Annotated in this window: 46 protein-coding genes and 1 other RNA gene (2 of these 47 only partly in view); 30 read left to right on the forward strand and 17 right to left on the reverse strand. The window is 44.1% G+C overall.

The genetic code is table 11. The annotated features are described in order from the left end of the window. From urtB to ureG, 12 genes are all read left to right on the forward strand, one after another. Window positions 1-1,347, forward strand: the 3' portion of a protein-coding gene (gene urtB, locus ITG09_03570) for an urea ABC transporter permease subunit UrtB (GenBank protein UPR52735.1). The gene continues 282 nt to the left of window position 1, outside the view; the window shows 1,347 of its 1,629 coding nt (coding positions 283-1,629); the start codon falls outside the window, past its left edge; its stop codon occupies window positions 1,345-1,347. Between the two features lie 10 nt (window positions 1,348-1,357). After that, complete coding sequence (gene urtC / locus ITG09_03575) at window positions 1,358-2,530, forward strand: urea ABC transporter permease subunit UrtC (GenBank protein ID UPR52736.1); 1,173 nt, start codon at window positions 1,358-1,360, stop codon at window positions 2,528-2,530. After that, window positions 2,527-3,369 (forward strand): urea ABC transporter ATP-binding protein UrtD, encoded by an 843-nt coding sequence (gene urtD, locus ITG09_03580; GenBank protein UPR52737.1) that lies wholly within the window; start codon window positions 2,527-2,529, stop codon window positions 3,367-3,369. Before urtC ends, urtD begins: the two co-directional genes overlap by 4 nt. Window position 3,370: 1 nt before the next feature. Then, window positions 3,371-4,066, forward strand: coding sequence for an urea ABC transporter ATP-binding subunit UrtE (urtE, locus tag ITG09_03585; GenBank protein UPR52738.1), 696 nt, complete (start codon window positions 3,371-3,373; stop codon window positions 4,064-4,066). After that, window positions 4,063-5,010 carry an urease accessory protein UreD gene (locus tag ITG09_03590; protein UPR52739.1) on the forward strand — a complete coding sequence of 316 codons (948 nt, stop codon included), beginning with the start codon at window positions 4,063-4,065 and terminating at the stop codon, window positions 5,008-5,010. The genes urtE and ITG09_03590 overlap by 4 nt, the downstream gene beginning before the upstream one ends. Window positions 5,011-5,144: 134 nt before the next feature. Further along, on the forward strand, window positions 5,145-5,447 hold the full coding sequence (gene ureA / locus ITG09_03595; GenBank protein ID UPR52740.1) for an urease subunit gamma: 303 nt from the start codon (window positions 5,145-5,147) through the stop codon (window positions 5,445-5,447). 11 nt (window positions 5,448-5,458) lie between these two features. Next, window positions 5,459-5,794 (forward strand): urease subunit beta, encoded by a 336-nt coding sequence (locus tag ITG09_03600; protein ID UPR52741.1) that lies wholly within the window; start codon window positions 5,459-5,461, stop codon window positions 5,792-5,794. A gap of 41 nt (window positions 5,795-5,835) precedes the next feature. Next, window positions 5,836-7,539, forward strand: a complete 1,704-nt coding sequence (gene ureC / locus ITG09_03605; protein ID UPR52742.1) for an urease subunit alpha — start codon at window positions 5,836-5,838, stop codon at window positions 7,537-7,539. Between the two features lie 115 nt (window positions 7,540-7,654). Further along, window positions 7,655-8,107, forward strand: coding sequence for an urease accessory protein UreE (gene ureE / locus ITG09_03610; GenBank protein ID UPR52743.1), 453 nt, complete (start codon window positions 7,655-7,657; stop codon window positions 8,105-8,107). Between the two features lie 72 nt (window positions 8,108-8,179). Next, a complete protein-coding gene (locus ITG09_03615; protein UPR52744.1) occupies window positions 8,180-8,776 on the forward strand; it encodes a HupE/UreJ family protein in 597 nt (198 codons plus the stop codon). A gap of 40 nt (window positions 8,777-8,816) precedes the next feature. Then, window positions 8,817-9,497, forward strand: a complete 681-nt coding sequence (locus tag ITG09_03620) for an urease accessory protein UreF (GenBank protein UPR52745.1) — start codon at window positions 8,817-8,819, stop codon at window positions 9,495-9,497. 46 nt (window positions 9,498-9,543) lie between these two features. Further along, window positions 9,544-10,185: an urease accessory protein UreG gene (gene ureG / locus ITG09_03625; GenBank protein ID UPR52746.1), complete on the forward strand. Its 642-nt coding sequence runs from the start codon at window positions 9,544-9,546 to the stop codon at window positions 10,183-10,185. Between the two features lie 125 nt (window positions 10,186-10,310). On the opposite strand, the gene xseA is transcribed toward ureG, so the two are convergent. Then, on the reverse strand, window positions 10,311-11,657 hold the full coding sequence (gene xseA / locus ITG09_03630) for an exodeoxyribonuclease VII large subunit (protein ID UPR52747.1): 1,347 nt from the start codon (window positions 11,655-11,657) through the stop codon (window positions 10,311-10,313). A gap of 269 nt (window positions 11,658-11,926) precedes the next feature. Between xseA and guaB the strand changes: the two genes are divergently transcribed. From guaB to ITG09_03655, 5 genes are all read left to right on the forward strand, one after another. After that, entirely contained in the window at window positions 11,927-13,390 is a 1,464-nt protein-coding gene (gene guaB, locus ITG09_03635) for an IMP dehydrogenase (GenBank protein UPR52748.1), read from the forward strand. A gap of 202 nt (window positions 13,391-13,592) precedes the next feature. After that, window positions 13,593-15,146 carry a glutamine-hydrolyzing GMP synthase gene (guaA, locus tag ITG09_03640; protein UPR52749.1) on the forward strand — a complete coding sequence of 518 codons (1,554 nt, stop codon included), beginning with the start codon at window positions 13,593-13,595 and terminating at the stop codon, window positions 15,144-15,146. A 289-nt stretch (window positions 15,147-15,435) separates the two neighbouring features. Beyond that, entirely contained in the window at window positions 15,436-17,148 is a 1,713-nt protein-coding gene (locus tag ITG09_03645; protein ID UPR52750.1) for a carbohydrate-binding protein, read from the forward strand. 262 nt (window positions 17,149-17,410) lie between these two features. Continuing rightward, entirely contained in the window at window positions 17,411-18,961 is a 1,551-nt protein-coding gene (locus ITG09_03650; protein ID UPR52751.1) for a sodium:proton exchanger, read from the forward strand. 512 nt (window positions 18,962-19,473) lie between these two features. Further along, window positions 19,474-20,067 (forward strand): acetate uptake transporter, encoded by a 594-nt coding sequence (locus ITG09_03655; protein UPR52752.1) that lies wholly within the window; start codon window positions 19,474-19,476, stop codon window positions 20,065-20,067. A 147-nt stretch (window positions 20,068-20,214) separates the two neighbouring features. Here ITG09_03655 and ITG09_03660 read toward each other — a convergent pair whose 3' ends face one another. From ITG09_03660 to ITG09_03680, 5 genes are all read right to left on the reverse strand, one after another. Then, window positions 20,215-21,762, reverse strand: a complete 1,548-nt coding sequence (locus tag ITG09_03660) for an alanine:cation symporter family protein (protein ID UPR52753.1) — start codon at window positions 21,760-21,762, stop codon at window positions 20,215-20,217. A gap of 457 nt (window positions 21,763-22,219) precedes the next feature. After that, entirely contained in the window at window positions 22,220-23,560 is a 1,341-nt protein-coding gene (locus tag ITG09_03665; protein UPR52754.1) for an MBL fold metallo-hydrolase, read from the reverse strand. A 147-nt stretch (window positions 23,561-23,707) separates the two neighbouring features. Further along, a complete protein-coding gene (locus ITG09_03670) occupies window positions 23,708-24,475 on the reverse strand; it encodes a 1-acylglycerol-3-phosphate O-acyltransferase (protein ID UPR52755.1) in 768 nt (255 codons plus the stop codon). 197 nt (window positions 24,476-24,672) lie between these two features. Then, window positions 24,673-25,617: a hypothetical protein gene (locus ITG09_03675; protein ID UPR52756.1), complete on the reverse strand. Its 945-nt coding sequence runs from the start codon at window positions 25,615-25,617 to the stop codon at window positions 24,673-24,675. Between the two features lie 72 nt (window positions 25,618-25,689). Further along, on the reverse strand, window positions 25,690-26,547 hold the full coding sequence (locus ITG09_03680; GenBank protein UPR52757.1) for a WYL domain-containing protein: 858 nt from the start codon (window positions 26,545-26,547) through the stop codon (window positions 25,690-25,692). Window positions 26,548-26,865: 318 nt separating this feature from the next. Here ITG09_03680 and dptF point away from each other — a divergent pair, with 318 nt between their 5' ends. The 5 genes from dptF (at window position 26,866) to ITG09_03705 (ending at window position 37,071) form a co-directional block, all read left to right on the forward strand. Continuing rightward, window positions 26,866-28,461: a DNA phosphorothioation-dependent restriction protein DptF gene (gene dptF / locus ITG09_03685; protein UPR52758.1), complete on the forward strand. Its 1,596-nt coding sequence runs from the start codon at window positions 26,866-26,868 to the stop codon at window positions 28,459-28,461. 1 nt (window position 28,462) lies between these two features. Continuing rightward, window positions 28,463-29,803 (forward strand): DNA phosphorothioation-dependent restriction protein DptG, encoded by a 1,341-nt coding sequence (gene dptG / locus ITG09_03690; GenBank protein UPR52759.1) that lies wholly within the window; start codon window positions 28,463-28,465, stop codon window positions 29,801-29,803. Further along, window positions 29,784-34,868 (forward strand): DNA phosphorothioation-dependent restriction protein DptH, encoded by a 5,085-nt coding sequence (gene dptH, locus ITG09_03695; protein ID UPR52760.1) that lies wholly within the window; start codon window positions 29,784-29,786, stop codon window positions 34,866-34,868. The genes dptG and dptH overlap by 20 nt, the downstream gene beginning before the upstream one ends. A 211-nt stretch (window positions 34,869-35,079) precedes the next feature. Beyond that, window positions 35,080-36,141, forward strand: coding sequence for a hypothetical protein (locus ITG09_03700; protein UPR52761.1), 1,062 nt, complete (start codon window positions 35,080-35,082; stop codon window positions 36,139-36,141). A gap of 15 nt (window positions 36,142-36,156) precedes the next feature. Beyond that, window positions 36,157-37,071 (forward strand): hypothetical protein, encoded by a 915-nt coding sequence (locus ITG09_03705; GenBank protein ID UPR52762.1) that lies wholly within the window; start codon window positions 36,157-36,159, stop codon window positions 37,069-37,071. Between the two features lie 163 nt (window positions 37,072-37,234). On the opposite strand, the gene dndE is transcribed toward ITG09_03705, so the two are convergent. The 6 genes from dndE to ITG09_03735 form a co-directional block, all read right to left on the reverse strand. Continuing rightward, window positions 37,235-37,582 (reverse strand): DNA sulfur modification protein DndE, encoded by a 348-nt coding sequence (gene dndE / locus ITG09_03710; protein ID UPR52763.1) that lies wholly within the window; start codon window positions 37,580-37,582, stop codon window positions 37,235-37,237. Beyond that, entirely contained in the window at window positions 37,582-39,591 is a 2,010-nt protein-coding gene (gene dndD, locus ITG09_03715) for a DNA sulfur modification protein DndD (GenBank protein UPR52764.1), read from the reverse strand. Before dndD ends, dndE begins: the two co-directional genes overlap by 1 nt. A gap of 8 nt (window positions 39,592-39,599) precedes the next feature. Beyond that, window positions 39,600-41,234, reverse strand: a complete 1,635-nt coding sequence (locus ITG09_03720) for a DNA phosphorothioation system sulfurtransferase DndC (GenBank protein UPR52765.1) — start codon at window positions 41,232-41,234, stop codon at window positions 39,600-39,602. After that, window positions 41,231-42,310, reverse strand: a complete 1,080-nt coding sequence (gene dndB / locus ITG09_03725) for a DNA sulfur modification protein DndB (protein ID UPR52766.1) — start codon at window positions 42,308-42,310, stop codon at window positions 41,231-41,233. Before dndB ends, ITG09_03720 begins: the two co-directional genes overlap by 4 nt. Window positions 42,311-42,515: 205 nt before the next feature. After that, window positions 42,516-44,534 carry a DNA phosphorothioation-associated putative methyltransferase gene (locus tag ITG09_03730; GenBank protein UPR52767.1) on the reverse strand — a complete coding sequence of 673 codons (2,019 nt, stop codon included), beginning with the start codon at window positions 44,532-44,534 and terminating at the stop codon, window positions 42,516-42,518. 26 nt (window positions 44,535-44,560) lie between these two features. Beyond that, window positions 44,561-45,088, reverse strand: coding sequence for a hypothetical protein (locus ITG09_03735; GenBank protein UPR52768.1), 528 nt, complete (start codon window positions 45,086-45,088; stop codon window positions 44,561-44,563). A 187-nt stretch (window positions 45,089-45,275) separates the two neighbouring features. Here ITG09_03735 and ITG09_03740 point away from each other — a divergent pair, with 187 nt between their 5' ends. The 4 genes from ITG09_03740 (at window position 45,276) to ITG09_03755 (ending at window position 49,920) form a co-directional block, all read left to right on the forward strand. Further along, window positions 45,276-46,070: a YeeE/YedE family protein gene (locus tag ITG09_03740; protein ID UPR52769.1), complete on the forward strand. Its 795-nt coding sequence runs from the start codon at window positions 45,276-45,278 to the stop codon at window positions 46,068-46,070. A 45-nt stretch (window positions 46,071-46,115) separates the two neighbouring features. Next, window positions 46,116-46,844, forward strand: coding sequence for a DUF429 domain-containing protein (locus tag ITG09_03745; GenBank protein ID UPR52770.1), 729 nt, complete (start codon window positions 46,116-46,118; stop codon window positions 46,842-46,844). Between the two features lie 81 nt (window positions 46,845-46,925). Then, a complete protein-coding gene (locus ITG09_03750; GenBank protein ID UPR52771.1) occupies window positions 46,926-47,735 on the forward strand; it encodes a M15 family metallopeptidase in 810 nt (269 codons plus the stop codon). A 304-nt stretch (window positions 47,736-48,039) separates the two neighbouring features. Further along, a complete protein-coding gene (locus ITG09_03755; protein ID UPR52772.1) occupies window positions 48,040-49,920 on the forward strand; it encodes an ATP-dependent zinc protease in 1,881 nt (626 codons plus the stop codon). Between the two features lie 209 nt (window positions 49,921-50,129). Here the strand turns inward: ITG09_03755 and ssrA are convergent. Both ssrA and smpB read right to left on the reverse strand, forming a co-directional pair. Further along, window positions 50,130-50,496, reverse strand: a transfer-messenger RNA (tmRNA) gene (gene ssrA, locus ITG09_03760). Between the two features lie 66 nt (window positions 50,497-50,562). Next, on the reverse strand, window positions 50,563-51,048 hold the full coding sequence (gene smpB / locus ITG09_03765; GenBank protein ID UPR52773.1) for an SsrA-binding protein SmpB: 486 nt from the start codon (window positions 51,046-51,048) through the stop codon (window positions 50,563-50,565). Window positions 51,049-51,167: 119 nt separating this feature from the next. Between smpB and ITG09_03770 the strand changes: the two genes are divergently transcribed. Together ITG09_03770 and ITG09_03775 are read left to right on the forward strand one after the other, a co-directional pair. After that, window positions 51,168-51,596, forward strand: a complete 429-nt coding sequence (locus ITG09_03770) for a ubiquinone-binding protein (protein ID UPR52774.1) — start codon at window positions 51,168-51,170, stop codon at window positions 51,594-51,596. 3 nt (window positions 51,597-51,599) lie between these two features. Continuing rightward, entirely contained in the window at window positions 51,600-51,911 is a 312-nt protein-coding gene (locus ITG09_03775) for an RnfH family protein (GenBank protein ID UPR52775.1), read from the forward strand. A 172-nt stretch (window positions 51,912-52,083) separates the two neighbouring features. Here ITG09_03775 and bamE read toward each other — a convergent pair whose 3' ends face one another. The 3 genes from bamE to nadK all read right to left on the reverse strand — a co-directional run bounded on the left by bamE (window position 52,084) and on the right by nadK (window position 55,440). Next, window positions 52,084-52,443 carry an outer membrane protein assembly factor BamE gene (gene bamE / locus ITG09_03780; protein ID UPR52776.1) on the reverse strand — a complete coding sequence of 120 codons (360 nt, stop codon included), beginning with the start codon at window positions 52,441-52,443 and terminating at the stop codon, window positions 52,084-52,086. A gap of 167 nt (window positions 52,444-52,610) precedes the next feature. Further along, window positions 52,611-54,275, reverse strand: coding sequence for a DNA repair protein RecN (gene recN, locus ITG09_03785; protein UPR52777.1), 1,665 nt, complete (start codon window positions 54,273-54,275; stop codon window positions 52,611-52,613). A gap of 280 nt (window positions 54,276-54,555) precedes the next feature. Beyond that, window positions 54,556-55,440 (reverse strand): NAD(+) kinase, encoded by an 885-nt coding sequence (nadK, locus tag ITG09_03790; GenBank protein ID UPR52778.1) that lies wholly within the window; start codon window positions 55,438-55,440, stop codon window positions 54,556-54,558. 143 nt (window positions 55,441-55,583) lie between these two features. On the opposite strand from nadK, the gene grpE reads away from it, so the two are divergent. Next, window positions 55,584-56,165 (forward strand): nucleotide exchange factor GrpE, encoded by a 582-nt coding sequence (grpE, locus tag ITG09_03795; GenBank protein UPR52779.1) that lies wholly within the window; start codon window positions 55,584-55,586, stop codon window positions 56,163-56,165. A 389-nt stretch (window positions 56,166-56,554) separates the two neighbouring features. Continuing rightward, on the forward strand, window positions 56,555-57,671 hold the 5' portion of the coding sequence (locus ITG09_03800; GenBank protein UPR52780.1) for a dicarboxylate/amino acid:cation symporter. It continues 158 nt past the right edge of the window; 1,117 of the gene's 1,275 nt are visible here — the first part of the coding sequence; the start codon lies at window positions 56,555-56,557; the stop codon falls past the right edge of the window.

The following is a 57,671-nucleotide window of genomic DNA, read 5'->3' on the forward strand; positions in this document are numbered from 1 at the left end:
ACCTCGGCTCAGTCGGTGTGGGATGAATCAAGTCTCAGTATCGAGAATGCTAGACAGTTTAAAAAGGTTCGCGTGAACAACAAGCTCCGCGGGATCTTGCGTGGGGAAATTGCCTCGATTGGACTGAATAGCAGTAACCCAGATATACGTTATAAAGCGGTTCTGGATCTGCTCGGTACCAAAGATTCTGACATTATCGATCGTTTAGCTGTGCTCAAAACCAGTGAATCGGACGGCAAAGTCGCTGAGTTGATGGACTTGTCGTTAGCCATTTTTACTTCTCTTGATAAGAGTGCCACGGTTGATGATCGTGTGGCTTCGATTGACCGAGTCGGTGACTTCAAACATTCTGTGGTACTCAAAACCTTAAATCAACTACTCAGCAGCGAACAAGACCCAAAAGTATTGGCAGCAGCAGAGCGTGCGATGGACGATTATCAACAGAGCCAAGCACTTTACTCGGGTGTTGAGACCGTGTTCTTCGGTTTGAGTTTGGGTTCGGTATTGGTGCTGGCGGGCATTGGCTTAGCGATCACCTTTGGTGTAATGGGCGTTATCAACATGGCTCATGGTGAGCTGATCATGATTGGCGCTTACACCACCTATGTATTGCAACTTCTGATGCCTAATCATATTGGTTTAGCGCTGATACTTTCCATTCCAGCGGCATTCATCGTTTCTGGCTTAGTCGGTATTGCGATTGAGCGAAGTGTAATTCGTCATCTTTACGGACGCCCATTGGAAACCTTACTTGCGACCTTTGGTATTAGCTTGATCTTGCAGCAAGCCGTTCGTTCTATTTTCTCTCCTTTGAACCGCTCAGTGAGCACACCTGAATGGATGTCTGGTGCACTTCAATTGAACCCAATGTTGTCCCTAACCTATAACCGCCTTTACATCATTCTATTCTGTGGTTTGGTGTTTATGGGCTTATTGATGGTTCTGAAAAAGACACCACTAGGCTTGCAGGTTCGTGCGGTTTCTCAAAACCGTGGCATGGCTCGTGCGATGGGTATTCGTTCTGAGCGAGTTGATGCTATGACGTTCGGTTTAGGTTCTGGTGTTGCGGGTGTCGCGGGTGTGGCACTTTCTCAACTGACCAACGTTGGCCCTAATATGGGACAGGCATACATCATCGACTCATTCATGGTGGTGGTGTTCGGCGGGGTTGGCAACCTATGGGGCACGCTAGTCGCAGGCTTAAGCCTTGGCCTGTTCAATAAGATTTTAGAACCATGGGCTGGTGCGGTTCTCGCCAAGATTCTGGTACTGGTTTTCATCATTCTATTTATTCAAAAACGCCCACGCGGACTCTTCCCGCAACGTGGTCGTGCGGCTGAAGGTTAAGGACAACATCATGCAGTCAAAATCATTTGTACTTTCGGCAATGCGTGGTGACAAAGGTGGCCAACTGACCATCCTTGCCATTCTTGCGGCCGTCATTCTTATTCCGCTGGCTAACACCATGTTGCCAAGTGGACACCCGCTTCATGTTGAGACTTTTACAATCTCATTAATGGGCAAATACCTGAGCTACGCAATGTTGGCGTTGGCGCTCGATCTAGTGTGGGGCTATTTAGGAATATTGAGCCTCGGCCACGGTGCTTTCTTTGCGCTTGGTGGTTATGCGATGGGCATGTACTTGATGCGCCAGATTGGTGACCGTGGGGTTTATGGTGATCCAGTCTTACCAGATTTCATGGTGTTTCTCGATTGGTCGGCGTTGCCGTGGTTCTGGCAGGGCTTTGATCAGTTCTGGTTTGCTTGTCTGATGGTGGTGTTGGTGCCGGGCGCGTTGGCTTACCTGTTTGGTTATCTTGCTTTCCGCTCTCGCGTGTCTGGTGTTTACCTTTCGATCATGACTCAAGCGTTAACTTATGCCTTGATGTTGGCGTTCTTCCGCAACGAGATGGGCTTTGGTGGCAACAACGGGTTGACGGATTTCAAAGATATCATCGGCCTGAGCTTGCAGAGTGATGCGGTCAAAATTGGTCTGTTTGTCGCGACGGGTATCTCGCTCATCCTAAGCTACATTGCGTGTCGCATGGTAGTGACCAGTCGTTTAGGTCGTGTGGCATTAGCGATTCGTGATACCGAGTCTCGCACTCGCTTTATGGGCTATGACGTCGATGGCATCAAGCTGTGGGTCTTCGTTCTTTCTGCGGTTATCGCGGGTATTGCCGGGGCTTTATATGTTCCTCAAGTTGGCATCATTAACCCGGGTGAATTTGCTCCGCTTAATTCGATTGAGATTGTGGTTTGGGTTGCTTTGGGCGGTCGTGCCACTCTGTTTGGCGCCATTGTCGGTGCATTGATCATCAACTACGCCAAGAGCTGGTTTACGGTTGAGTTCCCAGAGGTGTGGTTATTTGCGCTGGGTGGGCTATTTGTTCTTTCGACCATGTACTTCCCACAAGGTGTGATTGGTTTTGTCAGTGAAAAGTGGCAGCAGCTACGTAAGGCATCAAGTGGGAAAAACCAAGATAAAGATAAGGATGATCAGCACAAAGCCAAGGAGGTGATCGCATGACCACATTTAATAGCGTAAAGGAATCGGTTCAGGCGTTCACTCGTCGAGACGAAGTCTTTGATTACCTCAAACCCGATATTCATCCTGCCATCGATACTCGTCATAACGTGCTGTTGTATGTAGAAGGCGTCAATAAAAGCTTCGATGGTTTCCAAGCGATAAACGATCTGAACCTCTACATCAAAGAGGGAGAGCTTCGCTGCATCATCGGTCCTAATGGCGCAGGTAAAACCACCATGATGGACATCATCACAGGTAAAACTAAGCCGGACACTGGCGAGGTGTGGTTAGGCTCGAACATCAATCTACTCAAGATGAACGAAGCTGAAATTGCCAATGCAGGTGTTGGGCGTAAGTTCCAAAAGCCGACCGTGATTGAATGTTTAACCGTGTGGCAGAACCTTGAGTTAGCCATGGCCGGTGACCGTTCAGTTTGGTCTACTTTCACTGCGGTGATGTCTGGTGAGCAGAAGGACAAGCTCACCTCGGTACTTGAACTTATTCACCTAAAAGACGAAGCCGCCAACTTGGCTGGCAATCTCTCTCACGGACAAAAGCAGTGGTTAGAGATCGGCATGTTATTGATGCAAAACCCCAAGCTGTTGCTGGTGGATGAGCCCGTTGCAGGTATGACTCACCAAGAGATGGATCGTACATCGGAGTTACTTAACTCACTGGCAGGCAAACACTCTGTAGTCGTGGTTGAACACGATATGGATTTCGTTCGTTCAATCGCTAGCCATGTCACCGTACTTCATCAAGGTCACGTGTTGGCCGAAGGCACCATGGATCAAGTGCAAGCTCACCCTGAAGTTAAACAAGTTTATCTCGGAGAATAGGATGCTAGAGGTTAAATCAGTTAATCAATATTACGGTGAGAGCCACACATTGTGGGATTTAGACATGCAGATCCCAGAAGGTAAATGCACGGTATTGATGGGACGTAATGGCGTTGGTAAAACGACTCTTCTGCAATGCATCATGGGGCTAGTTAAAGTCAAAAGTGGTGACATTTCGTTATCGGGTGAATCGCTTTTGAAAACCGATGCAGAAGATCGTGCTCGCCAAGGGATCGGCTATGTACCGCAAGGTCGCCAGATCTTCCCAATGCTCACTGTTCAAGAAAACCTAGAAGTCGGTTTACCGATTCGCGACAAGGGTGACCGTAAGATCCCAGAGTTCATCTTCGATATCTTCCCAGTATTAAAAGAGATGCTGCATCGACGTGGTGGCGACTTATCTGGTGGCCAGCAACAACAGCTTGCGATTGGTCGTGCATTGGTGGTTAACCCTAAGTTATTGATCTTGGATGAACCGACAGAAGGTATTCAGCCCAATATCGTGCAAGAGATTGGTGACATCATTCGTATGCTCAACGAGAAGATGGGACTCACGGTTCTGCTTGTCGAGCAAAAGCTACCATTTGCGAGAAAGGTTGGTGATCGCTTCTGTATTCTTGACCGTGGACGTCAGGTCGCGGAAGGAGAAATGAAAGGGCTCAATGAATCCTTGATCAAGGAGTACCTGACAGTATGAGTGCTTTATTTTCTTTGAGCGAAGAAAGGGACGCTTCTCTAACCGAGGCTTTGTCTCTGAATGAAACCATTGAACAAGATATTCGAGACGGTTGGCAGGCGAGCTTAAACCTCACTTTTGTTGACCGTGGTGATAAAACCGTTTTAAAGAATCGTCAGCAGTCTGGTCCGCTTGCGGTGCAACGCCCCTTGTATCCTGATGGGGAAACGTGTCACACCTACTTACTCCATCCCCCCGGTGGAGTAGTAGGTGGTGACACTCTCAACATTGAAGCGACCATAGAAAGTGGCGCTCATGCGCTAATTACCACACCCGGTGCGACCAAGTTCTATCGTTCTAACAACAAGTACGCCAAACAAAAGCAAACCCTTCTCGTGAAGAAAGGTGCTCGCTTGGAATGGATGCCGCAAGAGAACATCTTTTTCCCCAATGCACACGTTCGTTTAGACACTGAAATTCGCCTTGAAAAGGGTGCACAGTTTTGGGGTTGGGAGATGCACTGTTTTGGGCGGCCTGCACAGAATGAGGGATTTGAGCGTGGTCACCTCGTTGGGAAAACGGAAATCTATCTTGATAATCAAAGGCTTCTCACTGAAGGTTTTAATTTTCATGGTGGCGATAAGTTGATGATAAATATGGGGTTACTTGATTTCTCAATGATGGGAACCTTTTATCTTACGTCAAATGAGAAGCAAGATTTAGAGTTGGTACAGAGCTTGCTCTTATCTATTACACAGCAAGCTTCACAGCAATCAGTTACATCGAAAATGCCGAATGAGCCCACATTAATAATGGGTGCGACGCAAATCGAGGGATTGATTGTGGTGCGAGCCTTGGGTAATTGGAGTGAAGACATCCTCCAAGCCTTTGGTCAGATATGGCAAGCAACTCGCTCTCATTTGTGTGGTACGACTCCTGATTTACCAAGGATTTGGGCGACTTAGCGATTAGCCCTTTTTGTACCGAGGGCGACTTCCGGCCCTCGGTACATTTTTTAAAGCTTGCTGTGTTTGAATCCCACTTACTGCTCATGCGTTTTTTGAGCACTAAGAAAACAACACTAACAGCGGGCGGCTAAATGGAATTAACACCAAGAGAAAAAGATAAGCTACTTATCTTCTGCGCAGGAATGCTGGCACAGCAGCGCAAACAAAAAGGCTTAAAACTCAACTATCCAGAATCTATTGCACTGATCAGCAGTGCTATTCTAGAAGGTGCCCGTGAGGGGAAAACCGTTTCGGAATTGATGGATTTTGGACGCACACTGCTTACCGTTGATGACGTTATGGAGGGGATCCCTTCCATGATCCCTGATGTACAAGTCGAAGCCACTTTTCCTGATGGCACCAAGTTGGTGACCGTTCATGAACCTATCGTGTAGGGAGAAGTAAGATGGCTGGTTCCACAAAAAAATACTCAGGTTTCGTTCCCGGCAAAGTAGAAACCGCTCCCGGTGACATCACCTTAAATGAAGGTCGTGAGACAAAGTCAGTTAAAGTTCAAAACATTGGCGATCGTCCTATTCAAATTGGCTCTCATTACCACTTCTATGAAGCAAATCCTTCGCTGATCTTTGATAGAGAAACCACTAAAGGCTTTCGACTTAATATCCCTGCGGGCACTGCAACTCGATTCGAGCCGGGTCAGTCGCGTAGCGTCGAGCTAGTACGTTATGCCGGTAAGTTAGAAATTTACGGCTTCCAAGGAAAGGTGATGGGCAAGCTTTAAGCGCTCCTCACGGAAATAATCAAAACAACAAAGGATTGATCATGGCGACGATATCCAGACAGGCTTACGCCGAAATGTTCGGGCCAACAGTTGGAGACCGAGTGCGTCTTGCTGACACCGATTTATGGTTAGAAGTTGAAAAAGATTACACCGTATACGGCGACGAAGTGAAGTTCGGCGGTGGTAAAGTTATCCGTGATGGACAAGGGCAAAGCCAACGTCCAAGTGCTGAGACACCGGATTTGGTGATCACCAACGCCATCGTATTAGACTACTGGGGCATCGTGAAAGCCGATGTCGCAATTAAAGATGGCCGAGTTCAGGCATTAGGTAAAGCGGGCAACCCAGATGTTCAACCGGGTGTAGATATTGTGATTGGCCCGGGCACCGAAATTTTAGCCGGTGAAGGCTCTATTCTGACGGCTGGTGGCATTGATTCACACATCCACTTTATCTGCCCGCAACAAATAGAAGAAGCGCTAGCTTCAGGTGTTACCACCATGATTGGCGGTGGCACTGGGCCAAATACAGGTACTAACGCAACCACATGTACGCCAGGGCCTTGGAACATGCACCGCATGTTGGAATCACTCGATCAATTCCCAATGAACTTTGGTTTGCTCGGTAAGGGTAACGCCAGCCAACCGGAAGCTCTACGTGAGCAAGTCGCAGCAGGTGCAGTCGGCTTGAAGTTGCACGAAGACTGGGGAACAACCCCTGCTTCAATCGATACTTGTTTGAATGTGGCTGACGAAATGGACGTACAAGTTGCGATTCATACCGATACTCTGAACGAATCTGGCTTTGTTGAATCGACACTTGGCGCAATCGGTGATCGCGTGATTCATACCTATCACACCGAAGGTGCCGGAGGTGGTCATGCTCCCGATATTATTCGTGCGGCAGGCGAGCCGAACGTTCTGCCTTCTTCGACTAACCCAACACGACCTTACACCATTGACACAGTCGATGAGCATTTGGACATGTTGATGGTATGTCACCACCTTTCCCCGTCCATTGCTGAAGATGTCGCGTTCGCCGAGTCGCGTATCCGTCGTGAAACCATTGCTGCAGAAGACATTCTGCATGATTTAGGTGCCTTTTCGATGATCGCTTCGGATTCACAGGCAATGGGGCGCGTAGGCGAGGTAGTAACACGTACTTGGCAAACCGCACACAAGATGAAAGTTCAGCGTGGCAGCCTAAAAGAAGATTCAGATTACAGCGATAACTTCCGCTTAAGACGCTATGTCGCTAAGTACACCATCAATCCCGCAATCACTCATGGCATGTCTCATGAAATTGGTTCTATCGAAGCAGGAAAGCTCGCGGATCTAGTGCTGTGGAAACCTGCCTTCTTTGGTGTGAAACCAAGCGTGATTTTGAAAGGCGGCATGATCGCCATGGCACCAATGGGTGACCCAAACGCTTCTATCCCAACCCCTCAGCCAGTTCACTATCGCTCTATGTTTGGTAGCTATGGCAAGGCGTGTCAGAACACATCGATGTTGTTTGTTTCCAAGGAAGCCAAGGCGCAGAACATCGATAAGCAGTTGGGTCTGCAGAGTTTGATTGGCGTAGTGAGCAACTGCCGAAACATCAGTAAAGCTGACATGAAGCTTAACGATTGGATGCCAAAAATTGAGGTGGATTCTCAGACGTATCAAGTGCGCGCTGATGGCGAGCTGCTTACGTGTGAACCTGCTGAAGAACTGCCAATGGCTCAAAGATATTTTCTATTTTAATAGCTCGGCTGAAGGCTCTTATCTTAGACCTTTAGCTGAAGCTCGTGTTTTAGCTCTTGGCTGAGGGCTCTTATTTTGAACGTTATAAATCTCACAAGGAGATTGAGGTAATAGCATGATTGAACTAACTCATATTCAAGCGGAGTTAAACACGACTCCTGATGGCTTTCTAAGTCTACCGATCGATAGTCGTATTAAGAGTCGTCTTAAAGTCACACTCGATGACGGGCGCAATGCAGGGCTGTTTCTACCACGAGGTCATATCTTGCGTGGTGGTGAACAACTCTCAAGTGAATGCGGTTTAGTCGTCGAAGTGAAAGCGGCGCCGGAAACCGTTTCGACTGTTTACTGTGAAGACATGCTCCTGTTAACACGAGTGGCTTATCACCTTGGCAATCGTCATGTTCCGCTGCAGGTGGAAGCGGGCTGGGTACGCTATCAACACGACCATGTTTTGGATGAAATGGTGGAAGGTTTGGGCGCGACAGTGACGACCGAAAAACAACCGTTTGAACCTGAAGGTGGCGCTTATGGCGGTCGCTCAGGTGGACATCACCACCATCATTAATCGAGTCATTTGAGACTCATCCATTTATAGATACAACCACAATATTAATAACTATAAAGCAAGGAACTCGCGATGAACTTTAAAACAGCTGCAGGCTTATGCACTTTCACACTGGCTTCTCTAACAACATCAACGATGGCTTTGGCTCACCCGGGACATGGTTCGCATTCGGTTCATGAGTCTCACTCATTTATGTCTGGCTTAACTCACCCGGTAACAGGTATGGATCACCTGATCATGCTGATTGCCTTCGGCTTGTTAATTGGCGCACTGTCGTTTTCAACCAAGATAAAAGCCGCGTTGATTGGCGGTGGATTGGCTTCATTAGTCGTTGGGCTTATCGCAGGCCAAGCCCTAGGTTTTTCTGTGATTGTTGAACCAGCAATCATCGCTTCTCTGTTCGTCGTTAGCCTATGTCTATGGCACGTATTCTCACCATCAACAAAGCGTGTAAACAGCGTATTAGTCGCTTCTATTGCGATGTTGTTTTTCCATGGTTACGCGCACGGCGTTGAAGCTGCGAGCAACCTAACTCAATTTGCAACAGGCATGAGCATCACAGCTTTGGCATTAATGGTTATCGGTACGTTTGTTGGGCGCGCGGTTTACTCTAAGTGGCTTTCAGTTGGCGTGGCTTCAGCGAGCGCAGTATTACTGTTAGGCGCGTAAGCTCTCGAACTTTTCGATTCTAGAAGACAGAGAGCAGAGTATGAGCACAACAGGAAATGTCGCGATTTATCGTCTGTTCCAATTGATCAGTCCGTCGTTGCCGATTGGTGGTTTCACTTATTCGCAAGGGCTAGAACTGGCGGTTGAGGCGGGGTGGGTGACCAATCGCGATAGCATGGAACAGTGGCTTAATACCATCGTCAGTTCCAGTGTCGCGACCTTGGAATTACCTATCTTAGAGCGCCTTTATCATGCCTTAGAAAAGGGTGAACTCGATGAAATTGAGCATTGGTGTAACTACTTGTACTCAAGCCGTGAAACCAGTGAATTGCGAGCAGAAGAAAAGCAGCGCGGACATGCATTGAATACCTTGTTAAAGCGCTTAGAGATCGATATTTCGCTGGTGGATTCTGTTGATAGTCACCCAAACCAGCTGTTGGGTATGTGTATCGCGGCTCAACATTGGGACATTGATTTAGAAAGCCTCAAGCAAGGTTACTTATGGAGCTGGCTTGAGAACATCGTTACCGCAGGGGTCAAGTTAGTGCCTTTAGGTCAAACCGATGGGCAGTTGGCATTGATTAATATCACCAACACGTTTCCCGAGATCATTGAGAAAGCACGCACGATAGAAGATTGGATGGTAGGCAGCTTTTCGCCATCAATGGCATTAGCAAGCTCACTGCACGAAACACAATATACGCGACTATTTCGTTCGTAGCGGTTAGCACGAACGATGTAGTAAAAAGAATATAAGGAAGTAGACAATGGAAAGTTATAAGCAACCCCTTCGAATTGGTATTGGTGGCCCGGTAGGGTCTGGTAAAACAGCCTTGTTAGAGGTGCTATGTAAGGCGATTCGCGACAAGCTAAACATTGCCGTAGTAACCAACGACATCTACACCCAAGAAGATGCCAAGATACTTACGCGTGCTGAAGCTCTCGAACCTGACCGCATCATTGGCGTAGAAACGGGTGGTTGCCCGCACACGGCGATTCGTGAAGATGCCTCGATGAACCTCGCGGCAGTGGAAGAGCTGGCTAAGTTACACAAGAACCTCGATGTGGTATTCGTCGAAAGTGGTGGTGATAACTTGAGTGCGACGTTCAGCCCTGAGTTAGCCGACCTTACTATCTACGTGATTGATGTAGCGGAAGGGGAAAAGATCCCACGTAAAGGTGGTCCGGGTATCACACGCTCTGATCTGTTGGTTATCAACAAGATCGATTTGGCACCGTATGTTGGTGCGTCACTTGAAGTGATGGAGCAAGACACTCAACGCATGCGCCCAACCAAGCCATATGTGTTCACCAACCTCAAAGAGAGCCAAGGTTTAGATTTCATCATCAACTTTATTGTGACAGAAGGGATGTTGACTATGAAGGAGCCTTCTACGACTGAGTCGTGAATCATGAATAAGGAGTAGAGTTTAAATACGTTCGCTTTCTTTTGAAGCCAATAGATACAAAAAAGCCCTGTCGATTATCGATAGGGCTTTCTGGTTTTAAATGATTTTTAACGTTCCAGTCGAAGCTAAAGCTCGCTCTTCGCGACTCTTGTTGTTACTTGCGATTCAATTACACCGTCTTCAACTTGAGTGGTGATCACTTCGCCCACCTCAACATCGTTAATCGATGACACAGTCTTGCTCGATGCAGAATGTGTAATGCTGTAACCACGCTTTAGCGTTGCCAGCGGGCTCACTGTTTCTAGCTTTTCTGCGGCCATAGCGAGTTGGTGGCGAGTGGTTAGTAATGTCTTATCCATCGCATCAAGTAGTTTTTGCTCTGAACGTTGCAGATGCAGTTTCTGTTCGCCAAGGCGTTTCACTGGCGAGTTCAATTGAAGTTGGTGCTGCTTACGTTCAACACGTTGTGCATGTTGCTTTAGGTATTGAGTCATACCACGACGCAAACGCATATCTAGGTCATCAAGCTGTTGACTCTGCTTTTGCAGTTGGTAGCTAGGGTGTTGCTTCTCTAAGCGGTATTTCAACGTTTGAGTTGATTGCGCTTGTTTGATTAACACATGACGAATTGCACTCACTAAACGAGCACGTTTAGACGCGAAAGCTTGCTCTTTATGGCTGTTATCACGGCTAACCAATTCAGCGGCGGCTGATGGCGTTGGAGCACGCATATCTGCGACGAAATCGGCGATAGTGACATCAACTTCGTGGCCAACTGCGCTGATAATCGGGATCTGGCTTGCTGCAATAGTGCGAGCCACGATCTCGTTATTGAAGCACCATAAATCTTCTAATGAACCGCCGCCACGACCCACGATCAACACGTCACACTCATTACGCTCATTGGCACGTCCAATCGCTTGAGCAATCTGAATCGAAGCTCCTTCACCTTGAACCATGGTCGGATACACGATGACTGGCAATGAAGGATCGCGCCTTTTCAGTACGTCTAGAATATCAAACAACGCAGCGCCGGTTTTTGAAGTGATGACACCAACGCACTTAGGGTGTTCTGGCAGAATTTGTTTACTGGACTGAGCAAATAAGCCTTCCGCCGCCAAGTTCATCTTAAGTTTTTCAAACTCTTGCTGAAGCTTACCGTCACCTTCTGGCTGCATGCTTTCGATGATCAGTTGGTAGTCACCGCGTGGCTCATAAAGGGACAGACGAGCTTTGACTAGAACTTGATTGCCGTTCTGAGGCTTAAAGGTCACACGGCGGTTATTACCACGAAACATGGCACACTTAACTTGAGCGCGGGAGTCTTTAAGCGTGAGGTACCAGTGACCAGAGACAGGTGCAGAGAAGTTTGATATTTCACCAACGAGCCAGACTATTCCCATTTCGTTTTCTAATAGGAGACGAACCTCTGAGTTGAGGCGAGAAACAGTAAAGATGTTTGGATTAGTCATAGAAGCACTATCTTTCCTTGAAGGAAGGTCTTTCTTGGAATCTCACAGGGCGTGAGTATGGAAGATAGCGGCAATATAATACATAGCAAGGGGGTAAATGCAAATTAAAAATACAAAAATGTGTAGCCAAGCGATTTCGTTGGCCGTATAATCCGTCCGCAATATCTAATCCAAATGCAGTTTGATTTTCCTTAATTGGCTGCCCTCATTAGGCGAAACGATGAGATTGGATTGTTTCTTTTTACTCCTATTATTGTGAGATATTGCAAATGCTAAGAATTGCCAAAGAAGCGCTGACATTCGACGACGTACTGCTAGTGCCAGCACACTCCACCGTTCTCCCTAATACAGCTGATCTTCGCACTCAGCTGACGAAGAATATTTCCCTAAACATCCCAATGATCTCTGCATCGATGGATACTGTGACAGAAGCTCGCCTAGCGATTGCACTGGCACAAGAAGGCGGAATAGGCTTCATTCATAAGAACATGCCTATTGAACAGCAAGCTGAAATGGTTCGCCAGGTTAAAATTTACGAAGCAGGTGTGGTTTCTCACCCTGTTACTGTAAACCCTGACGCGACAATCGCTGATGTTGTAGCTCTTACTCAAAAACACGGCTTCGCCGGTTTCCCTGTTGTTACTGAAACAAACGAACTTGTTGGTATTATTACTGGCCGTGACGTTCGCTTTGTGACTGACCTTTCTAAGAAAGTTGACGTAGTAATGACGCCTAAAGCTCGCCTTGCTTCTGTTAAAGAAGGTGCAACTCGTGAAGAAGTTCAAGAGAAAATGCATGAAGCGCGTGTTGAAAAAGTTCTTGTTGTAAATGATGACTTCCAACTAACAGGAATGATCACTGCAAAAGATTTCCACAAAGCAGAACGTAAACCAAACGCTTGTAAAGATGAGCGCGGCAGCCTACGTGTAGGTGCAGCTGTTGGTGCTGGTGCTGGTAACGAAGAGCGCGTAGCTGCTCTAGTTGAAGCTGGCGTAGACGTTCTACTTATCGACTCTTCACACGGTCACTCTGAAGGCGTACTTAACCGTATCCGTGATACGCGTGCTGCATACCCTGATCTACAAATCATCGGTGGTAACGTAGCAACTGGCGCTGGCGCTCGTGCTCTTATCGAAGCGGGTGTGAGTGCGGTTAAAGTGGGTATCGGCCCTGGTTCAATCTGTACGACTCGTATCGTTACTGGTGTTGGTGTTCCTCAAGTAACAGCAATCGCAGACGCAGCTGAAGTGGCTAACGAATACGGTATTCCAGTAATCGCAGATGGCGGCATCCGCTTCTCTGGCGATATCTGTAAAGCTATCGTTGCTGGCGCATCTTGTGTGATGGTTGGTTCAATGTTCGCGGGTACTGAAGAAGCACCGGGTGAAGTTATCCTTTACAACGGTCGTTCTTACAAGTCTTACCGTGGTATGGGTTCTCTTGGCGCTATGTCTCAAGGTTCTTCTGACCGTTACTTCCAATCTGACAACGCTGCAGACAAGCTTGTTCCAGAAGGTATTGAAGGTCGTATCGCATACAAAGGTCGTCTAAAAGAGATCGTTCACCAACAGATGGGCGGTCTACGCTCAAGCATGGGCCTAACGGGTTCTGCAACTGTTGAAGATATGCGTACTAAAGCTGAGTTTGTTCGTATCTCTGGTGCGGGCATGAAAGAATCTCACGTACACGATGTTCAAATCACGAAAGAAGCACCTAACTACCGTTTAGGTTAATAATACGTCCAAACGTTTGAATAATGTGCTGATTTAGTCGGCACATTATTTTATCTACCGTCTGTTTTGTTAAAAGTCCGATTTTCTCAAAGCACGTGGTTAAAGATAACCAACGAAAACGTTTGCTTTATTTCTTGAAGAGTTAATCAGAGGTGAGTAAACTCGCCTCCGTTTTATCACATAGCCAATAAGACTGCTTACAATGACTAAAAATATTCATGACCAACGTATTCTAATTCTGGACTTCGGTTCTCAATACACACAGCTAGTAGCTCGTCGTATTCGTGAGATCGGTGTTTACTGTGAACTTTGGAGCTGGGACGTAGAAGAAGCGGATATTCGTGAATTCAATCCAGACGGTATCATCCTATCTGGTGGCCCTGAAAGTGTAACGGAAGAGAACTCTCCACGTGCACCTCAGTACGTATTTGATTCAGGTGTCCCTGTCTTCGGTATCTGTTACGGCATGCAAACGATGGCTGAGCAACTTGGCGGTAAAGTAGCAACGTCTACTGAGCGCGAGTTCGGCTACGCAGCTGTACAAGTGACGGGTGAATCTGCACTTTTCGCTGACCTTGAGTCTACTCAAGATGTTTGGATGAGCCACGGTGACAAAGTAGTTGAAATCCCTGCTGATTTCACAAAAATCGCAGAGACAGACACTTGCCCATACGCAGCAATGGCAAACGAAGATAAGAAATACTACGGTGTTCAATTCCACCCAGAAGTAACGCACACTAAAAACGGCCTAAAAATGCTTGAGAACTTCGTTCTTAACGCCTGTGGTTGTGAAGGTCTGTGGACTTCAGCGTCTATCATTGAAGATGCAGTTGCACGTATTAAAGAACAAGTAGGTGACGATGAAGTTATCCTTGGTCTTTCTGGTGGTGTTGATTCATCAGTAGTAGCGATGCTTGCTCACCGCGCTATCGGTGACAAACTAACATGTGTATTTGTTGATAACGGCCTTCTTCGTTTAAACGAAGGTCAGCAGGTTATGGACATGTTTGGTGACCAATTCGGCCTTAACATCATTAAAGTTGATGCTGAAGATCGTTTCCTTAACGCTCTGGAAGGCGAGGCTGAACCAGAAGCGAAACGTAAGATTATCGGTCACGTATTCGTAGATATCTTCGATGAAGAGTCTAAGAAACTGAAGAATGCTAAATGGCTTGCTCAGGGTACTATCTACCCAGACGTTATCGAGTCTGCAGCATCTAAGACGGGCAAAGCACACGTAATCAAATCTCACCACAACGTTGGTGGACTTCCTGATGATATGGAAATGGGCCTTGTTGAGCCTCTACGTGAGCTGTTTAAAGATGAAGTACGCAAGATCGGCCTAGAGCTTGGTCTTCCATACAACATGCTTTACCGCCACCCTTTCCCGGGTCCAGGTCTAGGTGTTCGTGTACTTGGTGAAGTGAAGAAAGAGTACTGTGATTTACTGCGTCGTGCTGATGCTATCTTCATTGAAGAGCTTCACGCTGCTGACCTTTACCACAAAGTATCTCAAGCATTCACGGTATTCCTACCAGTACGTTCAGTTGGCGTAATGGGCGATGGCCGTAAGTACGATTGGGTTGTATCTCTACGTGCTGTAGAAACTATCGACTTCATGACTGCTCACTGGGCACACCTACCATACGACTTCCTAGGTAAGGTATCTAACCGCATTATCAACGAAGTTAACGGCATTTCACGTGTTGTTTACGATATTTCTGGTAAGCCACCAGCAACTATCGAGTGGGAATAATCTTCTAGAGACTTAACCAGCTTTGATTAAGATCTTAAGCCTCGAACTCAGTTCGGGGCTTTTTTCTTTCTGATTCAGGGTATTAAAGAGCCATATCTAACCTCTAGAAACCAAATGAGTTGGAAACTAGATATCAGCTCAAGAAACCATGAGACGCTTTGTTGTGTTGAGCCATATATCAAAAAGATCACTCGCACTTTTTATAAATTCAAACAGCTACAGCTAGGCCATTTCACATGTGAAGCATACTCTTTGATGGACTTATTAAGGACAGATAAGAGAATCCATCATGTTAAAAATCAAATATTTGGCGACAGTAGTTGGCTGTACTTTAGCAGCACACAGTTACGCGTCTTTGAACATTCAACCTGATCCGCAAAACCCGAATGGCTACCTTGTTGAAAAGTCGGCATTACAAGCTGCTGAACAAGCGAAAACATCCGATCCTATGTATGCGATCTGGTCACAAGCATTACAAACTCGTCCCAATAGTATTGTTGAAGCTATTGAACCGGGTTTAGCCTCGAATCCTGAAAACGTGAAACGAGTCGAGCGTGTATTCCCTCAATCTGAATGGGACTTCCTCACTCAAATGGCTGCGCCAGAATACACCTACACTCGTTTCTTACGTGCGATTGGTAAATTCCCAGCCTTCTGTGGAGAGTACACCGATGGTCGCGACTCTGATGCTATCTGTAAGAAATCCATCATCACCGCTTTTGCTCATTTCTCACAAGAGACAGGTGGGCACATCGCGATAGACAACACCTCTGATAACCCATTAGCTCTCGAAGAATGGCAGCAAGCGCTGGTACATGTTCGTGAAATGGGGTGGTCTGAAGGCCAAGAAGGCTACACGACAGGCTGTGGCCAGAATGATTGGCAAAATGCGCGCTGGCCATGTGCCGCAGGTCAGGGTTACTTCGGGCGTGGTGCTAAACAGCTTTCTTACCACTTTAATTACGGTGCTTTCTCGGAAGTGATGTTCGATGGCGATGCAACGGTACTGCTGAATAATCCGGGCTTAGTCGCGGATTCTTGGTTGAACTTGGCTTCTGCTATTTGGTTCTTCCTAACCCCACAAGCACCTAAACCAGCCATGCTGCATGTTATTGACCGCACTTGGACGCCATCTCAACGCGAATTGGATGCGGGGATTGGTTATGGCTTCGGTACCACCATCAACGTAATCAACGGTGGTATTGAATGTGGCGAGCAGAACAAAGATAAAGGCCAACCGGTTAACCGTATTCGTTATTGGGAAGGGTTAGCAGCACACTATGAAATCCCTGTAGAAGCGGATGAAGCGAATACTTGTTGGCAACAAACGCCTTACGGAAGCTTGAATCTCAATGGAGCAACCGATGTGTTGTACACCAACTGGGATGGTAACTGGAAATACTACGCAGACCGCCCTGAAGGCTACTCGTTTGAGTGTGAGCTTGTTGGCTTCCAAACGGCTTATTCCGCGCTGGTGGCAGGCGATTACGAGAAGTGTGTGACCAATTTCTATGGCTCTCATGCAAGCTGGCCGGAAGTGAAAGTGGTCGACAAGCTTGATCCGGTAGACCCAGGGACTGATCCGGGTGGTAACGGTTGGAGTGCGACTAAGGTTTACAACGCTGGTGACCAAGTGACTCACAACGGCGCAACTTATGAAGCGAAATGGTGGACACAAGGGGATGACCCTGCCAATGGCGGCCCTTGGAAGTTGATTACTGGAGAGCCAACACCACCCGTAGTCACCGATCCTGCGCCAGTCGATCCTACGCCAGTCGATCCTACACCTGTTGATCCTGCTCCGGTTGACCCAACACCAGTTGAGCCGCCTGTCGTAGTTGACCCATCGGTGTTTATCACATGGGAAGCGGGCGTTAGCCAAGTGAGTAACGGTGACAAAGTGACACATAACGGTAAGTGCTTCGTGGCTAAAAATGGTCCGGGTGTTTGGGAGAGCCCTGTTCAGTCGAATTGGTTCTGGGATGAAATCAGTTGTAATTGATAGTCTGAATACCGAGAAGGCGGTTTAAACGATACGTCTATAGCGATATAAATAATCAAAAGCCGAAAGTTTCTACTTTCGGTTTTTTTTCGTTTCGAACTTGGTGGCCTAGGAAGGGCTATTGGTCTATTTGGCTATGTTGAAGCGCATTTAAAGACTAATTGTCCAGTTAGAGAATAAAGTCCTGTACAAATTGCGGGTGTGAATTTATATTCAAATTTAATTTATATTTATTCTTTATTTTTAGGCTTAAGGTGTACCTATGGAACAGACAGATATCACGTCACTCATCCCCATTGTGATTACTTTGGTGCTGTCGTTGGCGACAAGGAATGTTGTGATAGGCCTTTTTGCTGGCGTGCTAAGTGGTGTTGCGATGCTGACTGGCATGTTTAGTGAACTTAACCCGCTTGATACGTTTGGTACCATGGTTAAAGGTTACTTAGTCCCTCAATTAACTGACAGCTACAACGCTGGCGTTATTATGCTGTTGGTGTTCATCGGGGGCTTTGTTGCCTTGATGGAGAAATCGGGCGGTGGCGTTGCATTTGCAAAGCGAGTGACTCAATGGGTAAGCAACAAATGCCAAGCTCAAATCTCAGCATGGTTTGGGGGAATCGTTATATTTTTCTCAGACTTAGGCACTCCGTTAATTGTTGGCCCTGTTTTTCGCCCTCTTTTCGATAAACTAAAACTCTCAAGACAGAAGCTAGCATTCATCATTGATTCAACCTCATCGCCCGTTGCTATTCTTATCCCTTTCATTGGATGGGGCGTTTACATCATGAGCCTGATCCAAAAAGAGTTTACGGCGTTAAATGTCAACATGTCTGACTGGGATGCGTTCATAGGTGCGATTCCTTTTCAGTTCTACGCATTCCTCGCGATTTTCATCGTTCCGTTAGTGTCCGTTAAAGGTTTAGATTTTGGGCCAATGGCAAAAGCCGAGCGTGATTGCCAAGCGGGAATCGATACTGGCGTGAATAGCGACTCACTGAATCCGTTCTCGCATAAAAATGCAAAGGCATCTTTTGTTTGGGCTCCATTGTTAGTGATGCTGGTGGTGTTGTGTGCCATGTTAGTTCCACAAGGATTCCCATTTCAAAAAGTTGCGGGTTCGTCATTCAGAGCGGCTTTATCATCGGCTTATTTCTTTGCCGCGATTACCTTAATCTCGCTAATGGCTTACTACGGCGTAAGAAAGCTTTCAGACGGTGTTTCTGTGTACTTAAAAGGCATGGGAAACATGATGCCAGTCGCGATCATCTTGGTGTTGGCTTGGGCGTTAAGCACTGTCGGTAAAGAGTTGGGCGCAGCGGCTTATATTGCCGAGCAGGCACAGAGTGGTTTTCCATACTGGTTAGTACCTGCGGTCGCATTCTTGCTGTCTGCCATTATTTCATTCGCAACGGGATCGTCGTGGGGAACCTTCGCGATAATGATGCCATTGGTTATTCCAACTGCGATTGCGATTGATGCTCCGTTACTCGTCGCAATTGGTGCTGTGTTATCGGGTGGCTTGTTTGGTGATCACTGCTCACCGATCTCTGAAACCACGATTCTTTCTTCAACAGGGGCAGGGTGTGACCAGTTTGAACATTTTAAGACACAGCTTCCTTATGCGTTGATGAACGGCTCTATCGCTTTGGTTAGTTTTGTAGTGGCAGGCTTTACAGGAAGTGCATGGGTGGTTCTAGGTGCGCTTGTTGCTCAGCTTATCCTTGTGACTCTGTTAGCTAAGCGCGATGCAAGTAAAAACGCTTCTTCAGAAGTTCAATCTCAAGTGTCTGAATCTAAAGCGCAGCAAGCGTAATTTAAGATATCCAAGTAGGGACGAGATTCCAGATATCTCGTCCCTCGATTCTGGAATGACGATTCAATGAATAGATACGGGATGCGAGTAAACGAGTAACGAAAAGCTCGCCCTCTATTGTCTACGTTTGCTATTAAGGGAGCGCTTACTCAAATCTAAAGACTCTTTTCGCATCCCCATTCGTTTATCGTACCTAAACAAACCTCGTCATTCCCTGCAGTGAGGGACGAACGCGATAGGGAATCTCCTGCGTGTGCAGTAAATAGTTATATCTAAAGTAGATTCCAGATATCTCGTTACTCGCATCTTTTCACTACGTGATAGGGAGCTCGCTAACCTATAATTTCTGTGAATTGATTGGCGTGGTTATGAAACTGATTTTCCATAAGATCATTTACACAATCTTAGTTTTCGATAACTGGATTACCTAGTTGTACGATTTATAGATTAAAATTTTCTGATAACTTTTATCGTTTTTTTTTAATTAACCACTTTAATAAGGTAAATTCGCAATGTCGACCAAACTAGCTAACCCAGCGCCACTAGGCTTAATGGGTTTCGGTATGACCACTATTCTTCTTAATATCCACAACGCAGGTTTCTTTCCAATCGATTCAATGATTCTTGCTATGGGTATTTTTTACGGTGGTTTGAGCCAAGTTATCGTGGGCACAATGTGTTTCAAACGTGGTGACACGTTCGGTACGACAGCATTTACTTCTTACGGCCTATTCTGGTTGTCTTTGGTTGGTTTGATTGTAATGCCTTACATGGGCCTACCTGCAAGCCCTGCTGCATTCATGGGTTGGTACCTGTTACTATGGGGCATCTTCACAGGCTTCATGTTCATCGGTTCTCTATGCTACCCAGTTGCTAAGCAAGTAGTATTCGGTTCACTAACTATCTTGTTCTTCCTACTTGCAGCTCGTGATTTTACTGGCAGCGAACTGATCGGCACTATCGCTGGTTTTGAAGGTATCTTCTGTGGCGCTTCAGCTATTTACTTTGCAATGGCGCAAGTAATCAACAACGAATACGGCCGCACAGTACTGCCTATCGGTGAGAAGAAAGCACCTCAAATGGCAACACAAGAAATCGCTGCTTAATACTCTAACTCGGGAACAGTTAGTTTGTTATAAGCCGTTTATTGGTTATGAATAAAACAAAAGGGGTTAGCCGAAATGGCTAACCCCTTTTTTATGCGTTACTAATAGCGCTATTTGTTAAAGCAATCCATTTTTTAAGGCACAAGCTTAAGCTGAAGGTTGCTCTACAGGTTTAGTGTCTGCAGCTTCTGCTTCAGGAGGCTTGCCTGTTTTTCGCTTGTACTTCTCTTCCCAGTAAGTCGCACCTTTAATGCCTAGTTTTACAGGGTTGAACGTGTACTCAGTCACACCTTGCTTCTGCTGTTCTTCGTAGTCAGCTAGAGCTTTAAGCGCAGGCTTAGACATGAAGAATATGATCAGAATACCAACGATGTTTAACCATGCCATCAAGCCAACACCAATATCACCCATTGCCCATGCAAGGTTAGCGGTTTTAACTGTGCCATAGAAAACTGCAGTGATAAGAACAAGCTTAAGTACGAACATCATGCCAGGGATCTTGATGGTACGACGTAGGTAAGCAATATTCGTTTCTGCGATGTAGTAATAAGCAAGAATCGTTGTAAATGCGAAGAAGAACAGAGCAAATGCGATGAATGGCTTACCAATGCCTGGTAGTGCACTTTCAATAGCAAGTTGTGTAAATACAGGACCATTTGCACCGATGTTTGCTGCTAGGTTCTGAACAAGGAATACACCCTCAGCGCCACCGTGAACGTTGTAAGCTCCAGTGATGATGATCATGAACGCTGTAGCAGAACATACTAAAAGAGTATCGATGTAGATAGAGAACGCTTGTACCAAACCTTGCTGAGCTGGGTGATCAACACTTGCAGCCGCTGCCGCGTGAGGACCTGTACCTTGACCCGCTTCGTTTGAGTAAACACCACGCTTAACACCCCAACCAATTGCAGCACCGAAGCCTGCCATAGGTGTGAATGCATCACCAACAATCATTGCGAAAACAGTTGGCACTTGGCTGATGTTTAGCAGAATGATAACGAACGCGATGATGATGTAAGCCAATGCCATGAAAGGAACAACGATCTGTGTGAAGTTCGCAATACGTTTAACACCACCAAAGATGATGAAAGCAAGGATGATAGCGACAACAGTACCAGTGAAAATTTTAGCAAAACTGAATGTACCAACAGCTGTTTCGATCATATCACCTGAACCAAATGCAGCTTCTACAGCGTTACCGATACTGTTTGACTGAACACCTGGAAGTAAAATACCACAAGCAAAAATAGTCGCGATTGCGAAGATCCATGCGTACCACTTCTGACCCATCGCTTTTTCAATGTAGTAAGCCGGACCACCACGGAACTGGCCTTCGTCTTCTTCTTTATAGATTTGTGCTAGCGTAGATTCTGCGTAAGCGGTCGCGGCACCAAAGAAGGCTACAACCCACATCCAGAATACTGCACCTGGGCCACCGAAACCGATAGCGGCAGCAACACCAGCAATGTTACCTGTACCTACACGGCCAGATAGCGAAACGGCTAGAGCTTGGAAAGACGAGATGCCTTTTGATGAGCTTTTACCCGATAGTAGCAAGCGCCACATTTCAAAGAAGTGACGGATTTGAACAAATCGAGTCATGATGGAGTAGAACAAACCTGCACCTAAACATAGGTAGATAAGTACTGGGCTCCAGATTATTCCATTCAAAAAATCAACGAATGACTGCATGAGTATTTTCCCTGTTAGTTTTGCTTATGATTGTTTTTCGAACAACACAATACTTCACTTGTAACCTGAGTGTTAAATTATTTAACTGCGTATTAGGGTTACTGTGACATAAAGCAAGTTATAGAGGGTGTTTGTTAATGCTTAGTGCTAATTAGATAATCGTCCTATTTGATCGCATATGCAACTGGTTGTGTTTTTTTTGGTGTTTTGCAAAGTGAATAAATAGTGATTAATACAGAAAGGGGATCTTGAGGTGATCATAAGAAACGAAATTGTGCAAAACAGCGGTTAAAGCCGTTTAGCATGAACGGCTGATTTAGGAGTGGTGGGATAAGTGGATTGGAGTATATCACCTGCATCGTGTCAGCTAGCAGGTCTAAGAAACTGTGCTTTTTGAAGGTTCGATAATTAAGGCTTTAATATTTACTTCGTGAAAGTTGCTAATTTGATGCCTGTTTCAAACAACCAAGAACCCTCGCGCCTGTAATTCTTTAGCGAACTCAGACTGAGTCTTTGGCTCGCCGTGAATCAAATGCACCTCTTTCGGTGGAGTTGTGATGCCCTCTATAAATCGGTAGAGATCCTCTTTATCAGCATGGGCAGAATAGCCGGACATGCCATGAATTTGAGCGTTTACCTCAACGTCTTTTTTATCAATAGAAACCTGCATTTCGCCTTGTTGCAGCTCTCGTCCGAGCGTCCCGTACGCTTGATAGCCCGCTAAAATGACATCGGTCCGTTTATCGGGAAGCAAGGCGGATAAGTAGTTCATTATTCTGCCGCCCTGACACATACCAGATGCTGCGACCACAATTGCGGGTTCACCTGTGGACTTAAGGCGATTAACGATTTTCTTGTGCATTCTATGTCCATCAACGGTAATGCATTGCTCAAAAGCGAGTGGGTGGCGTTTCAGTTCAAGGCGTTGCTTTGCTTCTTGTCCCCACAACTCTTTAAAACGTCGATAGGAACGTGTCACTTTCTCTGCCATAGGCGAATCGAGGATAATAGGAATATCGGCGCTGAGTTGATGCTCAAAGATCAGGTGTTCGATATCAAATAGTAGCTCTTGTGTTCGACCGATACTGAAGGCGGGAATTAGGATGACACCGCCATTGAGTAGTGAACGATCAATAATGGCTTTGAGACGCTCAGATCGCGTAACAATATCATCATGTGTACTGGTGCCATAAGTGGATTCGATAAACAGATAATCGGCTTGCTGTGGTGACTGAGGATCGGGCAGTAGTGGTGTGTTACTTGGGCCCAAGTCTCCAGAGAAGACTACGACCTCTTGGTTGGGTAACTTAATCTCGATATAGGCAGAGCCTAATATGTGCCCAGCGGGTTGAAAACGGGCATGCAGAGCATTTGGCCTATGGTGACCCTTTCCGTTGTTTTGCTGTTTAGACGTGATTGGAAACCAATCCCCGTAAGGCTTGGGAGCAATTAACGAATGAATCTTTTTTAGTATTAACTTCGATTGTTTATTGCTGAGCCCTTGTAGCTTTAAGCCATCTTCAATCATTAAAGGGGCGAGTTCAGCGGTGGCTTGCGTGCAATAAATCGGTTGGTTAAAGCCACTGGCGAGTAACCAAGGTAATCGGCCAATATGATCAATGTGAGTATGAGTCAGCAGCAGAGCGTTAAGGTGGGACGTTGCAAATTCAATATCAAGAGGACGTGCGTCCGAACCTTGAAAGAGGCCACAATCTATGAGCACCGATTGGCCTGAATCTCTTAACTCGTGACAAGATCCTGTGACCGTATGTTTACCGCCATGGTGAATTACTTCCATCGTTTACTCCCACTGCTCTATCAAGCCGTTAATGCCTGTTTTTATTTTGCGGATAAGCGCCAACAAATAAAACAAGAACAATGAGAGTTGCGATCGTTGAGTCTCTTTTTAAGTAACTGAGCGATGACTCAGTGTGTTCGTTGCGAGTTAGTTAGTAGAAGAACGGTCTGAATCAAGCTCTGGGTTTTGTTGTGATTCCAATCTAGCGACTTCGGCATCAAGCTCTGCAATCTTCTCAGCCATTAGCGCATGGCAGTGATTGGCCAGTTCTCTAGCGTCACTCAGTTTGTATCCAGACACATCAATAGGTTCAAGCATCTCGGTGATCACAATACCGTTGTTTAAGCGGTTAAAGTCGATTTTGTTGTGAGTGGTGCTCGTGCACATAGGGGTGATAGGCACACCCGCCTCAATTGCCATTCGGAAAGCCCCTGTTTTGAATGGCAGTAGTCCACGCCCTTTACTACGGGTTCCTTCAGGGTAAACCCAAACAGACAGATTTCTCTGATGAATCGCTTCCGCCACTTGCTTGATCGTATCGCGAGCTTTGGACTTATCTTCGCGGTTAATCATGATGTTACCGGTGATCCAATACAGCAGGCCAAAGAAAGGCACGTACAACAAATCGCGTTTGCCCAATGAAACAGTGCGTGGTCTTAGCATTCCTGGGTCGGTTACAAAGTCTAATATGCTTTGGTGGTTAGAGATGTAGACGCTGTTTTCCGGTGTAGGCGCATTATCTAGGCCGCGCTGCACCAGTTTTACACCGACGATCTTTTGTAGCTGGTTGAACCAACGACAGAAAACGTACACATGCTTAGGGTTCTTGGGGCTAAACAAGCAGTAAACAAAAGCACATAGAGTGGTGAAAATAATAAACACCGTAGCCAAAATAATACGAAGAACAGCAAGCACAATTCACTCCTTACTCACCGCAAGATTGCAGTGATTAAATAGTTTTAGATGCTTGAAGTTTTCACTCTATTTAACCGAATTGCAACAATTAACTGTGATAGGGGGCTATTTTTAGATCTTTATATAAAACAATGACTAACAATGGATGTTTGACACGGTTATCGAGCTTACACGTGTTCACCAGTAGGGAGGCATGTTCACCAATACTGTTTATTTGGATCCGACTTTTTTACCCATTCCGGATCTTGACGTGACTCTAAATAGAGTTGTAGGCCGTTATAGGACATGAAAGCTGCAGGGCCACCAAGATGCTCGAAATAGTCAAAATAATCATCTTCGAGTGAACAAAGGTGAGCTAAATCTTTAACGTTATTCATCATTGCCCATTGAATAGCGAACACCGGAGCCGTCGAACCTGAAATGCTGACCTCTTCGACATTTGGGTTGAACAGTGAGTTGGCTTGCTCAAGCTGTATCTCTTCTTGTTCAGACTCTTGTTGTAGCACCTCTTCGACGATCTCCGAGCGCTTGGTATTGGAGACATTCTTGTTTAGTTTGGCGATTCGCAACGCGTAGCTAAAACGGTCTGATGAAACGATGTCGACAAGCTGCGATAGCAGCTCTTTGTCTACGCCTGCTGCCTTGGTGAAGTAATCGATACACGAATTGATTGAAGTATAACGAGTACCGTCGAATTCAAAGCCACTGGTTTCGTCGTATACCTCAAGTGGGATGTCATCAACCGACAAAGGCCAGCCTTTATAATCGACGCGTTGCTTGGCGATTTGATACATCTTCCAAGCACTGCGCCCAAAGCCACCGAGCGTCGAACCCGAGAAATCTGAATCAATAAGCTCTTGCTCCGTCCAGTTCTCGCCGATGCCTAGGTGCTTAGCGTACTTGTCTATCAGAGTGTGTTTTATCTGATCGCGAACCGACCAAATTGAGGTCAGATTCTTTGAATAGTTAATTCTCGCACACTCATTACAAGCCGGCAGTGCTATCGGTGAATGGCCAATCTTGGCAACAGCCTGTGCAGTCTTAGGGAATTCAACAAGGTTACTGGAAGGCTCACCACAAAACCAACAGGTGTAGCGCAGGTTGAACGGGGTGTCTATGTGTGAGTATGTGTTAACTGTCAATTTTGAACCATTTCTGAATTATCGAGGTAGAGGTAGTGAGTCTTTACCTATGGGGAATGTCTTCTTATACCACTATAACAACCAGCGTTTTATATTCTTTGGATTCGCTAGGGTTAATTGGTACTTTTTGGGAGCTGAAGAGAGCTTCTTAGTATCTACGCAGACATCCAAACGTTTGAGCAAATACTTAATCAATGCTCGTCGACAGTCAATTGTAAATGGCGCATCATGCATCCCGTAGTCGACTTTCACTATTTGCTGTTGTGCTGGTGAAAGATGTGGATTTGGGATGATTTCGATTATTTCTTCTGTTGCCCAATCTTCATCGTCTTCGATGTTAATCTCCGATTGGTTGAGCAGCTCAGGCTCACCTCTAAATCGGCTCAATACAAAGTCTAAGAACATCTTTCTTTCTTCGCAATATGCTCTCACGTGCCAGCGAACCCCATCAAATACGATGGTGTGTGGAACGATATTTCGACCTCGCCCCTCAGGGTTATCCATTGAAACATACTCAATATCAACTCTACGCCTTTCTCGTGCTGCTTGTAGAAGTCTACGAACGATTATTGGGGCTATCTGCCTATCTGGGACTGAAAGGACAATAGAGTCAGCAAAGCCAAGATCTTTTAAATCAAAGCCGTCTACATGGTCACTGTTGTATTTGTGCAGTAGCGACAAATACTCGTTAGGAGTGCCTTTTGTAAACTTTGGCGCAAAATGATCAGTAAGACGGTAGCCTTTAATACTACGATCATGAACAAGTGGTGGAGAAGAGAAGTGCTCCTGATAAGCTTTGATGTCTCTAGAGGCTTGCTGTCGCTTAATGTTGAAAGAGTTACATAGGTGATTAGTAGTAACGCGACCTTCCCATAATGCAACAACCTCGATTAGTTTGAAGCGTAGTAACTGATCCCACTTTATTGTCATAACAATTATCTAATGCCTGAAAATGATACATGTTGATGTGTACAGAATATACGTACATTTTTAACATGGGTATAGTACACACTCACCAGTTAAAATTGCGGAGTGTTACGTAACGCAATGTAAGCTAAATCATACTTTTCTAATACTAAACACAATATTTTTTTGCAAAGCGAGTAAAATAAACAATTTGCATATGGCGATGTTAACTCATCCACTCATTCCATTTTTTTATGGTTATAAGTACCGTTACTTTTCCGTATTTGATACTATTTATCTCCACAAAAAAAGTCCGTTTAATCAAATTTTGAAGAGATTCTTTTGAACTTAGAAAAAGCCCTCAGCATACTTTCTAAATCATCGCCATACGCGGTAAGTACAGAAAGAGAGCAAAATCAAGATCTTCTGGCTGATTATAAAAGCCATGTGTACATCACTACAGATATAGAAGTGGACTTTAAAAAGTCGCTGTTGTCCTCTAAAAGAAGTGACATCATATTTTTGTGTGGCAGTAGCGGTGATGGTAAATCTGAGATTCTGACTCAGTATAGCCAGAAGCATAAAGCGACACATGAATTTCATCTGGATGCGACACACAGCTTTAACCCAAATCAGACGGCAATCAATGCGTTAGATGAGCGATTCTCACAATTCAAAGGAAATGATAAGCCACTTGTTGTTGGCATTAATATCGGAATGTTAGGCAACTATGCTGAGGAAGGTGCTGAACAACACGACGATATTAAAGCTTCGATAAAAGCGTTCTTGGAAAACAAAACGGACGATATTCCAACGAACCATATTTTCTTAGATTTCGAGCAATACCCGAAATTTACGCTTGGCCATGAAGTTAGCACATCCGACTTTGCTGCTAAGTTTCTCGCGCGCTTAACTGAGCCAACGCTAGATAACCCGTTTTACGCCCTGTATGACAGTGAAGTGCAAAAGCTAGGTCACAGCAAGCTCACGGCGAACTATGCGTTGCTAGGGCTAGAGTCAGTGCAGAAGAATATTATTTCTTTGCTTCTGAAAGCTCGCTTAATCAAAGATCAATTCCTAACCGCACGAGCGCTACTGGACTTTGTGTACCAGATTTTAGCGGGTGATGATTACCTGTTCGACAATTTATTCTCTGGCTCAGATAACGAGCTTTTAGAGCATATTCAAAGCTTTGACCCAAGTAACATTCACACTCGCAAAGTAGATGAGTTTGTTCTTCAGTTTGGTTTGGGAATTGAAGATGAAGGCTTTACACAACTTAAAGATCAGGTGAAAGCACTAGGTGTATTTGATGTGCTCACTGCTGCTTCATACTTGCGCATGGTTTATCTGTTGAAAGACGAAGAGCAATTTGCGAATGGTTATATCAATGAGCTGAAAGCAGATTTTGATAATTCATTGGTGGATCAATACGCAAACATTTGGCTACTCCATCGTGAATTTGATGGTTCTGGCAAGCAGAAAAAAGAGCTTAATAAATTCTATAAAGATACTCTGATTTCAGCCGTGCATCGCTACTGTAACCGCAATTCGCCATCACTTGATAAAGACCAATTTTTTGTCTCTGAATACAACGGCTTTAAAACAGCTGCTGAACTAGAAGTGAAACCTGATTTTTCATCGATTAAAACACAAGCGGTGAGCAAGATAGGCTCATTTAACGCTCATATTCGAGTCGACGAACATTCGCTTCTGCCAATGCCGATAAGTATTAACTTGTTGGAGTTATTGGAAAAAATCAATCAAGGGTACCGTCCGAATAAGCATGACAAAAATGCGGTGCTTTTGTTGGATGAAGTAATAGAGCAGATCATCACGGTAGCGAACGAAAAGAATACTCTGTTTATTCTGAAAAACGACAAACGCTACAAGATCGTGAATGAAGATGATGAATATTTCGAAGTGAGTGGCTTATAAAATGACAATGGATAATTACACCCAACCATTTAATCAATCGTTGCCACAAACTGCGGAAGGCGTGCCGAATAAAAACAGCCTAAGCAGCTATTTACCTATTCGAACCAAGGGTAATGACTTTGATTTTGATGCTGTCATCGGCTTGGTTCTACGCGGGCTTCTGCGTAAAAAGGTAGAAGGTTATAGCTACGAACAGTTTGTGGCCGATTGCCAAAGTGCGTTTGAAGAAAAGCTTGGTGAAGAAGAGTTTTGGCAAGTGCTAAAAGAGATGTATTTTGAAAACAAAGACATCTTTACTGTGAGCCCTGAACTCCTTCTGTTCCGTGCTCAAAAAGGTGAATTTGCAGCAGGTGATTCACGTGTTGCTTCTATGTACACCAATTTACTTCAGAACATGCGTGTAGAAGAATTTGATGCCAAATTAAACTTTATTGAACGTGAAATGCTTTCTACGCTTCGCGGAAAAATGAAGTCTGACTCGTCATTGCAAGCGAGCGAGAAACCGTATCTACCTTATCTTTCGAAAGCATTCCGTGACGACCTGAAATTCTTGGCAAGTCGCCCTAAGTATCTGCTTAGTGAAATAGAGTCGTTCCTGTCTTTTTATGGTTTCGCATACACTGCGCAGTTGAGTTTAGCACTAACAGATTGGCGTAGTGGTCAAGAGCCAGTGGCTAAGCCTCTCTATTTCATTATGGATCATGAGCGTGCCAGTAATGAGCGTACTCATATTAAGAATCATGGCTATAAGCTGTTTAATGAGTCAGCCACTCGACTGTTCCCTATGCTGACGATGCTTGAGCTACTTCAGCCGGGTGTTGGAGATAAGAACGCGATAAAAGTACCCCTGTGGGAGATATCGAAGGGTATTCAAGAGTCGAAATCGACGCATCTAAAAGAACAACTAGAAAACTTTGCCAGAGCGTTTAAGTCACAGCGTAATCTAGACACAGCTCTAGATGAATCTGAACTGGCGCTCGACTGGCTCGGTAACATAATGAAACTCGCATCCGCACAGTTTAGCGTCGGCGAACGTTTCAATATCAACAAGAAGTATGTGTCAGAAGTAGAAAAGTACCTAGCGTCTCACTTTATTCAAAGTCGAGGCCGCAGCGGTCGAGTACTCGTACTCAATCAAGACTACATCATCTTATTGACCAACCTTGTTGTTGGAGAAAAGGACAAACTCCGTTTCCACGAACTGATCACGGCCTTTGAGCAACGTGGCATTTTCGTTGATAAACAAACAGAACAAGAACTAATTAAATTCTATGAGCGCATTGGTAACGTAGAGCGCATGAGTGATAGTGGAGACGCAGTATATGTCCGTAAAACAATTTGAGACCTTTCTAGTAGAGCAGTTTTTAGCTGATGCTGAAACACATATTAAGGCAGGTTTCCGCTATCAGTTTAAGTCGCCAGATAATGAAAATAGCATGCGCTTGTATCAGGCGATGACGGCTCATTCTGAAAACAGCATTGATGCAACTAACGATATCAAGTTGCCATTCATTGAGCTGTCTGGTTGCAAAATCGTGCCCGTTATTCATAGCGAAAACCCAGCAGAGTTTGAAGGCTTCACTGAAAACTACATCTCACATCTGCGTGACGAAGTGGCGAGTCAATCAGGCTACTTAAAAGGTTGCGCACTAGTGGTGATCCACAACAGCTTGCTTGATACCTTGATAAACTCTGCAGAAGACTTAGCTCAAGTGGGACAAGTTTGGAGCGCATCAAAGATCAAAGCGGCAATGAAAGGGTTAATCGATCAGCAAGACAAAGGACGCGATGTGTCGAACTGTCTGCTTGATGATCAATTCGATGCCATTTTAGAAGATGGCGCAACCATGTTTGGTTTCGAGTCTCTATACAAAGCCGTTGAAGACGGTGACTTACGCTTTAATGAGTTGGGCATGTTTGAAGACCCGCTCGTAGCTGAAATGAGTGGTAACCCTAAGCAAATCAAAAAACGCCTAGAAGATAACCGCGCACTTTACGAAGAGCTCTCTTTTGAAGTTGAACACTTTGGTGGTCAGCTTCAAGACCGCTTGAAATCATTCGGCGAGAAATTTATTAAAGAGAACTTCTCAGAAACAGATGCATGGAAAGACGTTGAGCTCGAAGCATTCCTACAAGAGAAAAAGCGCAATGCTCAGCAGCAACTTGTTCTTGAAGAGGAGCAAGCTAGCGATGGCACGACAATCACTGCACGTAACCGTGCAGAGACCAAAGCGGGCATGCGTGACCGCCACTTAATCATCGAGTTAGATGAAGATGTAAATGAGTTTGAACTGAAGCTGCTCTTCCAAGGTGCGAGCAATCTTGATAAAAGCCAATTCAAAATTCAGCCAGCAAAAGCGCTTAATAACGAAGAAGTAATTGAAACACGTAACAGTTTTAAAACGACACGAGCTAGCTTGAAAGGTACGTACAAGCATGAGCCACTGTTCTTTAACTTGGCGTTGAAGCGCGAGAACAAATCTGAAGTTTATAACTTCCGTTGTTTAGTGATTCGTAAGGGCGAGTTCTATATTGAACCGTTCAAAAACATCTTCTTGGTTGAGCCAGCGCCAGCGAAGCAGCGCTTAACCTTGAACATGGAAGAAAACAAACTGCAAATCAGAGCCAACGAAGGCAGCGCATGTTCATTGCTTGATGCTAAGCAGGTTGTTGATGCAGCAGACTACGCTGTAGTGGATTTTGAAGCCTTAGCTAATGAAGCTGACGAAATAGATTTCGCCGTTAAATCTGGCGATAACCAGCTTAAGTTTAATGTGGAAGGTGCAGTAGCTACTGATTCGTTGAGCTTACCTTTATTGATCAATAGAGGTCGTTATCACAAGCTTTTCAAAGATGAATACAACGGCGAGTTTTATTCTCAAAAAGGCAAAGTGGGTATCGATAATAGCGAGTTCGTTGTACCAGGTGTTCGTTTAAAGCTGCTTCGTTGGGAAGAAGATTTCATCAACCAAAAAGTTGTTTCTATTGCTGATTCGGGTGCGATTAAGCTCGATGACCTGCAAGCGATTGATGAGGCTATTCACTCTTCTTACGTTGAGCTTTTTGATTACCTAGAACAACGCCGCAGTACTCCTTCATTAGCATCTTGGGGAGATGAGTTTACAACACTTGTCCAAAATACAGTTGATGCTTGCTTAGCGTATTTTGAAGCGATCCCAACGGGTAGCATGCTGACTAAAGAGCAGAAATCAGCGTTGAAAATTGGTTTAGTGCAATCTGAAGATGAAGAATACTACTCGCCTTTCCATCCGCTGATTTTGGCGTATTACCTCAACCTAAGAAATGCGATTCGTAATGACAAGAGCTTTGCTCAGCTTCCTGATGTTACCTTTGAACGCTTGTCGCCAAAAGGTTTGCTGCCATATGTTTACCATCCTAAACATGAGTTTTCCTACAACCAGCAGGTGAAAGAGAACGCGTTTTGGATCAAGAGCGTCCCTCAAGAGAAAAGCTCTCTTACGTTCGTTCGTAAGCTGGTAAAAGAGAAAATCGATGAGTTCCAAACTGCATTCAGCCAACTATTCACTGGTTCTGAGAAGAGCATTATCGTTAATGCGGTGAATCAAGACAGTGCTGAAGAGCTGTTTATGGGGCTGGTGGATTACATCCGTAGCAATCAAGAGCAGTCAGCATCTATTCACATTAACCTGTATGACGATAAGCTAGCGTTCAATGCGTTTGACCGATTCGCAGAAACAGCCAATTACGATGAACTAAAAGAGTGGTTAGAGCTTAACAAGGGTAAAGTGCGTGAGGTTGCCGATACTATTATCGATATTCTTCGCACGCGCCTAACTTACAGCAAGTTCACTAATGCCCAAGCTGAAAAAGATGGTCAGTCTTATGCTCATCTTTCCTTTTTCCGTAATAACGACAAGGTCGATTGCTCAGACATTGCGATTGAAGATATGGCATCAGGCATAGCTTGTGACGGCCTACTAACGGGTGATGCTTCTGAAAGTAAATCTGGCTCGTACTTTACGGGCTTTGGATTGAAAGGTACGGATTACCAAGACTACCCACATTTGATGATGGCTAAATACGTCGGTGCTCTGTTAAAACCTGCGCTCAAGCCGAATACTCAATATCACGGTGCAAACGCGGTTGCCCTTGCCGTAAGTGAAGACTTTAAAGGTTTACTTGAACGTTCGTACGACAGCTCTATCTGGACGACCATTATTGATCCTAAAGTGACGTTGGACTTCTTCCATAGTAATGAAGACGTGGTATTGATTCACTATTCAGATCAGTACACTAGCTCATCTAGTTACGATGCAATCACCGTTACTGCGCAACGCGATTTGTTTGAGAAAGTCATCAAGCAAGGTGATGGTGGCCAAATCAATGAGTTCAACGCGTTCAACGGTGATTGGCTGTTGAAAATGATGACCTGTGCGCCAACCATCAATAAAGAGCGCAAAGGCGTGATTGGTGCCTACAAGTTTGTGACTAGCCTAGTGCATGATTCAGACATTACATGGGTGCCGCTGTCTGTCGCCGAGATGATTCGTGTATCGGGTAATATTGGCCTGAAGATGTCTGACAGTGAATTTTCTCGTAATGTTCAAGGTTACAAGAAAGGCGAAATTTCTGACGATGTGTTGCTGGTTGGCTTCAAAGACCAAGACATGTATTTGTTACCTGTTGAAGTGAAAACGGGCTCGGTGCCGAATTACAACAAAGCCGTTAAACAGTCGAAAGAGCTACTACGTTACTTAAGCCAAGACTTACTAGGAAATGATGACCTAGCGAGCAAGCTTTACCGTGGCCTATTTATGCGCCAAGTATTGATGCAAGTCGACAAGTATCGCCTATACAAGGTGTTTGCAGATGATTACTTCGATAGTTTACTTGCTAACAAAGAAGAGTGGCTAAGAGGTGACTATTCACTTGGTCAAATCGCAGACTACCCAGAGGGCTTTGTGGTTAGTCACCTTGAAGGGGCTGGCTGTTTACAACCCGACTACCAAATGATGGAAGGAGTGTTAAAAGTCGACCTACCGATGGGGCTACTTCCTGGCTTGGTGGAAACTCCGCTGCAAGAAGTGTTGAACGAATTAGATGTAGTGAAACTTTGCCATGTACCAAGTGAGTATGTGCTAAATGGTGAAACTCGATTAGAAAAACTCCCTGAAGCCGAATCACAGCCAACAGTTGTGGTATCTGATGAGGTCGAAACTACAGAATTAGTGCTGCCTGAACAGCCTGTTATTGAAGAGCAAGTATCGCCAGTCGTTGAGCCTATGAAGGTTGAGTCTAACAGCAACTTAAACGTATTGTTTGGCCATAATGCTTTAACACAAGCACCACTGAACTGGGAGCCAACAAATACTGCCAAATTCATGAATACCAATACTGGTATTATTGGCACTATGGGTACGGGTAAAACGCAGTTTACCAAGTCGGTGATCACTCAGCTTTACCGCAATCAAGTAGACAACGTAAACGGCGCACCTATTGGCATGCTTATTTTTGACTACAAATCCGATTATGTAGACGATAAGTTCCAACAAGCGACTGCGGGTAAGAAGTTTAACCTTCATAAACTGCCGTACAACCCACTGAGCTTGTTTGGTGATACGCCAATGTTGCCAGTGCATACCGCACGTGGTTTCTCTGAAACCATGGGTAAAGCGTTTGGCCTAGGGCAAAAACAACAACTGCGTTTGCGTAAGCTTGTGGGTGAAGCGTATGAGTTAGCAGGTATCCGCAAAGCGGACCCAAGTACTTGGTCAAAAGCAGCGCCGACAATCTCACAGGTGTGGGACTTGTTCATTGAAACAGAGCCAGATGAAGATTCACTATATGCGGCACTTGAAAGCTTATATGAACTAGAGATCTTTGAAGACGACAACACTAAGTGCATGAGCCTTTATGACTTGGTTGATGGCATCACGGTGGTTGAACTGGCGGGTTACCCATCAGAGATTCAAAACCTTGTAGTCGCACTTACGTTAGACCTTTTCTACTCGCAGATGCAGAAGAAAGGTAAACCTGAAGTTCAAGGCGATTTCCGCCAAATTACTAAGATGATCTTGGTGGATGAAGCAGATAACTTCATGTCCCAGAACTTCCCAAGTTTACGTAAGATCTTAAAGGAAGGCCGCGAATACGGCGTGGGTGTGATTCTTTCTACACAAGACATCACCCACTTCCAAACTGGTGAGAATGATTACTCAAGCTATGTACTTACTTGGGTAATTCATCGCGTAGCGAAGATTCGCCCGCAAGAGCTAAAAGCCATGTTTGGTGTCAACGAGAAAGCCGAGCAAGAGAAGCTGATGGAAACCATCAATAAGTTAGAGAAGCACTATAGCTTATACATTGATGGAGCGAAGAAGATACTCCCAATGAGAGACCGGGCATTCTGGGAGCTTTTGCAATAACTTTATGATTTAAAAGCCCTTTTAGGGCGTTTTTTTTGATTCTCTAATGTCAAAATATGATCCAAGATGTATAACTACTTTGGAGGGATATTGCTATAATCTGTGCCTAACTTGACGTTTTTCTTGGTTTATTTTTGCCGTACTAGTAACATCCATAGCGTTATTCCAATTACACCCATGCTCGTTTATGAGTACAAATTAGGTTTTTCTTATGCATTATGAAACAGTTGATCTAGATAGGTTAAAACTAGACTCTAAAAACCCACGATTACCACTGAAGTTACGTGATGCGACTAATCGACAAGTCGTTGATTGGATGCTCTCAGATGCTTCGTTGATTGAGCTAATGATGGCTATTGGTACAAACGGCTTTTTCCCAGGAGAACCTTTGTTAGTTGCGGAAGAAGGAGGAAAGTTAGTTGTTATTGAAGGGAATCGACGTCTTGCATCTTTAATGATTCTTAATGAAAAGGTCATACCAACAGTCCAACTTGGCTCTGTTAACCAAGTAAAAGAGAAAACGTCAGAGCGTCCGACAGCTATCCCTGTGATTAGGTTTGAAAGGCGAGAACAGATTGAAAAGTACCTAGGTTTTAGACATGTAACAGGTGTTAAAGAGTGGTCTCCTTTGGCAAAAGCTCGCTACCTAAAGTCTCTTATGGATACTGTTGCTGATGGCTTTATAACGAATGAGCAATATCGAGAGCTAGCGAAGCAAATTGGTAGTAAACGTCCATATGTTCAAAGGCTTATCGTCTCGTACGATCTTTACGAGTTGATAGAAAGAGAACAGTTTTATGGTATAGCAGATTTGGATGAAGACCGCTTCCACTTTACTTATTTAATGGATTCACTAAATCGCCCAGAAATCAGAAAATTTATCGGTGTTGATTTTGATAACTTGAATGTACTTGAGCACTTTGAACAAGATAATTTCAAGCAGCTCATCGAGTGGTTTTTCTTACGTTTAGCTAAGAATGGTCGACCGGCTATGAATGCAAGCAGTGGTCAGTTAGCAATGTTTTGTGCAGTATTGGGAAATCAATCTAGTCTAGATAATTTTAAAGCAGAAAGTAATTTGCGTGCTGCGTATGAGCTAACTTTGGATAAAGAGTCCGACTATCGAGATTTAATCTCAAACGCAGAAGATAGTTTAAGAGAAGCGCTAGTCAGTGTAACTAATGTAACTACCTTTGTACCATCAGACTCGGAGAGCTTGGAGAATATTGAAAAATATACAGCGGCTTTGCGTAAACTGATACAAAAATCTTGATTGAGGACAATGTCAGTGGTTTTCCAAAATATTACCGCAAAAATAGCGCCGGCATTCTCTGAGCTAAATTATCACTGCGATTTTGTAGAAATAAATGCTCTTGCTCGAGGGCAGCAAGGTATAGATGAGGACTATACAGAAACGCTTTATCCAACAAAGACTACAGATGAACTCTCTAATTTATTTTCATTACTAGAGTCTCGGGCTGATTGGTACGGGAATAGTTATCCTTTTGATGTTAACGCCAGTGAAATGAAGATCAGCTTAAAGGACCATATTGAAGATATCCATAAGCTCTACATTTTCTTTTTGATGTGCTCTTGTAATACGAAAATTGTACGAGAGGGTAATATTCTTGAGTCTGACTTTGAGCATATATCCACTTTAGTTTTAAAAGCATATTTACCGACTCACGCTCAAGTTCATCATTTCGGAAAATCTTCATACACCGATGATCGTTATACGGGACTCTTAACCAATAAGCTTGATACACTAGCTCAAGATTTGAAGTGCCAGACAGCATATGTCGCGGAGGATTTTGCAGATAGTGATACAGGAGATGGAGGCTTAGATGTTCTAGCTTGGGTACCTTTTCCTGAAGATGATTTTAACTTTATGAATATACAAGTATATTTAGGTCAGTGTGCAATTGGCAAGGATTGGGTAGGCAAGCAGACAGACGTGGAAAAGATGAAAAATAATATTCACTTTCCACTCGGTACTGTAAGCGTGATGTTTGTCCCACATGATCTACGTAAGGAAGATGGATTCTTTAAGCGTAATCGAATTCGTACTCACCTGATGTTTGATCGTTTTCGTTTGATGAATTTAGTTGATGCTGAAACACTTACACAAATGAGAGATTTTAGTACTTTTAATCAGGTGATTTCTAGGCTGAATTTTGACGATGTGGATATTACAGAGGTTTAGTGAACTCTGATTTTAATCGTAATTAACGTTCACTGCTCAATGAGGTCGACATTGAAAAATAAAGAAACTCTATGTTTGAGGTTTCTTCATCAAGATTATTTGGATTGTTTGGTAGCCCAGCTTATCCTTTAAGAAGGCTACCAATTTTTGGGGTAAAGAATACTCAAATAGCCATTGACAATCCGCTAAGTGACTTGAAGTTTCGAATACTAGCAATGCCATCTTCAACATGTGCTGCCCAAACTTGTTGATACTCTTTAGTATCAAGTTCTGGGTAGTACACCTTCAACATTAGCTCAGTTACCTCACCTGTTTCACCAAGCCACGTATACTTATCTAGCATCAGTGAACCATCTAACTTGGCTTCTTGACCTTGGTATCGAAAATCACTTTCAATAGAACGGAAGAAAGCAATACGTGCCGAAACGTTTGGAGTGATTCCAGTATAGCCCTTCAACTTTTTAAGCTGCTCTTCAGTTGAGCGAGTTAAGTTCATACGGTTCGGTAGCATTACACAACCTCCTTAATCGATTCTTTCCAGAAGTAACCTTCTTTCAACGTTGAAGATTTGGTTGTACCGTCGAAACAGATCTCGTAAGTACGAGCTAGGTCGTCTTGGATGAGGCTTGTGTAGTTTCTATCGATTTCTGTATCTGTCGATAAAATTACCACTTGGTGGCTTGCTGTAGGGAAGTAGTTCTCTACCAGTTTGTCACGGTGATGTGAATCCAATCGACCTAGTGGTGTGTCAATGATGATTGGAAGTTTACGACCAGATGTACGACCAAGAGCCTCTAGAATCGAGATTGCGTAGATCTGCTTTTCACCAGCAGACATCGCCTTACGGTTGATCTTAATACCGTGTTCATCAACTAACTCAACATCGAATGTTGCTGGGTTGATTGCAGCTGTGAGTTGTAAATCTTCCTTACGAGCAAGCTTCTTGTATGACTGAACGAACTCATTTTCTAACTGGTTCACACGCGCTTTAGTTAGCTGTTCACCAAACTTATCTAGCAATAAGATTGAGTTTTGCGCATTACTAACGCTTTGATCTTTGCTGGACTGATCTTTGTGCTTATCGTGTAACTTTTGAATTTGGCGAGCTGTATCCAGAGCTAGTCGAAGCTCTAGTTTGGCTTTTTCTAGCAAGTCATGGTATTCAATAATAAGTTGTTCTTTCTTCTTATCTAGAGCACGGACATCTGCAAACAATTCTTGCACTTGTTCCTGTTCAGGAGCTCGCGCGATATTGCTGGAAGCGTTGTCGAGCTCTTCTTCAACTTTTTTAAGACGTACTCGTGCCTTATCAAAGCGAGCAAAAGAATCTTGCGAAAGTTTAGATAACTGGTAATCGATTGTGTTCGACTGACGGTCAGAAATATCTAGAAGTAGGTCTGTAGAATCAAATTCACCTACATGGGCTTTAAAGCTGTCTGCGATTGCATTTTGGGCCATCTCAGTATCAAAGCTTGGGTATTTTGAGCATAGTGTTTCTAAGAATGAATCTAGCTCATTACCAAAGTTTTGTTTCTTCTTAACTTGTTGCTCTTGCTTGATTTGAGATTGCAGTCTTTGCATTGCCTTTGGAGCAAGTGAAAATGGAAGGTTAGTTTCCATTTCCATGCGGATTTGCTTCTCCAGTTCCACTTTCTCTTTAAGAAGGCTCTCTACTTTTTGTTGTTCATCTTCTCTGGTCTTAGCCCAAGCGCCGCCACTTTGCGTTAGCTCAGCTTCTTTCACGTTTATCTTTCGGGATTCTTCCCTTATGTTCTCAACGATAAAATCGGCTTTGCTACACAGCTTTTCAGCTTTACGTTCGTGAATAATGCGTTGCTCGTCTAGTGAGTTCATCTCTTCTTTTAGGGACTGACTTAAAGCACCTGCTCCCTGTTTTTTTAAGAAGATGTTCAGATCGCTTTTAAGCTTAGCTATAACATCTAATCCCAATAAACGACGAACCGCAGTTTTAAGTACGCTACCAGATTCATCTTCAGCTAATTCGGCAATTTTCTCACCGTCAAAGAAGAATAAGTCGGCAATGCCTGTGGGAATTAACTCATTAAGAAAACCTTGGCACTGTTCGTAATTCAGCTCTGGAATTTGGATACCATCTTTTTCAAGACAAAGGTTGTCTTTCTTGCCACGCTTCCAACCGCGAATCACTTTATAAGTATTTTCTTCGCCGTTTTGACTGTATTTAAACTCAAGCTCGATCGATGCATTATCTTGAACGCCACCATGGCCGACACCTTTGTGGATCAGTTGTGACAAAGCGTCAACGTACTCACCATTTGAAAGTAATTGGCTAAATGATTGGCGCCCGAAAAGCGCTAAGCGAACTGCTGTCAGTATTGATGTTTTACCGGCACCATTTAGCCCGCCAAACAAAATAATAGGTCGTTCGGTCCCTTCAATAGGGCCACTTTTACTTAAACGAGCTGGGGCTGGACGCAAGTCAATTTCATGCACACCGCGAAACACGCGAAAGTTGTTTAAAGTTAGTTTTGTAATCAACATTTCAGTATTTAAAACTCTTTTTGAAGCTGTTTATCTAGGTCAGCGAGCTGCTCGTTGTAGCGCTCAATTTCTTGTTGGTGAATATCAAACTCGGCTTTGCTTTGCAGTGAAGCATGCTTTTGTTTGATGTCTTCTAAGCTTCCCCAGTCTCGTTTCAATAGCGATGCGATCTTGTTCGAGATACCACTACGACGGCTCAAACCTTCCATAGAGACCTCTAACTCGATGAGCTTCATGATCATTTCAGGTTCGACATCGAAATTATTGCAAAGCTCATGGATTAGCTGTGCGTCATCTTTACCAAAACTTGCGTTATCGTCATACACCCAATCAAGGTCGTAGCCATAAACATCTTTAAAAATAGTTGGTAGAGAATCATCCCAATCCGGCTCATTTGGATCATGGATCCACTCTTGGCGAATAGCATGCAGCTCTGGCACTGTGATTAACTCAATCTCTCGGCCTTCAGCTTTAAATTTATTATCTAGCTCTAGTAATTCACGAAGCCATTGGCGGCGGTATTTAAGCCAGTAAGGACCAGGGACGTGCTTACGTTCGCTAGCAATATCTTCGCCTTCTTTTGCGTATTGGTAACTTACGCGACCGGTACGACGTTTATGGTTTCTGAACTCTGCTTTGTTAGCAGGATCTGTCGTCATTGCTAACTTATTGCGGAACTCAAGAAGAGGTGCCATCCACTCTTCACCATTTTGGATAAGGCTTTCCATCGCTCGGTCTTTAGTTACTACGGTACATGTCCAGCAACCAAAACGAGAGTTACCACAAGAGGGGGTAGTTTCGTCAATCACCATTGGGCATTCACCTTGGCCTGAAGAGTCTTTATATAGATTCCAAAGTACTAGGTTTTTACCGCCCCATGGGTTTTCCCATTCTAGGTCATAGTCATCTTTCCAGATGTTTCTAGTACCTAATGGCGTTTCTTTTGTCTCTAGGTGACATAAACGCAAGATCTTCCAAACATCGTCAACAGCCCATGTATCAATAGGGGTGTAAATGAATGCATTGGCTAACGTTGTATGACGAGCTAAACGAGAGCCATCAATTTTGTGTTTAGCGATAACCTGAGCACGCGAGGCACTTTCCTGGCTACGTGAACCCAATACAACAATCACCTCATCAAACTGAGATACTTTGCTTTTGATGAAGTCACTAACCGGATCTATCTTCATTCGCTCAGTACACCAACGAAATGAACGCGTCGGTGCTGGGTAGCCTTTACCAAGAAGACTTGACCAGAACGTTTGGTCTGACTCAGGTACAACTTTGTGGCAGCTGATTGGCAAGTCGTCGCGCTTGGCTCCTTTTTGTATCGCAGCTAAGGAGTCTTTAATGTGGTTAACAACAACAGGTGTCTCAACCAGTGTGTCTGATGAAACGACAAATACGGGTTTGTGGCGTTGCTCTTTTTCTAGGCCAAGTAGTGCCATATAGATTAAAGACATGATAGCGGAGGAGTCTTTACCACCACTGTAGCCAATTACCCATGGGCGGTTGTCTGCACAATAGACGCGTTGAACGTCAGCAACATAGTAGCTGAGTTTGTTATTTGCGAACTCTTCAGCGTTGATGAATTCTTGGTATTCTTCGGCGAGATCTTCTGCCAATTTTAGCTCATGTATCATGATAACTGCTTCTCTAGAGCTTTTTCTTCTGGGGTTAGTGGTAACCCAAGTTCAATTTTAAGTGCGTTTGCTGTGAGCTGAATATTGATATTCGATTTACTCAACTTGCCGTGGTTCATGCTGCGCTTTATCCATTCAGGGTTGGTTTTCAACCAATTAACCTTCCCTAGTAACTGAAGCTTTTCTTTCCATTGTTTTGGTTCTTGGCACAACAGGTGTTTACCCAAGACGCCAATCGCATGCAGCCCGACACCATGTGCGTGAATGTATTCTTGTCGAAGCTGTGCAGGGGATACCTGTTTGTCGATCACCATTTGCCAATCTTTAATATGGCGAGTGACCTCTTCCCAAAACTCAGACGCTAACTGCTTCTCTTCTTCAGTGAAACCATCTTTAGGCCCTTTACTTAAAAGTGCTCGTGTTGATTGTTTAATACTGCTTAAAGTAAATAGCTTGTTCGACTTTGGACTGATGTTGGACTTTTCCATTTCAGTCATTCCGATGAAGGGCTTCACTTTAGCTGCTAATTCACGCGCTAATTCAGAGCTTTCGTCTCGGTGATCGTAGAGAGTGCCAAGTGATGGACTGGGTTTTACTGCGTACTTGTTTAAGTCAGCAAACATTTGTTGGCTTCTACCTAAACCTTCATCGATGAAGAACAATACTGGAATGTTATCTTGCCCAAGGTCTGGATTTTCTCTTAGTGCTTCTTCTATCGCTTTACGACGGTGTTGGCCATCGTTAATTAGAATCTGCGCATCCATCGGGATTTGAAGTGTACCTAAATTAGGCGCACCTTCATGATCGTGGAAAGATATATCAACTCCAACCGATGCTGTTAATGCTGAGAATACGTACTCTTTAGGGTTGTCGAGTAGGTATCTGACCATTTCAGGTATGCGAGTCTTGTTTAATGTTCTTTGAGCTCTAAGCTCTGGTGGAACATCATCTTCGTTATAACTGAAAATCTTAGGGATGATTCGAAGAGGGCATGTCGCAATGTAAAATGGACGTCCTGCTTGAATACCTCTGACAGCTGGAAATGAATAGCAATAGCCTGAATCTTGATTTTGCATAGTGAACTCTAAGTTATGTTATTTGTCTATGACATAAACCATAGTTGGTATGTCATATTTTGACAAACTAAGCTTTTAGTTTGTTATGCTTTAGTCTTATCTATGCGAATTATTACATAGGTATGCCAAAATAGGCTGAATATTTTACAGGTATGTAGGCCAGATATCTATGGTAACCATAGGTTTTTATAGTACTAAAAAAACGCTATTTTGAACTTAGCGTAAACCCTTTGATTTCTTTATGTTCTTTATCTAATAGCACTTCAAACTCTGTTCTCATCATCTGTGTTTCTTCGGTTGGTTCAAACTCCATGAGTTTTGCTAATCGTTTATCAAAGCTCTGTTGTTTCTTGTAGTTCTCGTGCTCGGTTGGCATGTAAAGGTGCTTATTAAGCAGTGGTGGCCTGCGTTCTTCATTCACGTAGTCGAAGAAGTCGATGTCTTGTTCTGCCATCTTTATCTTTATGCGCTCGACTAAGAAAGGCACCGATTTTTCAAAGTCATCATAAGCGGTCAGGGTAAGTTTTCCTGATGTGATATGAATTTTAATGAGATCGATCTCTTCATCCAGTTCGCCATACATTTGCAACCCTGCACCAACGTATGCTCGCAGCAATAGTGGTAAGTCGTCGATAAAGTCTCGATGTAGGATCAGTGAATGTCCTTCGTTGAGTAGGCTTGCTGGCAGTTGGCGGTGTGCTTTCTCGCATTGCTGCTGGATTAAGTTGGTGTCTGCAATCGCGAACAGCAATTCTGCAGCCAGGTTGATCGCGGTTTTGTAATCATCAAACAAGGCTTTGATGTCACGCTTTAATGGCTCCGGCTGCTGCGTGTAGGGTTTTCTTTTCTCAAACAGTCCAATAGCAAAGTAGAGGAGAAGATCTTCTTTTCGGCTCTTTTCTGCTTGTTCAAACTCTTGGGTATCAAACATCTCTTGCAGCAAGTTGAACACTTTTTTGTGTGAGCCGATCAGCTCTCGGATTTTGTCAGAGTGTTCAAATTCGTCGTTGGCTGGAATACGCCCTAGCTCTAAGCAGGTATTCCAAAAGCTGTTGAACAAATCTTGATGCTGAGTGATAAGTAGCTTGGCTTTATCTTTAGCTTCTATAGGTTCTGGCGAAGTCAGTTGTTGCCACTTGTGGTGTCGTTTGTATTTACTCTGTAGGTATTGCTGTTCTTCGAGTTTGTCTTTGAATATATAGAAAATACCGGGCGCGACGGTAATTGCGTCTTCTTGAAGGCTTCTTTCTATGTATGCTTTGATCTCAGATTGCGCGTAGTACTTTTGGAAGGTGTTACGAGAGGTAATGACCCCATCTTTATAAGGTTTGAACTGAGCAATGTAGTTTTCGTTAGCCAGCATGACAGAAACCACCAGAAGCTTATCTGCTAGCTCCCATGCGCCTAGTAGGGCATCGAGTCTTTCATCTTGATCTTCTATCACGTTAAGAACAAACCCTATGTTTACGATATTAGAATTGGATTTGTCGTTGTCGGGTTGAAAGTTCGGATCCCAACCCAGAGCGTCAAGGCCATGTGCTTCGAGCTCTCTTAAATCGTCTCCGCGGCCGCAGCCGTAATCGAAAATTGAGTACTCGCCTTTTAAGTAACCATGTTTAACGAGAGTCTTCATTGGTGCAGAGAGTTCATGGCGCACGATGGCCGTTTTGTGCCTATCAATCCCAGCCTCTTCTTGCGTTGTCATCGAAGAGCATCGGAATAGTCGACCATCGACAAGCTCGTAACCATGGCGTGCTATTAGGTTTTCCCAAGAACGTTTAAAACCAATCAAACGGCTGTTTTCGTACAGGCCTGCATTCTCGCCTTCTTGTGTGAGTGAAACGAAGTGTTCGTAATATTCACTTGTTGGCAAAACCATGGTTTCTTTTCTATGTAAGATCGGTGGGTTTTCAGATTCGCGATAACCTGTAATTTTGTGGCTTAGCTTAGAGAGGTCGACATTGAGACTTTGTGCTAATGCGGGATAGGAATCTGTATAAAAATCAGGGTAATAAAGAAGAGATAAACGGAACTCTTTTTTAAACAACTTAACGAGGTTCCAGTCTTTTTCATCTAAGTTAACGGCTTTTGCTACGGCAGGAATGAACTGTGTTAACACTTTAGGCAATGCGCTGAATGCGTCTTTATGAAGATAAATGGCATCGGGAAGTTGTTTTCCAACTTTTATTTGAGAAGTAAGTTCAGCAAATAACTCTTCGTTCATTCCTATTCCTTAGATGTTTTTGAAGATTATAAATCATCAAACAATGCCTGTGTGGCGCTGCCTTTTGCACTTTTTGTGTTTACGCGAAGCCCATCACTTCGGCGCTGTCGGATAAGTGCGTATTTTGAATTATCAGCACCAACGCTAATATGTAGAGGTTTATCTTTGCCATAAAAATAGAGGCGGTCGAACTCTAAATGCGTGCAGATAAATCGAGCGACCTCATCCATACGTTGCTCATACCCTTCAACATAAATATCACACGCAGCCCCATTGCGCTTACAGATACGGCTATCCCGGGAGTTGAGTTCCATAGAGGCATGTTGGTCAATATTGGGCGCCATATCTCCAGGGCTATTTTTCAATATCCACCTTAAAAGGGTATGGCTTGTATAACCATAGGTCACCGTTACTTCTCCTAGTGAGCGTTCGATAGGCTGTAAAATTTGAACCACTAAACACTGAAGCTCAGTGGCAGAAAGTTTATTAACCTTGTTGTCTCCTAAGTAATTAGGGTGCCGAGACTTATGCCAATCAATAAGCTTGTGGTGCATATTCTGTCCTTAGGGTTCTTGCTTCCTACTATATTTAACGGACGACGACAGCAAAATCAATGCAATTCGGGGGCTATGTATGTTGTTTATTCTTGCTTTACTCTGCATCTTTTTGTTGGGGTATCTTGCCCAAACTACGGGCCTTTGTATGGTGAGAGGAGTAAAGGAGGCAACAAACGGATCACCGATGTTCATCATCGCGATTGTGTTTAGTGGTTCGCTGGCTTGGGTTTCTATGGCTCTAGGTTCTGTCGTAGAAGGGCGGCTTTTATCCACTGCATTTTGGCCGAGTTTGTTCTCATTGCTTGGTGGCTTTCTGTTTGGTATTGGCGCGGCAATCAACAGTGGTTGTGGGGTTTCTACAGTGAGTCGGTTAGCTCGCGGCGAAGTGGTTATGTTGGCGACTATATTCGGTTGGTTTGTTGCTTGGTTGGTGTTTGCTCCAGTTTTGCCTTCGGAGTTGAAAGGAGCTAGGTTGGTACTGTCCGACTTTTCTAGATACGTATTCCTTGGAAGTATCTCGCTCACAATTGTGGTGAGTTGTTATTTCATGAATGTGGTAAATCGCAAGTTATGGTTATCAATGTTGGGAATTGGCTTAACGGCAGGTTTTGTATTCCTTTATGAACCACACTGGACACCAAGTGGGTTGTTGAAATCTATAGGGACTTCGCTCTGGCATGGAAGAGCTGAAGCTTGGCCAAGCAGTGAACGTTTTATATTGATGATCTCGCTGTTAGTTGGAATGGTTAGCGCTGCGTTATTTACTGGGTCGTTTTCTTTGAGGTTGAGCTCTATACGTCGATTTGGCAAACACTTAGTTGCGGGGGTGCTTATGGGATTTGGAGCCGTAATGGCCGGTGGCGGGAACGATACTCAGTTGTTAGTGGCGATGCCAGTGCTGTCGTTGGCGGGTGTTTTTTCTGTGTTGAGTATCATTGTTGGCATATATACCGGAGTTAGGTTGATTCAAAGTCGATAGTTAGCGAAAGTACAAGCTAGTGTAAGTTTGCAATTTGAGAAAACAATGAAATACATCGGAATTGATGGCTGCAAGGCGGGTTGGATTGCTTGGATTGTCTCTGGCAATGAGCCACCTGAGTTCAAGGTGGTAAAGACCCTAGATGAGTTGCTTGACGATCTTACGGGAGCAACAACGTTAATCGATATGCCGATTGGTTTTAGCGATTCACAGACTCCGGATAGATTATGCGATAAAGCAGCAAGGCGTTTTCTTACCAGCAAACGTGGCTCTTCCGTTTTTCCTGTTCCGTGCCGAGAGGCGGTTTACCAAACCGATTACATTGCGGCGTGTAATGCCAATGTTGAGCAGCTTGATAAGAAGTTTTCTAAACAGACTTGGGGGATTGTGCCCAAGATCCGCGAGCTTGATGAGCTCATTGAAACTCACCCAAACCTTTCGATCAAGGAATCACATCCAGAGGTGGTGTTTGCAGCATTGAAAGGCGAGCCGCTGACGTTTTCAAAACGAACGCCAGAAGGCAAAGAAGAACGGCTTTCTATTATTCAGCAACTCGCCCCTCAATGGTGTGAAGGCTTGGTGTTGGCCATTTCAAACATTAAACGTAAAGACGTTGCGATAGACGACATCTATGATGCGTTCGTGCTTATGTTAGTTGCCTATTACGCTCCGCAATTATCGACCTTACCAGAGCCTTTTGATGTTGGTGGAGAAGCGGATGTCGACCAGAACGGCCGAGTTCGAGAGATTGTTTATTGGGACAAAACGCGTTAACAAAGCGTGCGCTCAACTTGGCTTAATATGTTATTTTCCAACTCTGCTACTTTTCACTCTTACTATTTTTGAGTCTTTGATATGAAACGTTTTATTGTCGGCTTGCTGGCCACTGTGCTCAGTGCTGCGAGTTATGCCCAAGTTGCCCCTATATCTCAATGGCAATGCGACATGATGAAAAAGAACAATGTCTTGAGTAGTGGTGCGCCCGTTGGTTGTGAGCGACTATCCAAAGTGGATTTCGATTTCGTTAACTTTAAGGGCGAAACGCAGCAGGGGAACATGATTGTGCTTGATGTTGTTGCGCCGGCTGTTGAACAAATCTTTTCAGAGCTTAAACTGCGCAATTTTCCTCTTCATTCCGCTCGTTTAATGCGTGAATTCAGAGGTGACGATAACGCCTCAATGGATGCGAACAACAGCAGTGCGTTTAACGCTCGTCCTATTACAGGCGGAGGAGGTTGGTCGAAACATGCGTATGGTGTGGCAATAGACATCAACCCAGTTCAAAACCCTTTCTTAGAGTTCGATAGCAACGGAAAAATCACGGTAAAGCCTTCACAATCTGCGACAAGCTATGTGAATCGTACTCGTTTTCGCGCGCGTGATGAAATTGAACGTAGTGGCATGGCAGAAGATGTGGTTGAGCTTTTCGCCCATCATGGTTTTATGATCTGGGGAGGGGATTGGAATAGCCCAATCGATACTCAGCATTTTGAGGTCGGTTCAAGAAAATTCGTTAACCAACTGCTTTCTAAACCACAACCTGAAGCCAAGGTGTTATTTGAGCGCTACGTCGAATCTTATCGTCAGTGCTATCTCAAAAATAAAGGTGAGAACGCAGAAAAAGATCGAGCTATCTGTGCAAAGAAAACAGTCGGGACTTTTTAGTGCTATCTTTATCTAGAACCGTTTGTGTTTTAGCAAGTTAAACTCGCTTCAGGTGTGTTTTGAATAGCTAAGGTCAGCGCTCGTCGTTGGCCTTTTTGTATTCATTTCTTCAATAGAACACCGAGCATTAAAAAGGTTATTGGGTATCCATTAGTCAATAATCGATAAGCGAATGCAGCGCAAAGTCATCGGTTTGTCATTGAAAAACTCATAGCGTTAACGTTATGTGAGAACCATTGCTGGTGGGGGAACTCTTCGCTGAAACGCCAGTATTATTAGTGAACTGATCACAACGGACCAACTAATGAAAAAGATACCTTTGGCTCTAACTCTTTTAAGCACTCTACTTTTTTCACAATACACTTTGGCTACAGATACTTCACACACCACTCAAAATCCTACTTACGAACTCGATGGTAAGTCGGTATTAGGTCGCACTGAGAACGTGTACCTATCTAGTGTTCAAGGGCTAAAAGACGTTCCTTTCATTGGTAAAATTGATACCGGTGCAGAAACCACTTCTATGCATGCTGAAGACATTCATGTGAAGAGCTCTAATGCTGACTACCAAAACCTCAAAGACAAAGAGTTGATGGCGGCGTTAACCGAAGACCTGTTGAATAATTCCGATGTTGATTATGATGATTGGGATGGCAGCACCTTTGCAAAATATGAAGCTGTGGTGTCTTTTAAGGTCCAAAACCCACGCACGGGAGATATGGTATTAATCGAAGCGCCTTTAGAGCGTGTCAGCATGATACGCAGCCGCACTAGCAGCACGCCTTTACTTCGTCCTACCGTAAAAATGTCGCTCACCATTGCGGATCAAGAATTAAAAACCGATGTTAACCTGACTGACAGAAGTCACTTCTCTGCGCCAGTATTGATCGGCAAAACCTTCCTTGCAGATAACGCACTGGTGTTTGCGGGTTATGACTACTTGCAAGAGCAAGAGAACGCAACGGTGGTTGGCCGTAAAGAGGTGGTGTCTATCTCGGGAATGGCGATGAATGCGACTTTCTCTTTAAAGAATCGCTACAGCATTTTACATGCAAAAGACATCGACATAGACAAAAAGAACAAAGAAGTGACGTTTGATATGTTCGACAACGATGGTAAGCAGAAAGAGATGACACTACCATTAGTTCGTATGTTAAGCGTGAGTGGTAAAAAGAGACCTCTGGTATATGTACCAGTCCAACTCGATGAAAACACAACCAAAGACGTTCTGGTGTATTTACGTGACCGTTCTAGCAGTGAGTCACAGTTGAGGTTTGGTACAAGCACCGCCAGTGAGCTGTTCATGATTGATACCAATGCTGAGAATATTCTCTCTGAAGGAACTGAGAATTTCAGCGAGGTCGCTAAGAAGACTGAGCCACTGATTATCTCACCGGAAGAAGATATCACATTAGATGGTTTCCCTATGAAGGCTGTTGCTTCATTTACTGTCAATACGCCTTTGTTGAAGGTCGACAGTTTTGAAATGACAGGTAAAGGCAAAGATGCTTCCGTTGAATTTTATCTTACAGATGTAAATGGTGAGAAGCAGAAGGTAATAAAGCCAATTATTAAGAAGCTAAAAGTCGGGGATGATACTCGTCCGGTTGTAAGTGGTGAGTTTTTGGGCGCTGGTAAAGTTCGCCAACAAGAGTTTGCTATCGATGTGCTTAACAGTAATGAGAAAGAGGCCTACTTCATTTTAGGTAAGAAGATGGCGAAAGATGGGGTATATGTGAATACTCGATCTGATTATCTTTTGAAATCGGAGCCTTTGTTTAAAGTGGGGCATATAGAAGTTGTTGAAGTCAACGGCATGAAGTTCCCGGCCAAGTTGGATACTGGCGCAGATGTAAGCTCAATGAATGCAGTCAACATCAAACGATTTAAGAAAGACGGCCAAGACATGGTGAGCTTTACCTATCAAAACAACCAAGGCGATAAGCAAGACTTCACTAAGCCAGTGATTGATGTGATGCGTATTAAAGCCAAAAAAGGCGAAAAGGTGAACATTCGTCCTGTAGTCGAAATGAAGGTTAAGTTAGGTGACTTAGAGAAAGAGGTGAGGGTAAACCTTCAAGATCGCTCTCGCTTTGAGTACAGCATGATCCTAGGCAAGAACTTCTTAAAGCACGGTGCAGTAGTGAGCAGTGATGAAGATTACTTGCTTGGCGATATGGAGTAACATCTAAACTTATCTAAGTTCGTAAGAGAACAGCTCTAAACGGCCACATATTTTAGTAATGGGATGTGTGGTTTTTTATTGAGTGTCTGGTTTTACTATTGATGTGCTAATGGTAACTCATTGTTAGCAATGTAATTTGTCATATTGTGGCAAGTGACATAAAGATAAAAAAAGGGCCAACTCTTTCGAGTTGGCCCTTTCCAAACGTTTGGTGGAGCTGGCGGGAGTTGAACCCGCGTCCAAAAATCATTCATCATTGGTACTACATGCTTAGTCGATCTTTAATTTCACCAGCAACCTGCGAACCGACACGCTAGTTAAAGGCTAACCTGAATTATAATTCGCGCTTTTCCTCTCAGGTGGGAGAATCCGCGCTAGCTAGTTTGGGTTTGATCTCTTATTGGTCCCCGTCTTACGAGCGGAAGCTAGGGTAAGAGAGCTCTGAGCAGGTTATTAAGCTGCTAGTGCGTAGTTTTCGTCGTTTGCGACTATTTTTTTGCGGCTTTTAACGTGGCCAACCGCCCCACGGCATGCACCTCAGACTTCAAAATTCCTGTCGAATCCTAAATCAGCCCCAAGTGTTATTTGCATAGTACCAGAAAAGCTTACCCTGTCTAGCTTTGTGCGTTTAAGTGCTTAAAATTAACGCAAATTACTCTTCATAATTCGTGCTTTATCTCTCGCCCAATCTTTTTCTTTCATATCAGTACGTTTATCGTGCAGCTTTTTACCTTTCGCTACGCCAACTTTAATCTTCGCCCAAGAGCGAGACCAGTAAAGTGCGGTTGCGACAAGTGTCATGCCTTCACGGTTAATACGACCGATAAGGTTATCGAGTTCTTTTCTCGACATTAGTAGTTTACGGATGCGTGTTGGGTTCGCCACGATATGAGTACTCGCTTGAGTGAGCGGAGTGATCGTCATACCACTGATGAATGCTTCGCCGTCTCGGATGTAGACGTAGCTTTCTGCGATATTGGTTTTGCCTTCACGTAGGGATTTTACTTCCCAGCCTTGTAGCTCAAGCCCCGCTTCTATCTCATCATCGATGAAATATTCGTGGCGAGCTTTCTTATTAAGCGCAATGGTATTACTACCGGCTTTTGATTTTGATTTATTCTTTGCCATAATGGCCTCATTATACGGATTGCGCCCTAGTTGGGGAATCCTTTTTATTTGCGCTCTGGCCCAATACAATTAAAATTGCAGTTTGTGTTAATGTAACGCTGTCTTTAACAGGAGTCTATATGCCAAAGGTTACTCGTTCAGCATTAGTGTCGTTTAGTGCCGACCAGATGTTCAGCTTGGTCAATGATGTTGCTCGTTATCACGAGTTTTTGCCAGGGTGTTCTGGTTCACGTGTGATCGAATCTTCAGATTCAACTATGGTGGCTTCGGTTGATGTCTCTAAAGCTGGTATCAGCAAAACATTTACTACGTCGAACCGTTTAGCGGAAGGCGCTGAAATTTTGATGGAGCTGGTGGACGGCCCGTTCAAGAAGCTGCAAGGCGGTTGGTATTTTACTCCGCTTGACGATCAAGCGTGCAAGGTTGAGCTTAAGTTGGAGTTTGAATTTTCTAGCCGAATGATTGAAATGGCTTTTGGTAAGATTTTCAATGAACTGACAAGCAATATGGTCAGTGCTTTTACTCAACGAGCGAAACAGGTTTACTAAGCCATGACTATTGAATCAGATATGATCCACGTAGAAGTTGTGTTCGCGCTTCCGCACGAGCAGCGTGTGTTTACCTTAGTGATAAATAAGAACGCGACCGTTGAAGAGATTATTGCGCAGTCTGGTGTTTTAGAGTTGTATCCAGAAATCGACTTGGCGAAAAATAAAGTTGGCGTATACAGCCGCAACGTTAAGTTAGATGCAACCGTTCGCGATAAAGATCGTATCGAAATCTACCGAGCACTGTTAGCTGATCCAAAAGAGATTCGCCGTAAGCGTGCTGAACAAGCAAAAGCGGCTGCTGCTAAGTCGTAATACCAAACAAATTTAAGTAATAAGAGAGCTCGCCACATTGGCGAGTTTTTTGTGCCTGTTGGTTAGACAACGAAGCTAATTTGTTAGCAGATATTAAAAAGCCTGCTCGTGTGAAGTGAGCAGGCTTTTGCGATTCTTGCTTTGTTGACTGAGAGCTTTGTTGACTGGAAAGCTAGCGAAGGCTTTCGAAGAACTCATCACTGGCTTCAAAATCACCATTGATCGTTACTAGAGTGCCTGTAGCATCAAAGTTCACGACAAGGTTTTTCTGAATAGGGTCGTTATGGCCTTTTTGGTGGTGGTAAATGTAATACCACGTATCTGGGTAGCCATTTTCGATAAGCATAGGTGAGCCCATAACGTAACGAACTTGTGTTTTTGTCATACCAAACTTGAGCTGGTCGACAGCTTCTTGTTCAACATAGTTACCCTGATTGATGTCAATTCGATAAACCAACTTCTCTAGTAGAGAGCAACCGGTCAACATTGTTAGTGCAAGTGGAACTGCAACTAACCACTTTTTAATTCGCATAGTTTGAGATCTTTCTTCGCTAAAATACTGCCTGATAATAAACAAGCTCCAGCAAGAAGTAAAAAGCTCCTTGCGCTTTGAGCTTGTTATGACTGGCAATTTTGAATTAAGTTGCAAAATTGCCAAGAATATTCGGTAAATTATCAGAAAGTTGCCGAATATGTAACCTAAGCTGCGACTAATAATTCTTTTGCGTTGGCAAGCGTCGATTCGGTAATCTGGCTGCCACCAAGCAGTCGAGCAAGCTCTGAGACGCGTTGTTGCTCATCAAGCGTGTGCATTTGAGTCTCAGTCTTACCTGATTTCGTGTTTTTCGCTACAAACAGCTGTTGGTGACCGCAACCGGCAACTTGAGGTAAGTGAGTCACACACATTACTTGTGTCGATTCGCCCAGCTTACGTAGCATTTTTCCGACAACCGCTGCTGTTGGCCCACTGATACCCACATCGACTTCATCGAAAATCAGGCTTGGTGTATCCACTTTTTGCGCTGTGATCACCTGAATCGCTAACGAGATTCGTGATAGCTCACCACCTGAGGCCACTTTAGCAATCGGCTGCATTGGTTGACCTGGGTTGGTCGAAACAATGAAGGTCACGTTATCCATACCCAATGGAGAAGGGTGTGTATTGGTGTTATTCACCTCAATGGCAAACTGCGCTTTTTCCATGCTGAGTTCGTGCATGCTTTGCGTGATCAGCTTGTTTAGCTCTTTTGCGTAACGAGTTCGAGACTTATGAAGCTTCTCTGATTTAGCAACGAACGATTGGTATTGGTTTTCTACCTCGTTTGCTAATTCTTCCAACTTTTCATCAGAGCAATCAAGTGCTTCAACTTGTTGTAGTAAGTCTTGATGGTGCTTATAAAGCTCTTCAGGTAACACGTGGTGTTTACGAGAAATCGACATCACTTTAGAGAAACGCTCTTCAACGTAAGCCATACGACCCGGATCAACATCAATGCTGTCTAGGTATGTTCTTAACTCGTTGTTGGTTTCTTCGATCTGAATAATCGCTTCAGAAAGCAAGTTCGGTAACTCAGCCAATCTTTCATCTAGCTCAGCTAACTGAATTAAGGAGTTATTGGCCGATTGCAGAATACCAAGCGCATTAACTTCTTCACCTTCATAAATAAGTTCGATAGCTTGCTGACAGGTTGTGGCCAGTTCTCCGCTATTGGAGAGGCGCTTATGCTCTTGTTCGAGGTCTTCATATTCTTCCTCCCCAATAGATAGCTCATTTAACTCTTTGATTTGGTATTCAAGAAGTTGTTTTTGAGCTTGGTTTTGCTGGCTATTTTCAAGTAACTCTTTTAAGTGGTTATCGGCTTGTCGCCATGACTGGTAAGCATTACGTGTCGATTTCAATAGGTTCAAGTGGCCTGCATATTGATCAAGCATCGCCATTTGGTAATCACTTTTCATCAACTGGTGATGCGCGTGTTGACCATGGATGTTGATCAGCAGTTGTCCTAGTGATTTCAATTGCGAAAGAGGGACAGGGCTACCGTTGATGAATGCACGAGAACGACCTTCTTTTGAGATGGTTCTGCGCAGGATACACTCACTGCCATCGAGCAATTCGTTGTCTTCTAACCAGCGGGTAGCATGCAGATTGTTCTCAAGTAAAAAAGCGGCACTGACCTCGGTTTTTTCTTCACCTTGTCGAACCATTCCTGCATCGGATCTTCCTCCAAGGCATAAGCCTAAAGCATCGATCGCGATAGATTTACCTGCACCAGTTTCCCCGGTGATTGTTGTCATGCCTTTAGAGAGTTCTAGCTGTAAATACTTAACAATAGCGAAATTATTAACACTTAAATGAGCCAGCATTTTTATTTACCTGTATAACTGAACAATACTGTATATAAGCTCAGTATATACTGTTTCTTTATACAGTAAAGTCGACAGGTGAAAATTTTTTGTGACGGATCTCAGAATTGAGCTTGTCTGTAGATCACTGAAACCACAATAGATTCCCAACTAGGTCGCTCCTTTCTATCGGGAGTGACGGTATAGGGAATTGAAGTGAAGCGAGAGCTGACGGGCTTTTTACTGGCAATAAAAAAGGCTGACGAATGTCGTCAGCCTTTTAAAATCGTTCGCTTTTCACTTAGAACAGCTTACTCGACCAGCCTAGTTTGTTACGTAGAACGTGGTAGTAGTTGTAGTCTTTAGGGTGAATCAGCTTGAGCACATTAGGGCTTTGGTAAATATGGATCTCGTCGCCAGGAGAAACCGGTAGCGAGATTTGACCATCGCAGCTAACTTCCTGTGTACCGCGGTTATCAGGCGATACGATCAACTTGATACGACGCTTTCCATCCACCACAAGTGGGCGGCTTGAAAGGGTGTGCGGGAACATTGGCACTAGTGAGATAGCATTTAGGCTAGATGACAAGATAGGACCGCCGCCAGAAAGCGAGTAGGCGGTAGAACCTGTCGGTGTTGAGACGATCAAGCCATCAGAACGCTGTGAGAACGCAAAGCTGTCATCGATGTACACTTCAAACTCGATCATGTGCGCTACTTGACCTGGGTGAAGTACGGCTTCATTGAGTGCGGCGTTGTGGCTTTTTATTTGGCCATGACGATGAATTTCCGTTTCAAGTAAGAAGCGCTCTTCTTCCATGAACTCACCTTTGAGTACATCGATAAGTGCACTTTGGAAGTTTTCAGGGTTAAGATCGGTTAGGAAGCCAAGGTTTCCTCGGTTCACACCGATGACTGAAATATCGAAACGCGACAATATTCTAGCCGCACCGAGCATATTTCCGTCACCACCCACAACAATTGCGAGATCGGCGCGTTTACCTAACTCAATCAGGCTAGAAAAATGTTCTTGTGGGATATCGTCCAAAATACTGGAGAGCCTATCATCAACAAACACTTGATAACCCTCAGCACTTAACCACTGATAGAGCTCTCTATGAGTCTGAATTGCTTGCTGATCTCGAGGTTTACCAATAATAGCGATGACTTCAAATGGCTTTTTCATAACGTTTCCAAACGAATTAGGCTTGAATCAAAATTCTTCATCCCCATAATAAAGGCAAGTTGAACGTCTATGCGAGTGTTTTATATCAATTTGAGGCGCAAACACGCCTGTCACTGGCATTGAAAACGAATTCTGGAGATATCATGAGCAACGAAGAAAACAAAGTAACCGAAGAAGAACTAGATCAGATCATTGCTGAAGCTGAGAAAGTTGAAGAAGCTGAACTGAATGAAGACGCGGCTGATGAGCAGGAATCAAAAATTGCTCAACTGGAAGCGGCACTGCTTTCTAGTGAATCTAAAGTGAAAGAGCAGCAAGATACTGTTCTTCGCGCGAAAGCTGAAGTTGAAAACATGCGTCGCCGTAGCGAACAAGAAATTGATAAAGCGCGTAAATTCGCTTTGAACAAGTTTGCTGAAGGTCTACTTCCTGTCATCGACAACCTAGAGCGTGCAATGCAAGCGGCAGACGCAGAAAATGAAGTGGTTAAGCCATTGTTTGAAGGTGTTGAGCTAACGCATAAAACATTCGTAGACACTGTTGCTAAGTTTGGTCTTAAAGAGATCAACCCTGAAGGTGAAGTGTTCAACCCTGAATTCCACCAAGCGATGTCTATCCAAGAAAGCCCAGATCACGAATCAAACACGGTTATGTTTGTGATGCAAAAAGGCTATGAACTAAACGGTCGTGTGGTTCGCCCAGCGATGGTTATGGTTGCTAAGTAATGACGTATTACGTTACCAAGTGATTGACTGGCGCATTGACTGACTCAGTCGCGGCGACAAAATAAATCACTGGTTTGCGTAAAATAGAAAAGAGGGGCATAGGCCTCTCTTTTTTTGTGCCTATAACTTGAGACTCCACGTAAATAAGCATCAAAACCACATTAAGAATGTCGTTCTTTTTATTTTATCTAGAACAATGATTTAGAGTTTTGTGTTATGAAACTTGTTGTGATTGAGTGAATGTTTTGATGTCACATTTGTGATGTTTTTGTAAATAAATACTTTTAATTGTTATCTTTGTATGTAAAATCTACTGCCATATAGCGATTTTAGTCGCATATATAACTATAAAAGTACAAATTTTAAACACAACAAACTGGAGAAGAACGATGGATAAATCGCTCTCAAGTAAAATTTTTGTAGGCTTGTTCGCCGGTCTACTTATTGGTACTGCTATTCAGTACCTATTCAGCGGTATTGCTATTTTTGATACGTATCTACTTGGCGCTGCCGAGGGTGCTGGTGGTATGTTCGTATCACTTATCAAGTTGCTGGTAGTTCCTCTTGTATACGTATCTATTGTTTGCGGTATTGTTGAGCTAAAAGATATTCGTTCATTTGGTCGTCTTGGTGGTAAAACCTTTGGTCTTTACATTATTAACACCATCATTGCGATTTCAGCAGCGCTAACGATTGGTCTTATTTTCCAACCGGGTGCTGGTGCGAATCTAGCGGGTACAGTTTCTGAGACAATTGCGCTTACAACAACTGAAACGCCAGATATCTTCTCTCTTGTTGTTAACATCGTTCCTAGCAACCCTGTAGAAGCATTTGCAAGTGGCGACATGCTACAAATCATCTTCATGGCTATTCTGACTGGTCTTGCTATTCAAGCGCTTGATTCTCGTGGTGGTCCAGCTATCAAGACGTTCAAGATGGCTAACGAAATCATGATGAAGCTTATCGGCCTAGTAATGAGCCTTGCGCCATACGGTGTATTTGCTCTGATGATTCAACTGGGCGCAACACTGGATGCAGACACGCTAATGTCAGTTGCTGGCTATGTGGCGCTTGTGGTTGCAATGCTTGTGTTCTGGATTTTCTTCTTCTACCCAATGATGGTTGGTTCATTTACTGGTATTTCTCCAAAGCAGTTCCTACGTGCAACTCGTGAGCAAGTTCTATTCTCACTATCTACGGCAAGTTCGAATGCAACGATTCCAGTAACAATGCGTACTCTTACTGACAAACTAAACGTATCTAAGTCAGTAGCAGGTTTCGGTGTACCACTAGGTGCAACCATGAACATGTCTGGTGTATCTATCTACATCGCACTAGCAACTATGTTTGTAGCAAACGCGTTTGGTCAGCCAATCAACACTGCTGATATCTTCACTCTAGGTCTAACTATCTTGCTACTGTCTATCGGTGCTGGCGGTGTTCCTGGTGGCGGTGTCGTAATGGTAGGTGTTCTATTGCACCAACTAGGTTTGCCACCAGAAGGTC

Origin of the sequence: Vibrio cyclitrophicus (assembly GCA_023206055.1) — a bacterium.
Lineage (GTDB): Bacteria > Pseudomonadota > Gammaproteobacteria > Enterobacterales > Vibrionaceae > Vibrio > Vibrio cyclitrophicus_A.

Excerpts from the sequence above, each read along its gene's own strand:
- urtC (UPR52736.1), top strand. The coding sequence starts at position 1,358 with ATGCAGTCAAAATCATTTGTACTTTCGGCAATGCGTGGTGACAAAGGT.
- urtD (UPR52737.1), top strand. The coding sequence starts at position 2,527 with ATGACCACATTTAATAGCGTAAAGGAATCGGTTCAGGCGTTCACTCGT.
- urtE (UPR52738.1), top strand. The coding sequence starts at position 3,371 with ATGCTAGAGGTTAAATCAGTTAATCAATATTACGGTGAGAGCCACACA.
- ITG09_03590 (UPR52739.1), top strand. The coding sequence starts at position 4,063 with ATGAGTGCTTTATTTTCTTTGAGCGAAGAAAGGGACGCTTCTCTAACC.
- ureA (UPR52740.1), top strand. The coding sequence starts at position 5,145 with ATGGAATTAACACCAAGAGAAAAAGATAAGCTACTTATCTTCTGCGCA.
- ITG09_03600 (UPR52741.1), top strand. The coding sequence starts at position 5,459 with ATGGCTGGTTCCACAAAAAAATACTCAGGTTTCGTTCCCGGCAAAGTA.
- ureC (UPR52742.1), top strand. The coding sequence starts at position 5,836 with ATGGCGACGATATCCAGACAGGCTTACGCCGAAATGTTCGGGCCAACA.
- ureE (UPR52743.1), top strand. The coding sequence starts at position 7,655 with ATGATTGAACTAACTCATATTCAAGCGGAGTTAAACACGACTCCTGAT.
- ITG09_03615 (UPR52744.1), top strand. The coding sequence starts at position 8,180 with ATGAACTTTAAAACAGCTGCAGGCTTATGCACTTTCACACTGGCTTCT.
- ITG09_03620 (UPR52745.1), top strand. The coding sequence starts at position 8,817 with ATGAGCACAACAGGAAATGTCGCGATTTATCGTCTGTTCCAATTGATC.
- ureG (UPR52746.1), top strand. The coding sequence starts at position 9,544 with ATGGAAAGTTATAAGCAACCCCTTCGAATTGGTATTGGTGGCCCGGTA.
- xseA (UPR52747.1), bottom strand. The coding sequence starts at position 11,657 with ATGACTAATCCAAACATCTTTACTGTTTCTCGCCTCAACTCAGAGGTT.
- guaB (UPR52748.1), top strand. The coding sequence starts at position 11,927 with ATGCTAAGAATTGCCAAAGAAGCGCTGACATTCGACGACGTACTGCTA.
- guaA (UPR52749.1), top strand. The coding sequence starts at position 13,593 with ATGACTAAAAATATTCATGACCAACGTATTCTAATTCTGGACTTCGGT.
- ITG09_03645 (UPR52750.1), top strand. The coding sequence starts at position 15,436 with ATGTTAAAAATCAAATATTTGGCGACAGTAGTTGGCTGTACTTTAGCA.
- ITG09_03650 (UPR52751.1), top strand. The coding sequence starts at position 17,411 with ATGGAACAGACAGATATCACGTCACTCATCCCCATTGTGATTACTTTG.
- ITG09_03655 (UPR52752.1), top strand. The coding sequence starts at position 19,474 with ATGTCGACCAAACTAGCTAACCCAGCGCCACTAGGCTTAATGGGTTTC.
- ITG09_03660 (UPR52753.1), bottom strand. The coding sequence starts at position 21,762 with ATGCAGTCATTCGTTGATTTTTTGAATGGAATAATCTGGAGCCCAGTA.
- ITG09_03665 (UPR52754.1), bottom strand. The coding sequence starts at position 23,560 with ATGGAAGTAATTCACCATGGCGGTAAACATACGGTCACAGGATCTTGT.
- ITG09_03680 (UPR52757.1), bottom strand. The coding sequence starts at position 26,547 with ATGACAATAAAGTGGGATCAGTTACTACGCTTCAAACTAATCGAGGTT.
- dptG (UPR52759.1), top strand. The coding sequence starts at position 28,463 with ATGACAATGGATAATTACACCCAACCATTTAATCAATCGTTGCCACAA.
- dptH (UPR52760.1), top strand. The coding sequence starts at position 29,784 with ATGTCCGTAAAACAATTTGAGACCTTTCTAGTAGAGCAGTTTTTAGCT.
- ITG09_03700 (UPR52761.1), top strand. The coding sequence starts at position 35,080 with ATGCATTATGAAACAGTTGATCTAGATAGGTTAAAACTAGACTCTAAA.
- dndE (UPR52763.1), bottom strand. The coding sequence starts at position 37,582 with ATGCTACCGAACCGTATGAACTTAACTCGCTCAACTGAAGAGCAGCTT.
- dndD (UPR52764.1), bottom strand. The coding sequence starts at position 39,591 with ATGTTGATTACAAAACTAACTTTAAACAACTTTCGCGTGTTTCGCGGT.
- ITG09_03720 (UPR52765.1), bottom strand. The coding sequence starts at position 41,234 with ATGATACATGAGCTAAAATTGGCAGAAGATCTCGCCGAAGAATACCAA.
- dndB (UPR52766.1), bottom strand. The coding sequence starts at position 42,310 with ATGCAAAATCAAGATTCAGGCTATTGCTATTCATTTCCAGCTGTCAGA.
- ITG09_03730 (UPR52767.1), bottom strand. The coding sequence starts at position 44,534 with ATGAACGAAGAGTTATTTGCTGAACTTACTTCTCAAATAAAAGTTGGA.
- ITG09_03735 (UPR52768.1), bottom strand. The coding sequence starts at position 45,088 with ATGCACCACAAGCTTATTGATTGGCATAAGTCTCGGCACCCTAATTAC.
- ITG09_03740 (UPR52769.1), top strand. The coding sequence starts at position 45,276 with ATGTTCATCATCGCGATTGTGTTTAGTGGTTCGCTGGCTTGGGTTTCT.
- ITG09_03745 (UPR52770.1), top strand. The coding sequence starts at position 46,116 with ATGAAATACATCGGAATTGATGGCTGCAAGGCGGGTTGGATTGCTTGG.
- ITG09_03750 (UPR52771.1), top strand. The coding sequence starts at position 46,926 with ATGAAACGTTTTATTGTCGGCTTGCTGGCCACTGTGCTCAGTGCTGCG.
- ITG09_03755 (UPR52772.1), top strand. The coding sequence starts at position 48,040 with ATGAAAAAGATACCTTTGGCTCTAACTCTTTTAAGCACTCTACTTTTT.
- smpB (UPR52773.1), bottom strand. The coding sequence starts at position 51,048 with ATGGCAAAGAATAAATCAAAATCAAAAGCCGGTAGTAATACCATTGCG.
- ITG09_03770 (UPR52774.1), top strand. The coding sequence starts at position 51,168 with ATGCCAAAGGTTACTCGTTCAGCATTAGTGTCGTTTAGTGCCGACCAG.
- ITG09_03775 (UPR52775.1), top strand. The coding sequence starts at position 51,600 with ATGACTATTGAATCAGATATGATCCACGTAGAAGTTGTGTTCGCGCTT.
- bamE (UPR52776.1), bottom strand. The coding sequence starts at position 52,443 with ATGCGAATTAAAAAGTGGTTAGTTGCAGTTCCACTTGCACTAACAATG.
- recN (UPR52777.1), bottom strand. The coding sequence starts at position 54,275 with ATGCTGGCTCATTTAAGTGTTAATAATTTCGCTATTGTTAAGTATTTA.
- nadK (UPR52778.1), bottom strand. The coding sequence starts at position 55,440 with ATGAAAAAGCCATTTGAAGTCATCGCTATTATTGGTAAACCTCGAGAT.
- grpE (UPR52779.1), top strand. The coding sequence starts at position 55,584 with ATGAGCAACGAAGAAAACAAAGTAACCGAAGAAGAACTAGATCAGATC.